Annotated in this window: 55 protein-coding genes (1 of these 55 cut by a window edge); 19 read left to right on the plus strand and 36 right to left on the minus strand. The window is 62.2% G+C overall.

From position 1 onward, the window contains the following. Nucleotides 1-214, plus strand: partial view of a hypothetical protein gene (locus tag P0D70_RS15900; RefSeq protein WP_408185209.1) — the 3' end only. It extends 275 nt beyond the left edge of the window; 214 of the gene's 489 nt are visible here — the last part of the coding sequence; its start codon lies off the left edge, out of view; the stop codon is at nt 212-214. A gap of 437 nt (nt 215-651) precedes the next feature. Here the strand turns inward: P0D70_RS15900 and P0D70_RS15905 are convergent, their stop codons facing one another. The 10 genes from P0D70_RS15905 to P0D70_RS15950 form a co-directional block, all read right to left on the minus strand. Further along, nucleotides 652-1,509, minus strand: coding sequence for a helicase RepA family protein (locus P0D70_RS15905; protein ID WP_408185210.1), 858 nt, complete (start codon nt 1,507-1,509; stop codon nt 652-654). Further along, nucleotides 1,506-2,438: a toprim domain-containing protein gene (locus tag P0D70_RS15910; RefSeq protein WP_408185211.1), complete on the minus strand. Its 933-nt coding sequence runs from the start codon at nt 2,436-2,438 to the stop codon at nt 1,506-1,508. The genes P0D70_RS15905 and P0D70_RS15910 overlap by 4 nt, the downstream gene beginning before the upstream one ends. Next, a complete protein-coding gene (locus P0D70_RS15915; RefSeq protein ID WP_408185212.1) occupies nt 2,432-2,737 on the minus strand; it encodes a helix-turn-helix domain-containing protein in 306 nt (101 codons plus the stop codon). Before P0D70_RS15915 ends, P0D70_RS15910 begins: the two co-directional genes overlap by 7 nt. Nucleotides 2,738-2,747: 10 nt before the next feature. Beyond that, nucleotides 2,748-2,990, minus strand: coding sequence for a helix-turn-helix transcriptional regulator (locus P0D70_RS15920; protein ID WP_408185213.1), 243 nt, complete (start codon nt 2,988-2,990; stop codon nt 2,748-2,750). A 117-nt stretch (nt 2,991-3,107) separates the two neighbouring features. Then, the gene (locus tag P0D70_RS15925; RefSeq protein WP_408185214.1) at nt 3,108-3,665 is read right to left on the minus strand and encodes a hypothetical protein; all 558 of its coding nucleotides are present in this window, start codon (nt 3,663-3,665) and stop codon (nt 3,108-3,110) included. Nucleotides 3,666-3,763: 98 nt separating this feature from the next. After that, a complete protein-coding gene (locus P0D70_RS15930) occupies nt 3,764-4,273 on the minus strand; it encodes a hypothetical protein (RefSeq protein WP_408185215.1) in 510 nt (169 codons plus the stop codon). A gap of 45 nt (nt 4,274-4,318) precedes the next feature. Further along, the gene (locus P0D70_RS15935; RefSeq protein ID WP_408185216.1) at nt 4,319-4,789 is read right to left on the minus strand and encodes a hypothetical protein; all 471 of its coding nucleotides are present in this window, start codon (nt 4,787-4,789) and stop codon (nt 4,319-4,321) included. A gap of 114 nt (nt 4,790-4,903) precedes the next feature. Continuing rightward, nucleotides 4,904-5,140: a hypothetical protein gene (locus tag P0D70_RS15940; RefSeq protein WP_408185217.1), complete on the minus strand. Its 237-nt coding sequence runs from the start codon at nt 5,138-5,140 to the stop codon at nt 4,904-4,906. Further along, complete coding sequence (locus P0D70_RS15945) at nt 5,137-6,012, minus strand: hypothetical protein (RefSeq protein ID WP_408185218.1); 876 nt, start codon at nt 6,010-6,012, stop codon at nt 5,137-5,139. Before P0D70_RS15945 ends, P0D70_RS15940 begins: the two co-directional genes overlap by 4 nt. A 258-nt stretch (nt 6,013-6,270) precedes the next feature. Beyond that, on the minus strand, nt 6,271-6,738 hold the full coding sequence (locus tag P0D70_RS15950; protein WP_408185219.1) for a hypothetical protein: 468 nt from the start codon (nt 6,736-6,738) through the stop codon (nt 6,271-6,273). Nucleotides 6,739-6,842: 104 nt separating this feature from the next. On the opposite strand from P0D70_RS15950, the gene P0D70_RS15955 reads away from it, so the two are divergent. Next, nucleotides 6,843-7,091, plus strand: a complete 249-nt coding sequence (locus P0D70_RS15955; RefSeq protein ID WP_408185220.1) for an Arc family DNA-binding protein — start codon at nt 6,843-6,845, stop codon at nt 7,089-7,091. 313 nt (nt 7,092-7,404) lie between these two features. Next, a complete protein-coding gene (locus P0D70_RS15960; RefSeq protein WP_408185221.1) occupies nt 7,405-7,749 on the plus strand; it encodes a hypothetical protein in 345 nt (114 codons plus the stop codon). 531 nt (nt 7,750-8,280) lie between these two features. On the opposite strand, the gene P0D70_RS15965 is transcribed toward P0D70_RS15960, so the two are convergent. The 3 genes from P0D70_RS15965 to P0D70_RS15975 form a co-directional block, all read right to left on the minus strand. Continuing rightward, on the minus strand, nt 8,281-8,745 hold the full coding sequence (locus P0D70_RS15965; RefSeq protein ID WP_408185222.1) for a hypothetical protein: 465 nt from the start codon (nt 8,743-8,745) through the stop codon (nt 8,281-8,283). 8 nt (nt 8,746-8,753) lie between these two features. Next, nucleotides 8,754-9,020, minus strand: coding sequence for a hypothetical protein (locus P0D70_RS15970; RefSeq protein ID WP_408185223.1), 267 nt, complete (start codon nt 9,018-9,020; stop codon nt 8,754-8,756). A 490-nt stretch (nt 9,021-9,510) separates the two neighbouring features. Then, entirely contained in the window at nt 9,511-10,896 is a 1,386-nt protein-coding gene (locus P0D70_RS15975) for an amino acid permease (protein WP_408185224.1), read from the minus strand. 213 nt (nt 10,897-11,109) lie between these two features. On the opposite strand from P0D70_RS15975, the gene P0D70_RS15980 reads away from it, so the two are divergent. After that, nucleotides 11,110-12,057, plus strand: a complete 948-nt coding sequence (locus P0D70_RS15980) for an alpha/beta fold hydrolase (protein ID WP_408185225.1) — start codon at nt 11,110-11,112, stop codon at nt 12,055-12,057. A gap of 90 nt (nt 12,058-12,147) precedes the next feature. On the opposite strand, the gene P0D70_RS15985 is transcribed toward P0D70_RS15980, so the two are convergent. The 9 genes from P0D70_RS15985 to P0D70_RS16025 form a co-directional block, all read right to left on the minus strand. Then, nucleotides 12,148-12,981, minus strand: a complete 834-nt coding sequence (locus P0D70_RS15985; RefSeq protein WP_408185226.1) for a M55 family metallopeptidase — start codon at nt 12,979-12,981, stop codon at nt 12,148-12,150. Further along, nucleotides 12,981-14,072, minus strand: coding sequence for a DmpA family aminopeptidase (locus P0D70_RS15990; protein ID WP_408185227.1), 1,092 nt, complete (start codon nt 14,070-14,072; stop codon nt 12,981-12,983). The genes P0D70_RS15985 and P0D70_RS15990 overlap by 1 nt, the downstream gene beginning before the upstream one ends. Beyond that, nucleotides 14,069-14,974: a glutathione ABC transporter permease GsiD gene (gene gsiD / locus P0D70_RS15995; RefSeq protein WP_408185228.1), complete on the minus strand. Its 906-nt coding sequence runs from the start codon at nt 14,972-14,974 to the stop codon at nt 14,069-14,071. The genes P0D70_RS15990 and gsiD overlap by 4 nt, the downstream gene beginning before the upstream one ends. 7 nt (nt 14,975-14,981) lie before the next feature. Next, on the minus strand, nt 14,982-15,902 hold the full coding sequence (gene gsiC / locus P0D70_RS16000; protein ID WP_091799763.1) for a glutathione ABC transporter permease GsiC: 921 nt from the start codon (nt 15,900-15,902) through the stop codon (nt 14,982-14,984). A gap of 113 nt (nt 15,903-16,015) precedes the next feature. Next, nucleotides 16,016-17,578, minus strand: a complete 1,563-nt coding sequence (gene gsiB, locus P0D70_RS16005; RefSeq protein ID WP_408185229.1) for a glutathione ABC transporter substrate-binding protein GsiB — start codon at nt 17,576-17,578, stop codon at nt 16,016-16,018. 122 nt (nt 17,579-17,700) lie between these two features. Continuing rightward, entirely contained in the window at nt 17,701-19,623 is a 1,923-nt protein-coding gene (locus P0D70_RS16010; RefSeq protein WP_408185230.1) for a dipeptide ABC transporter ATP-binding protein, read from the minus strand. 72 nt (nt 19,624-19,695) lie between these two features. Continuing rightward, nucleotides 19,696-20,688 carry an isoaspartyl peptidase/L-asparaginase family protein gene (locus P0D70_RS16015; RefSeq protein ID WP_408185231.1) on the minus strand — a complete coding sequence of 331 codons (993 nt, stop codon included), beginning with the start codon at nt 20,686-20,688 and terminating at the stop codon, nt 19,696-19,698. Continuing rightward, the gene (locus P0D70_RS16020; RefSeq protein ID WP_408185232.1) at nt 20,685-21,677 is read right to left on the minus strand and encodes a MurR/RpiR family transcriptional regulator; all 993 of its coding nucleotides are present in this window, start codon (nt 21,675-21,677) and stop codon (nt 20,685-20,687) included. The genes P0D70_RS16015 and P0D70_RS16020 overlap by 4 nt, the downstream gene beginning before the upstream one ends. Before the next feature lie 183 nt (nt 21,678-21,860). Further along, nucleotides 21,861-23,114, minus strand: coding sequence for an MFS transporter (locus P0D70_RS16025; protein ID WP_408185233.1), 1,254 nt, complete (start codon nt 23,112-23,114; stop codon nt 21,861-21,863). Between the two features lie 104 nt (nt 23,115-23,218). Between P0D70_RS16025 and P0D70_RS16030 the strand changes: the two genes are divergently transcribed. Continuing rightward, complete coding sequence (locus tag P0D70_RS16030; RefSeq protein ID WP_091801055.1) at nt 23,219-23,929, plus strand: pseudouridine synthase; 711 nt, start codon at nt 23,219-23,221, stop codon at nt 23,927-23,929. A 166-nt stretch (nt 23,930-24,095) separates the two neighbouring features. Next, a complete protein-coding gene (locus tag P0D70_RS16035) occupies nt 24,096-24,284 on the plus strand; it encodes a hypothetical protein (RefSeq protein WP_091799746.1) in 189 nt (62 codons plus the stop codon). A gap of 126 nt (nt 24,285-24,410) precedes the next feature. Here P0D70_RS16035 and P0D70_RS16040 read toward each other — a convergent pair whose 3' ends face one another. Then, entirely contained in the window at nt 24,411-25,436 is a 1,026-nt protein-coding gene (locus P0D70_RS16040; RefSeq protein WP_408185234.1) for an NAD-dependent epimerase/dehydratase family protein, read from the minus strand. A gap of 95 nt (nt 25,437-25,531) precedes the next feature. Between P0D70_RS16040 and P0D70_RS16045 the strand changes: the two genes are divergently transcribed. The 3 genes from P0D70_RS16045 (at nt 25,532) to P0D70_RS16055 (ending at nt 28,776) form a co-directional block, all read left to right on the plus strand. Then, a complete protein-coding gene (locus tag P0D70_RS16045) occupies nt 25,532-26,563 on the plus strand; it encodes a CDP-6-deoxy-delta-3,4-glucoseen reductase (protein ID WP_091799741.1) in 1,032 nt (343 codons plus the stop codon). Between the two features lie 536 nt (nt 26,564-27,099). Then, nucleotides 27,100-28,284 (plus strand): acetylornithine transaminase, encoded by a 1,185-nt coding sequence (locus P0D70_RS16050; RefSeq protein WP_091799738.1) that lies wholly within the window; start codon nt 27,100-27,102, stop codon nt 28,282-28,284. A gap of 18 nt (nt 28,285-28,302) precedes the next feature. Then, nucleotides 28,303-28,776, plus strand: a complete 474-nt coding sequence (locus tag P0D70_RS16055; RefSeq protein ID WP_408185235.1) for a GNAT family acetyltransferase — start codon at nt 28,303-28,305, stop codon at nt 28,774-28,776. Between the two features lie 81 nt (nt 28,777-28,857). On the opposite strand, the gene P0D70_RS16060 is transcribed toward P0D70_RS16055, so the two are convergent. From P0D70_RS16060 to P0D70_RS16090, 7 genes are all read right to left on the minus strand, one after another. Further along, nucleotides 28,858-29,574, minus strand: a complete 717-nt coding sequence (locus tag P0D70_RS16060) for an ABC transporter ATP-binding protein (protein ID WP_011489615.1) — start codon at nt 29,572-29,574, stop codon at nt 28,858-28,860. Then, nucleotides 29,574-30,347, minus strand: a complete 774-nt coding sequence (locus P0D70_RS16065) for an ABC transporter ATP-binding protein (RefSeq protein ID WP_091799729.1) — start codon at nt 30,345-30,347, stop codon at nt 29,574-29,576. Before P0D70_RS16065 ends, P0D70_RS16060 begins: the two co-directional genes overlap by 1 nt. An 18-nt stretch (nt 30,348-30,365) precedes the next feature. Continuing rightward, nucleotides 30,366-31,535 carry a branched-chain amino acid ABC transporter permease gene (locus P0D70_RS16070; protein ID WP_091799727.1) on the minus strand — a complete coding sequence of 390 codons (1,170 nt, stop codon included), beginning with the start codon at nt 31,533-31,535 and terminating at the stop codon, nt 30,366-30,368. Between the two features lie 18 nt (nt 31,536-31,553). Further along, nucleotides 31,554-32,504: a branched-chain amino acid ABC transporter permease gene (locus P0D70_RS16075; RefSeq protein WP_091799725.1), complete on the minus strand. Its 951-nt coding sequence runs from the start codon at nt 32,502-32,504 to the stop codon at nt 31,554-31,556. 230 nt (nt 32,505-32,734) lie between these two features. After that, a complete protein-coding gene (locus P0D70_RS16080; RefSeq protein ID WP_091799723.1) occupies nt 32,735-33,934 on the minus strand; it encodes a branched-chain amino acid ABC transporter substrate-binding protein in 1,200 nt (399 codons plus the stop codon). Nucleotides 33,935-34,475: 541 nt separating this feature from the next. Further along, the gene (gene ispH, locus P0D70_RS16085) at nt 34,476-35,435 is read right to left on the minus strand and encodes a 4-hydroxy-3-methylbut-2-enyl diphosphate reductase (protein ID WP_091799721.1); all 960 of its coding nucleotides are present in this window, start codon (nt 35,433-35,435) and stop codon (nt 34,476-34,478) included. 2 nt (nt 35,436-35,437) lie between these two features. Then, nucleotides 35,438-35,893, minus strand: coding sequence for an FKBP-type peptidyl-prolyl cis-trans isomerase (locus P0D70_RS16090; protein WP_091799719.1), 456 nt, complete (start codon nt 35,891-35,893; stop codon nt 35,438-35,440). A 200-nt stretch (nt 35,894-36,093) separates the two neighbouring features. Between P0D70_RS16090 and radC the strand changes: the two genes are divergently transcribed. The 4 genes from radC (at nt 36,094) to nadB (ending at nt 39,393) form a co-directional block, all read left to right on the plus strand. Then, nucleotides 36,094-36,873 carry a RadC family protein gene (radC, locus tag P0D70_RS16095; protein ID WP_408185243.1) on the plus strand — a complete coding sequence of 260 codons (780 nt, stop codon included), beginning with the start codon at nt 36,094-36,096 and terminating at the stop codon, nt 36,871-36,873. 240 nt (nt 36,874-37,113) lie between these two features. Beyond that, nucleotides 37,114-37,347 (plus strand): 50S ribosomal protein L28, encoded by a 234-nt coding sequence (rpmB, locus tag P0D70_RS16100; RefSeq protein WP_007180631.1) that lies wholly within the window; start codon nt 37,114-37,116, stop codon nt 37,345-37,347. 10 nt (nt 37,348-37,357) lie between these two features. Further along, nucleotides 37,358-37,525 carry a 50S ribosomal protein L33 gene (rpmG, locus tag P0D70_RS16105; RefSeq protein WP_007180630.1) on the plus strand — a complete coding sequence of 56 codons (168 nt, stop codon included), beginning with the start codon at nt 37,358-37,360 and terminating at the stop codon, nt 37,523-37,525. A gap of 269 nt (nt 37,526-37,794) precedes the next feature. After that, nucleotides 37,795-39,393, plus strand: coding sequence for an L-aspartate oxidase (nadB, locus tag P0D70_RS16110; RefSeq protein WP_408185236.1), 1,599 nt, complete (start codon nt 37,795-37,797; stop codon nt 39,391-39,393). Nucleotides 39,394-39,481: 88 nt separating this feature from the next. Here nadB and nadC read toward each other — a convergent pair whose 3' ends face one another. The 6 genes from nadC to purN all read right to left on the minus strand — a co-directional run bounded on the left by nadC (nt 39,482) and on the right by purN (nt 46,388). Further along, complete coding sequence (gene nadC, locus P0D70_RS16115) at nt 39,482-40,381, minus strand: carboxylating nicotinate-nucleotide diphosphorylase (RefSeq protein WP_408185237.1); 900 nt, start codon at nt 40,379-40,381, stop codon at nt 39,482-39,484. Continuing rightward, nucleotides 40,381-41,520: a quinolinate synthase NadA gene (nadA, locus tag P0D70_RS16120; RefSeq protein ID WP_091799708.1), complete on the minus strand. Its 1,140-nt coding sequence runs from the start codon at nt 41,518-41,520 to the stop codon at nt 40,381-40,383. Before nadA ends, nadC begins: the two co-directional genes overlap by 1 nt. Before the next feature lie 130 nt (nt 41,521-41,650). Next, nucleotides 41,651-42,847, minus strand: a complete 1,197-nt coding sequence (locus tag P0D70_RS16125) for a DesA family fatty acid desaturase (RefSeq protein ID WP_408185238.1) — start codon at nt 42,845-42,847, stop codon at nt 41,651-41,653. A 202-nt stretch (nt 42,848-43,049) separates the two neighbouring features. After that, nucleotides 43,050-44,405, minus strand: coding sequence for a mechanosensitive ion channel family protein (locus tag P0D70_RS16130; protein ID WP_408185239.1), 1,356 nt, complete (start codon nt 44,403-44,405; stop codon nt 43,050-43,052). A 73-nt stretch (nt 44,406-44,478) separates the two neighbouring features. Beyond that, entirely contained in the window at nt 44,479-45,738 is a 1,260-nt protein-coding gene (locus P0D70_RS16135; RefSeq protein ID WP_091799699.1) for an RsmB/NOP family class I SAM-dependent RNA methyltransferase, read from the minus strand. Continuing rightward, nucleotides 45,735-46,388 carry a phosphoribosylglycinamide formyltransferase gene (purN, locus tag P0D70_RS16140; RefSeq protein WP_091799696.1) on the minus strand — a complete coding sequence of 218 codons (654 nt, stop codon included), beginning with the start codon at nt 46,386-46,388 and terminating at the stop codon, nt 45,735-45,737. The genes P0D70_RS16135 and purN overlap by 4 nt, the downstream gene beginning before the upstream one ends. Nucleotides 46,389-46,505: 117 nt before the next feature. Here purN and P0D70_RS16145 point away from each other — a divergent pair, with 117 nt between their 5' ends. The 6 genes from P0D70_RS16145 (at nt 46,506) to dut (ending at nt 53,910) form a co-directional block, all read left to right on the plus strand. Next, a complete protein-coding gene (locus P0D70_RS16145; RefSeq protein WP_091799693.1) occupies nt 46,506-47,501 on the plus strand; it encodes a bifunctional riboflavin kinase/FAD synthetase in 996 nt (331 codons plus the stop codon). 168 nt (nt 47,502-47,669) lie between these two features. Next, on the plus strand, nt 47,670-50,507 hold the full coding sequence (ileS, locus tag P0D70_RS16150; RefSeq protein WP_408185240.1) for an isoleucine--tRNA ligase: 2,838 nt from the start codon (nt 47,670-47,672) through the stop codon (nt 50,505-50,507). Between the two features lie 11 nt (nt 50,508-50,518). Then, nucleotides 50,519-51,028: a signal peptidase II gene (gene lspA / locus P0D70_RS16155; protein WP_408185244.1), complete on the plus strand. Its 510-nt coding sequence runs from the start codon at nt 50,519-50,521 to the stop codon at nt 51,026-51,028. Between the two features lie 113 nt (nt 51,029-51,141). Continuing rightward, on the plus strand, nt 51,142-52,356 hold the full coding sequence (gene coaBC / locus P0D70_RS16160; protein WP_408185241.1) for a bifunctional phosphopantothenoylcysteine decarboxylase/phosphopantothenate--cysteine ligase CoaBC: 1,215 nt from the start codon (nt 51,142-51,144) through the stop codon (nt 52,354-52,356). A 74-nt stretch (nt 52,357-52,430) separates the two neighbouring features. Further along, entirely contained in the window at nt 52,431-53,450 is a 1,020-nt protein-coding gene (locus tag P0D70_RS16165; protein WP_408185242.1) for an LLM class flavin-dependent oxidoreductase, read from the plus strand. A gap of 13 nt (nt 53,451-53,463) precedes the next feature. Further along, entirely contained in the window at nt 53,464-53,910 is a 447-nt protein-coding gene (dut, locus tag P0D70_RS16170; RefSeq protein WP_091799679.1) for a dUTP diphosphatase, read from the plus strand. Nucleotides 53,911-54,070: the final 160 nt, after the last annotated feature.

Consider the following 54,070-nt stretch of genomic DNA (forward strand, 5'->3'; position numbering starts at 1 on the left):
CCTCGCAAGCTATCTGGGCTATGTCGACAGCGACGATGAGACCAATGCGGTTATCCGTAGCGCCGCGCGCCAAATATTTACAATCATCGAGCAGTCGCATCATGATGGTCTGATGGGCGGCAACCGGGTCGAAAAAGCGGCTCAGGAGGCGTACAAGCGCTACCAAGATAAACTGCCGGCATTCCGATTGCCAGATTGGATTGAGACCGAATGAGCACCTCAAACCCGTTCGTAGCGCCCGAAAGTAGTTCCGAATTCCCGTCGGCCGGCGCCGCAATCATCATCGCTGGCTCCAAGAAGTGAGCCGCCTGGTGCTCTCTTTTATGGACTCGGAAAACTCGTCGTCTCTCGCGCGCGCGTGCGCATTGGTCCCGAAAGCTATCTGCCTTTCTGGGATCAAGAAGCCATTTGAGTTATCGGAAATCCCATCGGTAAACGCGCAGATCCGTACGCTGCCTGTTCGGCGGAGTACGGATCTGCGCACCGGATCTGCCTACCTGACGCGGCGCGCGCGAATAAAACCGCTACACGTCATGGTGCTGGTAGTAAATGTACTCGTGCCAACCAGATACACCGTAGTGGTGGTGCTGACGGAGATACGGACAGTCGGGGTATTGACTGCTGCTTGCTGGCCCGTCGCAAAGGTCGCCACTATGAACTGGTACGCGCCCGTGTTTCGCCGTCATCATCGACACCTAGCTCAACCAGCGCCAGGCGGAAGGCCTGCGAATCGCCATCGACACCGTCACGGGATTTGGCGATCTTGAAGGACCGCTGATCTCCGTCTCGCGAGACCTCAAGACAGCCGTCCATCGCGCCGAAGAACGACGAGTGGCCGCGCGCGCCGGCAGACGTGTCCTTTCCGGTGTGGTGGACGACCAGCGCAAGGCCATCGATCGCACGCCGCAGAGAATCGACGTTTTGCAGGAATGCCCCCATCGAATCCGAGGTGTTCTCATCCCCACCCGGCATGCACCGCGCCAGTGTGTCGATGACAACGAGCCCGACCGTGCCAATCCGCTTTTCTGCCGCCCTGATCGCCGAGACGAGCGCGTCAAGATCTGCCATGCCGCGCAACAGGTCGACAGGGGATGGCACGACTTCCAGAGCAATATCCTGATGGTCGTCTCCCAGGGCTGCGCGCAGACGATCGGAAATCCCGGCTTCGCCCTCGGCGGCGACATACACAACGCCTGTCCTGTTCACGCGCCGCCCGAACCAAGGTTGTCCACGAGCAATGGCGAGCGAGACATCCAGCGTCAGGAAGGTCTTCCCCGACGCGGATGGCCCATAGATCGCCGCTACACCTTTGGTAGGCAATACACCCTTCACGAGGTACGTCTGGCGCTCCCCGGACAGGAGTACATCGATCGGCACCGCGTGGATCTTGGTTTCAGCCACATCGTGGCCTCTTGAGGACTCGGAAAACTCGGGCGCCGCATCTTCGCGGTACTGATTCATATCGAATACCGGAGCGCCGTCTACCCAATCGCGGAATTCGGCTTTCATGCCGCCCTCCGCAGATAGTCGTTCGCGTCATCTCCTGCTACAGGCGCCTTCGCAATCCGGACTTCCCTGTCCTCGCTCGCCCATGCGATAGCGCATGCCTTTGCGGCACGCGCTCCCGCCTCGTCGTGATCCTCTGCGATCAGCAGCGACTCAACGCCAGCGAGAACAGGGAATTTAGTCAGATTGCCGGCGTCGATTAACGCCCACGCAGGTTGAAACACTCGCGCAAGACTGAGCGCCGTCTCGATGCCCTCGGCAATTGCGAGCCCTTGCGTCAATGCTTCATCCGGCCACAGGCGGATTACGCCGCCGGCTTTGCGGTGGCCGCCGAGGAGCAGGCGTGGCGGTTCCACGTCGGCTTTGGTACCGTCGGCATTTATCCATGTGCGGTGAAGTGAGATTGGTTCGCGGCTTGCAACGTCGGTAACGAGCGCCACGAGGCACGGCCCGACGTAACCGGCAGGATGACGCGCCGCCGGATCAAATCTGAGGTCGCCGTCCGCCGGCGGGACAGCGCACTGGCGCGCTTGCAGATACGCCGAGCCGACATCCCTGACGGGCCCAATCGACTCCCAGTAGCGCATCCAACGCGGATCGAGCACTTCACGGATCTCGCGCTCCGGTTGCGGCTGCCGGGTTCTCGCTGGAGTCGGGTGATGCATCGGTGACGAATTGGACCAGCCTGCGTCGAGGGCGGTACGGAACAGCGTCGCGGCGCCGATTCCGCCAGACGAAGCGAAAGAGCGCCAGACAGCGCGCGCTTCCCGTTCGCCGCCATAGTTGGCACCGGCCGCGCACCAGTCGATCCAATCGACGACATCCAGATCAGCCGCTTTCGCCGCCATCCCGATGCGAATCCATTCCGCACGGTCGCAACCGGCGTCGAGATGGAAAAGCGCAGAGCGTGCACGTTCGATGTCGCTCAGCATGCGGCCGCCTCGGCGATCAGGTGATACCGCGCCACGCGATGCTCGCCGCCTTCCGGAGTGACTTCGTGCGACCACACGGTGGAGATCTGATGGCCGGCGCAACGCAGCTCCATGACGCGCGCCGCCGGATGCATCACATCGATTCGGTGGCGCGCATCGAGCGTCGAAAGAGAACCGTGCTGGCGCAGGAAGTCCAGAATGCGATGCCGTTGAGCAGCCGCATCATTTCCGTTAGACTGCGATTGGGATTTAACTTGAGCCGCGCCTGCGAGGGTTGCGGCTTTTTTGTTTTTTGCCATGGCAAGCCCCTCAAGCAGCCAACGCCTGCGCTTGATAGGCGGCCGGATTCTTCATCCACCGGTGGACTTCTTCGTTGCTGTAAACCGTGCACCGCTCAGACCAGCGTTGCGGCTGAGGCGCCCGGCCATCTTTCACCAGCTTTCGCCACGTCTCGCGACTGACCGGAATGAAATGCTGGAGTTGGTTCCAGCGGGAGAATCCCATTGCGGGAAGCGTTTCGGGGACTTTGCTAACTTCGGCATTTGCACGCATGCTTTGTCGCTCCTAGGCGTCGTTTGCATGTTGCAAATGATGGTCGTCAGAAATCTCCGTTCATGATTAATCTACTAGTTTAATTCGCACAGCCGCGAAGCCCGAACGTAACCGTGCTCACCATCCTAGGTTCAGGATAGCGGCGTCCCATTCAGCTAGCGTCCCCGATGCTTCGTGATACCGGTAAGCATCGCGGCAAACGGTCGTCCACCTGTCGTCCTTAGCTTCCTGATACTTCTGCCGTAGCGTTTCGCCTACGTTTGAGCCGCGCACCATGTCTTTCCACGGCTCCCGTTTAGCCAGGTGGCCAGCTGCAGATGTCACGTTAAGGCGCGGATTCTTTTCGATGAGCCGTTCTATCTCAACGGCAAGATATCCATTTGCCAGATCGTCCCACTTGGTTCTCGGTCCCACGCGACGCCGTTCGGTCTCTACCTGGAACCCTGGCACGAAGTCAATCGCCAGTGCCATCGCAAGTTCAGCGAAGCGACCGTGCGGGATGTCGTAGTGGTCAAACAGAAGTAACAACTTTTCCGCGCGGGCCGTGTTGGCCGCGTCTGAATACCTTCGATGCGCGTGCTCTTCGGAACTGAAAATCTCGATCAGACCGGGCGGCTGAACGAAGATAGGTTTGCCGAGCGCCTCTTTAAATCGCTTTGGACGGACGTGTCCCATTTGCGCCCCTGTCGCGCACCCTAATTCGGGAGCCGCGCCAGCGAAGTAGGGTGCTCCGTTTTTGCCCCGTCGGGCTAGGCGCGGCTTTGACCTTCATGTTACGCGATACCGCAACGATCGTTCGAGCTGTCCGACAGCGCCAAAACCTTTCTCTTAAATGATTGAAACGCATCGTCGCATCGGGCCGCCTTGATACGCGACCGGTCAGGGCGCACTGCGGTAAAGGCCAGGTCGATAGCCGCTTGCCTGGATTCGAGTTGAGATTGGCGCTCGCCAATTCTGCCAGCGAGATCGATCGATAGACGCCACCAATCAGCCGGGCAACTTTTCCACTCGCGCGACTTGATCCCTTTCGGTTGAGCGCGCCGAAGCCGAAATATGTTACGACCGCTCTGCCATTCGACATAGTTGTCAGTCGTATCAAGCCAAATCACATCAGGTGACACAATGCCCTCTGCCAGTATCTGGGCCTTGGTGCCGACGTAGCACGCGGCGTCGCCAATCAGGATGTCGATTTTCATTTCCGCCATATTCGTTAGCGGTGCCATAGGCGGTTGCGAAAAAGGGCCGCCGTGGTGATTCGTGTCTGCATGAGAAGTGGATGACATGCTTATCTCCGGATATATCAGGTTGTTTGCGGCACAGTTGACCGACTAAAACGAAACGCGGGCGAATACTGCAATGCAGTTATAGCCTTCCTTCTGAGCCGGCGGGATGTACACCGCCTCAACCGACACGCGTCTGTACGTCACGCCGATACTCGGAAGCGCCCCCGGCCCGTGATGCCCGGAGCCGTTCAAATAGCCCGCGCGCAGGCTCGCGAACGCCGACCAGTTGTCCGAGATCGGCACTATGTACTGATAACCGCCATAGACCGTATAGGCTTGCTGGCGGAACGTGTCGCGGTAGGTCAGACCGCCGACGAACCATCCAGTCCCGTTGAACCGGTATTCCAGGCCGCCACCCCAGTTGTACTGGTTGACGTTGTAGCCGATCTCGCCGGGCGGCACCTGATGGCCGAAGTGCCAAGACTTTCCGAGCAAGATGAGATCGGTTTCGGCATGCGCAGACGCGCAGGAAAGGGCAATCACCGCGGCGAATGCGGTATTCTTGAAAGCAGCCATGAGCTCGACTCCGTTACAGTCGGGTTTGTGGTCAGGGACGGCTGGCGCGCCAACGCCTTCCGTCCCGCCTCTTGCGACAATTGAATTCCCTTCTATTCCCTTGTGAATTGCGTTCTATAAACGTGCGACTTCGCTAATCTCGCGCGTAATCCGGATCGCCATCAACATGGCGCGTGCCAGATTGGTGACGGCCGCATCGATCCGCGCCAACCGTTCATCTGCTGTTTGCTCGACATTGCAAGGCGACTTTATGAGAGGCAATACAGTCGCAACCGGAACACCAGGTACCGGATGAATGCGACGACGGCCGCGCTTGCGGTAGACAGGAAGAGCACGTATGTTGTCGTTCATAGCCGGGCCTCGTCAGACGTGGAATGTTTCTTTACGACCCGCTCAATTTCATCAGAACGGGCTGTTCGATCGAACTTGATCGTTGTCCGCTGAATCGTCTGTCGTAAATCGAGCGCTTTCCGCAGAATGGCGGCCCGGCTTTCGGCGTCGAGGCTGAAACCTCCCTTACTGTCATAGGCCACCTGTTCAACCATGCCAACAGCCATTGCAGCAAGCTGAGAGAACCAGCGCTGGTAATCCGATTGCGACGCCGGCAGCGAATTGATCTCGCGCTCTACCGCCGACTTTGCCTCCTGAAGGGCTTCTCGCGGACTTGGAATTTCTCCGGTGGCAAGCTTAACGTGCACGCTGTATCGGTCGCGGCTTCGGCGAATTATGATCTTTCGCTCAGCGCCGAAGATGCAGGCCTCAAATTCTCCGATTCGGCCACCACGAGAATCGGTGTGCAGCCATTGAGGTCGCGCTATCCCAGTAAGAACAAGTGCGTCGCGGTGGCCGTCGAACACTGCATATCCGCCTGCCATTCCGACAGCTAACGTGGCCGTCACGTTGCCGGCCTCTGTGGCGATGCGTCCCTTGACTTCGGATCTACGTTCGACCCGCCACCTTACATTCGCCACCGTCGACGAGTTCGTAGCGGCGTCAACGTCCCTTGAAAATCGCGACACAAACAGGCAGCGACGCCATTCGTCCACTATGTCTTCTTCCCGCCGCAGCCACGGCGCGACGCGCACCAGTACTGCGTTATCGTCAATGCGTCCACGGAATGAAAGAACAGCGGCAGTGCCAACGGGATTGAGGATGTCGAAATGCCGCCCTTCGCGGCACGACACTCGCCTCAGATCGCGAAGCGCCACGACGTTGTTATGCATGAGACATCCCCTCAAATCGAGCGCAGGAAAGTGCGCATGTGGGTCGAAAAGATGGTGCGGTTGGGTAAGGCTGGCAGGGCACGAAGCCCTTCCTGGCCGACTTGGAAACCCGAAAGATTTCTCGGGCCCACGCGCGCGCTTCGCTTTCATGTCGGCGCAAGTTATCGCGATGCGCGTTTAGACAAACACACTCTACGACGTCGATATCCGCTCCACGGGGCGCGCATCCCGGTTCATGATCGTTCGGCATATTTCCTCCTAGTACTCAGAGTCGTTTGCTGCGACTCGTGATGAAAAGCGCCTGAGCTGCCAGTCACGGATCTGGACCAGCGCTTCGGCCCATTCACCTGGTGACAGGAGGCGCCATTGCCTCTCGGGTTTCGGCCAAACACGCCTGACCCGAAAGGCTTCGATATCGTGCCAGGCTGGGCTGGCGGGATTTGCGGTCGCCGCGGGGCTATAGAGTGCAACGAATGCCGGGATGTCAGCCATCCTCGCGAGTTGATGAATGACGCCCGTCGGCTTCTCCTGACCGATGTCGCGTGCAACTTCAACCAAAGCCAATGGAAGCTTGTTCGAATGTCCGTACTCGACAAACAGCACGCTATCCAAGTCCGCCATCGTCAGCGTTTGGGCCTCGCGTGTGCCGATAAATCTGCAAATGGATCGTGAACGGTGCCACACACCGTATGCTCGATCGCGGATCAGGAATTGTTCTTCTTGCATGGTCGTCTGCGGGCAAAAGCCGCCTCCGGCGAATCGTTATCATGCACGAAATGTAGCACCGTGCTTTATTGATTGCAAGCACCGTGCTACACTATAATCACGTTATGGCCCGAGACGACCCCCAAATTAACCTCCGCATCCCGCTCGAACTGAAAGAGCGGCTTGATGCCGCTTCGTCACAGAAAAAGCGCTCACTGACCGCCGAAGTGGTCGCGCGACTGGAAGCGAGCTTCTCGCTCGGTGGAGATGGCGCTGTCGTGCCGATCGACGACAGGACGCTTGATTTGTTTGCGGGGCATGTGGCAGAGAAAGTGGTTGAGGCGCTCGACAAACGAGGCAAGTCAAAGCGATAGCCTGCGCGCTAGCACGGCTTGGCACTGCCTCATGGTGTGGTTCATGGGAGGCACGACGTTGCAGAACGCTCCGCTATTCCACGTCTTGCTGGATCATCTAGAAGCGATCGACGCGCCGCCCATGGAGATCCAACACTTTGTCGACCGTTGGTCCAAGCTAGGGCCGCACGGGCATCTCCCCTGCCCGGTCTGTTTCCTTAACGGCGAAGAGCAGCCGCTTGTACCACTCGATGCACAAGGACGTGTTGAGCCGGTCGTTTGCAAGGCCTGTGGCACGCGCTACGAAGTCCCAATCGACGAGAGCTAGCACGACGTGACCTTCCCTGTCGACATCACTCGCGCCGAGCTGCTCTGCTATCTCGTCGTCGCGGAGTTCGTCGCGATGGCACGCACCGGCGAATGGCTGCGCACCGATCATCTGGTCGAATCAGGGCGCATCTGGTGCAACGCAAACGGCGCGCGCTTCGATTGGCAGGAGCGGATCTCACTCGGACAGATAGCGGCTGAACTGGCGCCGCGGGTTAGGGGGACGTTTGGGCTGACGAGGGAACGGTCTTTGGTGCCGCTCTTTGTCGATGGCTGGATGCTCGACCGAGAGTCGCCGGGGGTTTGCGGCATCTACGAGGTTTGCGCGGCCAGATTGCGTCGTTCTACATAGCGTTGCTCGCGCGCCTGCCCTGATCCAGATTGCAAAGCCAACCCATGGCGCCCCACCAGGAAAATCCCTAATTTTTTTCGCCCATTGAGCGCTGGCACCATAAAACGGTCGTCGGCACTCTCAGCTTGACGATGAACCAACCCTTCAAGGCCGCTTTTAGCGGCCTTTTTTCTGAAAGGCCACGTCGCCTTTACTGCTCGATATACATCCGCCACTCCGGGAACTGTTCGAAGAAGCTTTCGCCAACATAGACGAGGTACAGAATCGACGAGCCGGCGTTCGTCGTGGCGCTCGCTTCGTTCGCTATCGTCAGAACCGGATCGGCGTCGGAAACGGCAGCCGATGCCGTGAGGTCATCAGGATGATTAGCCGGCCTCTTCGCGCGGCACGCGGAGTTTGGTGGGCATCATGGCTTCGTCACGAAGAGTGCAGGAATCGCTTCAGGCCTAGCTTACAAAGACGCAATGCACTAGCGTCAGCGCGCCAGCCACTAGTCCAGACATGAAAAAGCCCCGCTCGGGGCGGGGCATGTCAGTTTTGCTTTGGGGGTTGCTTGGCTGGTTGTTCGACAGGTGGCAACTGGTTGGCCATTTTCTGGTTAAGCCATGCCGCCACCGGTTTCCATCCGACAAGGGCTACAACCACCATGCCAATTCCAGCACCGGTCCAGAAAACGCGATTGACCCGCTCTTTCAGCGACGACAGCTTGTCTTCGGTTGACTTCACACGCTCGGAGACGCGCGTTTCCGAGTCCCTGATTTGAGTCGACACTCTACCCTCAGAGGCTTTGACTTCGGTCGAAACGCGAATTTCAGAGTTATGGACCTGCTCATTCAGCATTTTTTGAGCGGTCACAACCGATGCCAGTTCCTTCTGTATCTGGCTTAACTGCGTGTAGACGCCGATGATGAAGTCCTGTGACGGACCGACCGGTATTGAAGGCGGCGTCGAGCTTTTATCTGGGGGTGGGACGTCCGGATCGTACCCCGTAGACATACCAGTTCTCATTTTGCGTTTTGCTTGAGGTTGACCCATTCCCATACCGACTTTGGTGCTCGCCCATGGTATGAAGTCACCAACAGGACGATCCCGTTCCCCGTAGCACCCTCGGCTATGCCCAATTTTTGGGACAAGTCCGTGGAAGTACCTGCAAAATTAACAAAAAATTTGTCCTGAGCGACTTCATGGAGGTCACTTTCAGGAAATTCGCTCTTGGCTACTTCCAAAATCTTGGCCGGGTTAGTCAGAGCGGCGACAAAATACAGTGGCATAAGGCTTCGGCTCAGTTTTGGAACGAAGTATTCCGGTTTTCCGGCAGATCATAGCATTCGTTGGTTTCAACAATCCCATTGTTGGTACAACTGCACGCAAGTCAAGTGCCAAGGCCACACTCTACTTCATCGGGAAGAACCGAAATTTCTTTAGAATTTTTTGTGTACCCCGGGTCTTTGGGGACAAAGCCTCGCCGACAGAGGACCCCTTCTGGGGGTTTTTTTGGGGGTTTTCTTCGACCACAAAACGAAAAAACCCAATACTGGCAAGCTTCTACGCTAACCATTTCATTCCGGCCCTGGCACCAAAGAATTCGAAACCGCAGCGAAAAACCGCAGTTTCAGCATCCCCTCGAACCCCGCCAGCACATGCTGCCCGCGGGGTTTGTCGTTTCTGGCCGGCATGAAAACCTTGGCTGGCCTCGACAAAGACCTCGAAGAATTTCAGTGGCGTGAGCGCGACCATCGCCTCTCACGCCATTTGCCCACTTTATCGCCCCACGATTCCCGCGCCGCCGTGTACCGCGGCGCGCCGGCGCTTGAACACATACCCGGCCCACATCACCACGAGCCACGCCGGCACTAGCCACACGGACACGGAAAGACCCGGCGTCATCGCGAGAATCACGAGGATCAACGCCATGAACGCGAGGCAGATCCAGTTGCTGACCGGGAACCAGAACGACTTGAACAAGAGCGTCTCGCCGGCCGAGACCATCGCCTTACGCGATTTGAGATGAGTGAGGCTGATCAGCGCCCAGTTGAGCACCAGCGCCGCCACCACCAGCGCCATCAGCAAACCGAGCGCTTCGGCGGGAATCAGATAGTTGACGATCACGCACGTGAACGTGGCGAGCGCCGACAAACCGATCGCCATATAAGGCACGCCGCGCCGGTCGACCTTCATCAGCGCGCGCGGCGCATTGCCCTGCTCCGCGAGACCATAGAGCATGCGGCTATTCGCATAGACGCCGCTGTTGTACACCGACAGCGCCGCAGTCAACACCACCACGTTGAGGACGTTCGCGGTCAGCGTCGAACCGATCTGCGAGAAGATCATCACGAACGGACTGCCACCGGCCGCCACCTCGTTCCACGGGTACAACGACAGCAGCACCGTCAGCGAGCAGATGTAGAAAATCAGAATCCGGTAGATCACCTGATTCACGGCCTTCGGAATGCTCTTCTGCGGCTCGTCGGCTTCCGCCGCCGTAATGCCGATCAGCTCCAACCCGCCAAATGAGAACATGATGACCGCGAGCATCATGAAGAGGCCATGAAACCCATGCGGGAAAAAACCACCGTGGCTCCAGAGGTTGGCGATCGACGCTTGCGGGCCGCCGTGTCCGCTGATCAGCAGATAGCCGCCGAACACGATCATGCCGATCACCGCCACGACCTTGATGATCGCGAACCAGAACTCGGTTTCCCCGTAGGCTTTGACGTTGGTGAGATTGATCGCGTTGATGCCGGCGAAGCAGACCAGCGCCGACACCCAAGTCGGCACGCCCGGCCACCAGTAGTGAACGTAGGTGCCGACGGCGGTCAGCTCGGCCATGCTCACGAGCACATACAGCACCCAGTAATTCCAGCCGGACAGAAAGCCCGGGAAGTCGCCCCAATACTTGTAGGCAAAGTGGCTGAACGAACCGGCCACGGGTTCCTGCGCCACCATTTCGCCCAACTGCCGCATGATCATGAAGGCGATGATGCCGCCGATCGCGTAGCCGAGAATCATCGACGGGCCGGCAGCCTGCAACACGCTGGCGGAGCCGAGAAACAAGCCGGTGCCGATCGCGCCGCCCAGCGCGATCAGCTGGATATGGCGATTCTTGAGCCCCCGTTTCAGGCCGTCTTGCTGCTGTGCACTATTCAAATTGCGCCCCAGTGTATGGATATCGATCACCCGATCGGACTTATGGTCCGGCCCGGCAGAACCTGAAATTTTAACGTGGCCGATATTACCTAAATACTGGGAGCAACCCGCGCTTGGTTCTGCGCCGCACGCAACGTCGAGGATAGTGATTGTCACTGGCGCAGGCCTTCTGTATGTTGCCCTAGTCGAGCTTTCAGCCTCCGGAGATTCAACATGTCGCCCAAACGCCTGCTTTGCGCCGCTGCTGTGTGTCTCTGCTTTCCGTGGGCTGTTGCTCTCGCCCAAACCAACGCACCGGTCACGGCACCCACTGCCGCGCCCACGGTGGAACCCGCTGCCGAGCCGCCGAGCCAGCCGGGCATGGAGACGGCCGCACCCGAAGCGCCGGCGCCTGCAACCATGGCGCCTGCCGCCCCGCCCGCCAAGGCCGCCGCCGCACCGCCTTCCGCCGCGCCCATGACCGGCCCGGTGCGCAACGTCGTACTGGTGCACGGCGCGTTCGTCGACGGATCGAGCTGGAATGGCGTGGTCGCCAAGCTGCAGCAGAAGGGCTATCACGTGAGTTCGGTGCAGAACCCGCTCACCTCCCTCGCCGACGATGTCGCCGCGACCCGCCGCGTCCTCGCGCGTCAGGAAGGTCCGACCATGCTGGTCGGGCACTCGTGGGGCGGCGTCGTGATCACCGAAGCGGGCGCGAACGCGCCGAACGTCGCCGGCCTCGTCTATATCGCGGCGATCGCGCCGGACCTTCACGAGTCGACCGTCGATCTGATGAAGCGCGCCGCGCCGATGCCCGCGGGCGCAAGCATCATCAAGGATCCGAGCGGCTTTCTCTGGCTCGACCGCACCAAATACCACGCCGACTTCGCGGCGGACGTTCCCGAGAACCTGACACGCGTGCTCGCCACCGCGCAGGTGCCGATCGCGGCGACGGCCTTCAGTGAAACGGTCAGTCAGGTCGCATGGAAGGAAAAGCCGTCGTGGTATGTGATCACGACGCGCGACCGGGCGGTCTCGCCGGAGGTCGAGAGATTCATGGCTGAGCGGATGGGCGCGAAAGTCGTGCCGATGGCGTCGAGCCACCTGGCTCCGGTGTCGCACGCAGGCGCGATTGCCGACGTGATCGATCGCGCGGCGCGTGAACTGAGCCGGCAGCAATAGGTCTGTTCAGGCGTATGCGCGAGTGTTGTCGCCCAGACGCCGGCTCGATGCGCTCCGGGGATTCGGTTCGGATTCCGTATATTCCCGCGCTCAGCGCAACATGAACGACATCGCCGACAGGCAATTCAGCATGCGCACCACGTGTTCCGCCGACGCCGCGCTAAAGCGCAATGTGACCGCGTCGACGCGCGTGAGCGTCGGCCATTGGCAGAACAGATCCGCGAGCCCGCTGGTTTGCACGCGCAACTCGCATTCCATCGGCTTGACTTCGGCGCGTGTGGATTCCCGCGCATGCCCGTCGGCCAGATGCTGCTGAACCACCTCACGCGCGGCACTTTCTATGGCCGTGCGAGCGCTTGCCGGCGATTGCGTGACGCCGCTTGCCTGCCCCGTCGCGTGCTTGGTGACGACAAAACGCGCGCCCGGAAAACGCAGCGCGGTTTCTTGCGCGAACACATCGTCACCGGATAACAGCGCGACGCGTGCGCCATATTCTTCCGCCAGCGCGCCATATAGGGCCGCCTCGCCCACCTCGACGCCGTTCAGCGAAACGCGCGCGAACGCAAAACTGTTGATCGTGTGCGCGAGGATGCCGTGCGTTTGCGACATGGCGTGATAGCCGACCATGAAGACCAGCGCCGCGCCGTATTCGAGCCCGGCCATCATGCCGAGCGTGCGCGGCTTGCCGAGCACCACCTGAGCGCGTGCATCGAGCAGGTCCGGAAGCAGATTGCGAAAGCCCCCGTGAGAGTCGTTGACCCACACCTGTGTCGCGCCGCCGGCGAACGCGCCTTCGATTGCGGCGTTGGCTTCGAGCGTCATCCAGCGGCGCGCGGCTTCGTATTCGCCGTTGCCCGCGCGCGTTTGCTCAGGATGAAACACGCCGGCAATGCCTTCGATGTCGGCGGAAATGAGGACTTTCATCAGGGAGTGCGCTTGAGTAGTTGAGCAAGATCGGGAACGCTGTCACGCAGCGACAGCCGCCGATGGCCATCGCGCCCGGTCACGGACGCGGCACGCCACAAGGCGTCGAGAATCGCCTGCTCGACGCTGTCCGCGCAAGCGCGAAAGAGCGGATCCAGACGCTCGTCCGCGAGCAACCGTGGCGGCGTCATGAAGTCGGCCCCGTGAGGCACGGTATGCGCCGTTGAAAACGCCAGCGCGATATCGCCGCTGCCGTGGCCGTACACCGAGCCGGTGCGCGCGAGACCCGCTGCCGCGCGCAACGAGAGGCGCTTGAGCTGGCGCGCGTCGAGCGGCGCGTCGGTGGCGACGATCATGATGATCGAGCCTTGCTCGGGTTTCGTCGCCGGCGTGGCTGACAATGCCGTGGCTTCCGCTTTGGCCGCGCGTTCCGCGAGCACGCGGCCGAGCGGCGTGCCGTCGATGGTCAGCATCGGCAGGCGGCCGAAGTTCGCCAGCACGAGTGCGCCGACGGTATAGCTGCGGCCTGCCGCGCTCGCCACGCGCGACGCGTTGCCGATACCGCCTTTCAGGTCGAAGCACGACATGCCCCGGCCCGCGCCGACCGAGCCGCTCGCGACATTCGCGCTGGCGGCCGCATGCGCGTCGTCGAAATGCTGTGCAGTGACGGCCAACGCCTGGATGTCGTTCAGGTAGCCGTCATTGCATTCGAACACCACCGGATTGACCGTCGACCACTCGCGTCCGATCCGCGGATTCGCGCGCACGGCCGCGCGAATCTGCGCCTGCGCGACGGCCGCGACGCCGAATGTATTGGTCAACGCGATCGGCGTTTCCAGCGTGCCGAGTTCCTCCACTTGCACGAGCCCGATGCTTTTCCCGAACCCGTTGATCACCGACGCCGCCGCCGGCACCTTGTCGAGAAACGGATCGCCGCGATGCGGGCGAATCACGGTCACGCCGGTTTGCACGGCGCCTTCATCGAGCGTGCAGTGTCCGACTGTCACGCCCGGCACATCGGCAATCGTGCCGAGCGGACCTGCCGGCAACGTGCCGATATGCGGCGCGTTTTCAAACTCGGGCGAATTCATGGCCGGTCGAGCTTCGGATCGAGCGCGTCGCGCAGACCGTCGCCGAGCAGGTTGAACGCCAGCACGGTCAGGAAAATCGCCAGACTCGGAAACAGCGCGATATGCGGCGCCGTCACCATGTCGGCGCGCGCCTCATTGAGCATCGCGCCCCACTCGGGTGTCGGCGGTTGTGCGCCGAGGCCGAGAAACGACAGGCTTGCCGCCGTGATGATCGAGGTGCCGATACGCATCGTGAAGTACACCACCACCGAAGAAATCGTCCCCGGCAAAATGTGCCGCACGATGATCGTCCAATCCGACGCGCCGATGCTGCGCGCCGCTTCGATATACGTGAGTTGCTTGAGCATCAGCGTATTGCCGCGCACGAGCCGCGCGAACGCCGGAATGCTGAAGATCGCGACCGCGCAGATCACGTTGATCATGCCGTTGCCGAGAATCGCCACCACGCCGATGGCGAGCAGAATGCCGGGAAACGCGAACAGCACGTCGGCGACGCGCATCGTGATGCGATCCCACCAGCCTTCATAGTAGCCGGCCAGCAGGCCGAAGAACGTGCCGATCACCGCACCGATCGCAACGGACAGAAAACCCGCTTCGAGCGAAATGCGCGAACCCGCCAGAATGCGGCTGAAAATATCGCGGCCCAACGAGTCCACGCCGAACCAGTGCGCCGCGGACGGCCCCGCGTTCAACGCGTCGTAATCGAAGAAATTCTCCGGATCGTACGGCACGATATGCGGCGCCATGATTGCAACCGCAATCAACAGCAGCACGAAGATGCCGGCGGCAAGCGCTACATGCTGCTTACGGAATTTGCGCCAGAACTCGCTCCACGGCGTGCGGATCGCGCGTTCGGCTTTGACGGTGCTGGCCGCATTCGGCTCGGTGGCGGTCGTGCTCATGCGGGCCTCACTTGAAACGGATAGTCGGGTTGATCACGGCGTACAGCACGTCCACGACCAGATTGATAATGATGAATTCCAGCGAGAACAACAGCACTTCGGCCTGAATCACCGGATAGTCGCGCATCGACACGGCATCCACCAGCAGGCGTCCGAGGCCCGGCCAGTTGAACACCACTTCGACCACGATCGAGCCGCCCAGCAGAAAGCCGAATTGCAGGCCCATCATCGTAATGACGGGAATCATCGCGTTACGCAGGCAATGTTTGACGATCACGAGGCGTTCGGGCACGCCCTTGGCGCGCGCGGTGCGCACGAAATCTTCATTCATCACTTCGACGAACGACGCGCGGGTGAAGCGCGCCATCACCGCCGCAACCGCCGCGCCGAGCGTGAGCGACGGCAGCACGTAGCTCTGCCACGAACCGTCGCCGACAATCGGCAGCCAGCCGAGCTTCACCGAAAAGATTTCCATCAGCAGCATGCCGAGCGCGAAGGCGGGAAACGAAATACCCGACACCGCGAGCGTCATGCCGAGCCGGTCCGGCCAACGGTTACGCCACACCGCGGAGACGATGCCGATGCCCATGCCCAGCACGACCGCCCACACCATGCTGGCAAGCGTGAGCAGCAGCGTCGGCATGAAGCGCTCGCCGATTTCCTGGCTGACCGGGCGCTTGCTGCGCGTCGAGATGCCGAAATCGCCGTGCGCGATCTTCACGAAGAAGTTGGCGAACTGCTGCGGCATCGGCTTGTTCAGGCCGAGGTCGGCACGCACCAGCGCGACCGTCGCCTCGTCCGCATCGGGACCGGCGGCGAGCCGCGCCGGATCGCCCGGCAACAGATGCACGAACAGGAACACCAGCACGGCGACGATGAAGAGCGTCGGCAGCAGGCCAAAGAGACGTTTGACGAGAAAGTTCAGCATGAAACCCAATCCGGCAATGATGCGGGCAACGAAAGATTCTGTGCGGCGGTCAAGCGACCGCGCGTGGCGGCGTGCCAGTGAAACACGGCACGCCGCAATGCACGGTCAGCTCATCACTTGATCGCGATTTCGTCGAAGTTGAACGAACCGTCCGGCGCCACGTAAGCACCCGACAGACGCTTGCTGCGCGCGTACACCACCTTCTCCTTGACGAGGAAGATCCACGGCGCGTCGGTCCAGATGCGTTTTTGCGCGTCGGTGTAAAGCTCGGCTTTCTTCGCGCGGTCGGTGGTTTCGAGCGCCTGCTTCAGATCGCTGTCGACAGTGTCGTTCTTGTAGTAAGCGGTATTGACCATCTTCGGCGGGAACGAGACGGACGCGAGCAGCGGCGTGATCGCCCAGTCGGCTTCACCCGTCGACGACGACCAGCCCGCGTAGTACATGCGCACCGGCGCGGTCGCCGCGTCCTGCGCGCTTTCCACCTTGGCGACGCGCTGACCTGCTTCGAGCGCTTCGACCTGCGCCTTGATGCCGACCTGCGCGAGTTGCTGCTGCACGAACTGGATCACCTTCTGCGCGGTCGAGTAGTTATACGCGGACCACAGCGTGGTTTCGAAACCGTTCGGATAGCCCGCTTCCTTCAGCAGCTCACGCGCCTTGGCCGGATCGTACGGCCACGGGCCCTGCTTCACCGCATAGTCGACGCCTTGCGGCACCACGCCGTCGGCCGGCGTCGCGTAACCGGCGAACACGACCTTGGTGAGCGCGTCCTTGTTGACCGCATAGTTCAGTGCTTCACGCACCTTCGGATTGTCGAACGGCTTCTGGTTCACGTTCAGGCTGATATAGCGCTGAATGATCGAAGGCGACGCGATCAGATCGACCTTCGGGCTCGTCTGCAATTGCGCGGCCTGTTCGAACGGCACCTGGAATGCGAAATCCGCTTCGCTGGTACGCATCAGCGCAGCGCGCGTGTTGTTGTCGACCACCGGCTTCCAGTCGATCGCATCGACCTTCGGATAGCCCTTCTTCCAGTAGCCGGCGAACTTCTTCACCGTCAGGTCGCCCGCCGGGTCCCACTTCACCAGTTCGAACGGACCCGTGCCGACCGGATGGAACGCGATGTCCTTGCCGTACTTCTTCAGCGCGTCCGGCGAAATCATCACCGCCGACGGATGCGCGAGCACGTTCACGAACGCCGAGAACGGCGCCTTCAGCGTGATCTTCACCGTGTACGGATCGACCACTTCGGTCTTCTCGATGCGGTTGAACATGTTGTAGCGCTTGAGCTTGTTCGCCGGATCGGTCACGCGGTCGAAGTTCGCTTTCACGGCGGCGGCGTTGAAGTCGGTGCCGTCCTGGAACTTCACGCCGTGGCGCAGTTTGAACGTGTAGACCTTCGCATCCGGGCTCGCTTCGTAGCTATCGGCCAGCACGTTGACCAGCTTCATGTCCTTGTCGAAGCCGAAGAGTCCCTGATAGAACGACTTCGCGACGGCTTGTGAGAGCGTGTCGTTGGCATCGTACGGATCGAGCGTCGTGAAGGTCGAGGCGACGGCCATCACGGCCGTGGTGTCGGCGTGCGCCGCATTGCCCGCGAGCATCGCGAACACCACCGCGCCGCCGCTGATCAGCGCGCGCAAACGAAACGGAGAAGACGGGACCAGCAGGTTCATGAGGTTGGCTCCAGGCTGCGAAATGAAAACAGGTTGTGATGCTGCGAGAAGAAGTGTGTGGCTTGGGTTTTCTGTACCGCTCTTTGGTAAGGCTCTTTGGTAAGTCTCTTTAGTACCGCTCTTTAATACGCACCACCCACGCGATGCCGGGCAACGAAATGATCCGGCCCGACCGCGACGAGCGGCGCCACGACCGGTTCATCGCTCAGCGCGCGGATCGGGCTCGGAATCTCGTCGGCGGCGAGCATGCGTTTGGCGTGACGGCGCGCCGGATCGGCGACCGGCACCGCGCCCATCAGCTTGCGCGTGTAGGGATGCTGCGGCGCTTCGAACACCGCGCGGCGCGGACCGATCTCGACGATCTGGCCGAGATACATGACCGCGACGCGATGACTGACGCGTTCGACCACGGCCATGTCATGCGAAATGAACAGATACGCGACGCCCAGTTCACGCTGCAGATCGAGCATCAGGTTGACGATCTGCGCCTGCACCGAAACGTCGAGTGCGGAGACGGATTCATCGGCGATCACGACTTTCGGGTTCAACGCGAGCGCGCGCGCGATCGCAATGCGTTGCCGTTGGCCGCCGGAGAATTCGTGCGGATAACGCCGCGCGGCTTCGGGCGGCAGGCCGACTTTTTCGAGCAGCCAGGCCACGCGCGCCTGCGCTTCGGCGCCCTGCGCGACGTTGTGCACGAGCAGCGGCTCCATGATCGAGAAGCCCACCGTCAAACGCGGATTCAGCGAGGCGAACGGGTCCTGAAAAATAAACTGGATGTCGCGACGCAGCGCCTGTAACGCGGGGCCCGACAGCGAACTGATTTCCTTGCCGTTGAATTCGATCGACCCGCTTTGGCTTTCCACGAGGCGCAGCAGCGAGCGGCCCGTGGTCGATTTGCCGCAACCCGATTCGCCGACCAGCGCCAGCGTTTCGCCGGGCCGCAAATCGAAGCTGACTTTTTCCACCGCGTGCACGCGGCCCGTTACGCGGCCGAACAACCCGCTCTTGACTGGAAAGCGCGTAACCAGATCGCGCACGCGCAGAATCGGCGGCGTGGTTTCCCGCACCAGAGGTTGAGCTTCTTCGGCGACGGCGGCAGCGGGACGCACGGCTTGATCGGCGCCGCTCAAACTGGCCTGCTCGACAGTCAGGATCGGAAATTTGGCCGGCTGATCCGTGCCTTGCATCGCGCCAAGACGCGGCACGGCAGCGAGCAACGCCTTCGTATAAGGATGCGACGGCGCGGCGAACAGCGCGTCGGACGCGCCCTCTTCCACCTTCTCGCCGCGATACATCACCAGCACGCGGTCCGCCACTTCGGCGACCACGCCCATGTCGTGCGTGATGAAGATCACGCCCATGTTCATCTCGTCCTGCAAGCCGCGAATCAGTTGCAGAATCTGCGCCTGGATCGTCACATCGAGTGCGGTGGTCGGCTCGTCGGCGATCAGCAACGCGGGCTTGCACGACAGCGCCATCGCGATCATCACGCGCTGGCGCATGCCGCCCGACAGTTGATGCGGGAAACGCGCCGCCACGCGCCGCGCTTCCGGAATACGCACGAGTTCGAGCAGGCGCAGCGTTTCGGCGTGCGCGGCGGAACGGCTCTTGCCCTGATGCAAGGCGATCGCCTCGCTGATCTGATCGCCCACCGTGAAGACCGGATTGAGCGAGGTCATCGGCTCCTGAAAGATCATCGCGATGTCGGCGCCGCGAATCGAGCGCATCGTGCCCGACGACGCTTTCGCGAGGTCGAGCACGCTGCCGTCGCGGCGCCGGAAAGCGATGCTGCCGCCGGCAAGGCGCCCACCGCCGTGCTCGATCAGCCGCATCAACGCGAGTGAAGTAACCGATTTGCCCGACCCCGATTCGCCGACGATCGCGAGCGTCTCGCCGCGCTCGACCGTCAGCGACAGATTGCGCACCGCGTTGAACGTGGTCTCGCCGCTGCGAAAGGCGACTGACAGATCGTCGACCGCGAGCACGCGCTGCGGCGGCAAGGTGTCGATAAGCGGACGGGCGGTGTGCGATGGAGTCGGCACGGTGGTTCCTTTGAATTCGAACGCGGCTGACGAAATGTCAGGCGAAGGGTCAGGCGCCAGGCGGACGCACGACTAGCGGTAAATCGCCGTCACCGGCGTTTCACCGAGCCGCGCAAAACCGCGATACATGCCTTCGGTATTGAACGGCAGCGTGACGTTGCCGCGTGCATCCACGGCGATCAGTCCGCCGCGGCCGTCGATTTTCGGCAGGCGGTTCATCACCACGTCGTCGGCCGCTTCCTGCAGCGACACATTGCGGTAGGCCATTTGCGCGGCGACGTCGTACGCCGCGACCATGCGCATGAACATTTCGCCCGAGCCGGTGGTCGAGACGGCGCAGGTCGCGTCGTCCGCATAGCAGCCCGCGCCGATCAGCGGCGTATCGCCGACCCGGCCGACCTGCTTGTTGGTCACGCCGCCCGTCGATGTCGCCGCCGCCACGTGACCGTGCTGATCGAGCGCGACCGCGCCGACGGTGCCGAACTTGCGGTTCGGATCGATCGGTTCGTGCGGTGTCGGGTCGTCGTTATTCGCCGACGGTGCGGCGGCCAGCGTCGCGCCGTCGTGATCCAGCATGGCGCGCTGCTGATCGCGCGCGAGCAGCCATTGACGATGGCGCGCTTCGGTATGGAAATACTCGGGCTCGACGAATTCGAGCCCTTGCGCGGCGGCAAATGCTTCCGCGCCTTCGCCTGTAAACAGCACATGCTCGCTGCCTTCGAGCACGCGCCGCGCCGCCAGAATCGGATTGCGCACGCGCTTCACGCAGCAGATCGCGCCGGCGTCGAGGGTGCGGCCGTCCATGATCGCGGCGTCGAGTTCGTGCGTGCCCGCCGCCGTATAAACGGCGCCGCGGCCCGCGTTGAAGAGCGGACAGTCTTCGAGCAGGCGCACGGCTTCGCTGACGGCGTCGAGCGCGCTGCCGCCGTCAGCGAGCACGCGCTGGCCGGCGCTCAGCACGGCATGCAAGGCGGCGTGGTATTCGGCTTCGGCGTTAGCCGACATCGACGCGCGCAGGATCGTCCCTGCCCCGCCATGAATGGCAATGACTGCGTTGGAGTTCATCGTTTGGTTTTGCTTGTGCGAGTAGTACGGGCGGTTCGAGTGGTTCGAGTGGTCCGCGTCGCGTTGCGCGCGGGCCGTGCGTTCGTGCCGGCGGATTCGGCTTGCGGGTCGACGAGCCACGGCAGCAGGAATTCGCTGACCTCGGCGGCCGCTTTCACCGAGCGTTTGGCCCGATACGCCACCGCGTCGCACAGCGCTTCGATGACGGCGAGCACGGCCGAATCGGCATTCGCCGCCAGCCGCCGATCCGCGCGGATGTAGAGCGAAAGGTCGGCGAATTGTGCGAGCGGCGAGCGCGGACTGTCGGTCAGCGCGAGCACACGAGCGCCACGGCCTGCCGCTCGGTGCGCGAGCTCGATCGTGTCTTCGACGTAGCGCGGAAACGCGATGCCGATCACCAGATCACCCTCGTTGCAGGCAAACAGACGCCGCGCGGCATGCGAAGGTCCGCCCATCAGCGCGAGCGACTGCACGTTGTCGTGATACGGCATCAACCCATGTTCCATCAGGCCCGCGAGGAACGCACTCGCGCCGTAGCCGAGCACGAATACGCGGCGCGCGGCGATGATCGCTTCGACGGCGGCTTCGGCCGCGACGCTGTCGATTGCCGTGCGGGTGGCGTGCAGGTTATTGGCGGCCTGTTCGAGCGACGCGTCGACCACGTCGTCACCGGCTGCGAGCGACTCCTGCGCACTGCGCAAACGCTCGACCGGCGCGAGCGTTGCCTCGAAGCCGCGAACCAGCGCCTCGCGAAACTGCGGATAGCCGTCGAAACCGAGCGCGCGGGCGAAGCGATTCGCCGTCGCCACCGACGCGCCGACCACGCTGGCCAGTTCGTCGATCCGCATGGTCGCCGCGCGAAACAGATTGGCCAGCACGTATTCGCCCATGCGCCGATGAATCGGCGTCAAGGTCGGCATGGCGGCGGCGATACGCGCGGCGATGGCCTGCTCGGCGGGATTGGTGGCCACGGACGGTTGATGAATCATGCGAGCGGTGCGGTGTCGCCGGCAGGACTTCCCGCCGGGCGTAATGAAAATGAATGAAAGTATATTTACATAGAAATCCCATCAGAAAAAATTCATTTTCATTTTTGAGGGTTTTCACGGATGAACCGCGTCCGAAAGACGCATCCCATCCACGCAGGCGCGCGGCCGCCTGAAAATCGGTTTTCAGCAAACCGCGGCGCTTTGCTCTGGAATGCGCGCGAGCCGCGCCGCCGGCGACATGAAGATGATCAATGCCTGCGCGAGGAAGGCTGCCGCCGCCGCGACCAGACACGCGTCCATGCCCCAGCGCGAACTGATCGCCGCGCCGAGCAATGCGCCGAGCGGCCGCGCGCCGTACGTCGCGGTACTGTTGAGCGCGGACACGCGGCCCATCATCCGTTCAGGCGTGATCGCCTGGCGCAGGGTGGTCGAGCCGACCACCCACAGAATCGGTCCCGCGCCGAGCAGAAAAAAGCTCGACATGGCCAGCCAGAACGACGGCGCAACGAGCGTCGCCACCATCACGAGCGAGGCGAGCAATCCGCACGACGGCCCGATGATCAGCACACGGCCGAACGCAAGGCGTCGCGCAATGGCGGGTGCGGCCAGCGCGCCGCACACCATGCCGACACCGTAGGCGCCGAGCGTCACGCCAACCGCGGAAGCGGTCAGACCCAGCCGATGCACCGCGTAGGGCACGTACACCGCTTGCAGTACGAAGAAGCCGAGGTTGAAGAACACCGCCGTCGCGAGCATGGGACGCAGCAGCGCATCGCGCAGCACGAAACGCGTACCGTCGCGCAGTTCCAGCATGAAATGTCGCTGCGGCGCCGCCACGCGCGGCGGTTCACGCAAGCCCGCCAGCAACGCGACGGCCAGTGCGGACAGCGCGGCCGCGCAGCCATACGCCCAACCCGCGCCGATCCAGCCGACCAGCAGGCCGCCGAGCGCCGGGCCGGCCGAATACGCCACGCTGCGCGCGAGTTCGAGCCGGCCGTTCGCGCCGGCGTACGCTTCGCGCGGCACGAGCGCGGGCACCAGTGAAGGCGCGGCGACGTTGTAGGCCACCGTGCCGGTCGCGGCGATGAAACCGAGCGCGGCGAGAAGCGGCAGGCTCAGCGCGTGAGTCATGACGAGCAGCAGCACGCACAGCATGGCGAACACGCGCACGCTTTCGGCGAGCGTCATCAGCGTGCGGCGCGAGCGGCGGTCGGCCCAGACGCCGAGCGGTATCGACAGCAACAGGAACGGCAACGTCTGCGCGGTTTGCAACAGGCCCGTGTCGCGCGCGTCGGCGCCGAGTGCGAAGACCGCCACGAGTGGCGCGGCGGCGAGGCTGATCTGCTCGGCGGATTGCGCGACGAGGTTCGACCACGCGAGCCGCCTGAATGCGGCCGGCAAACGCTGCGCGGATGAGGTGGAAGAGGTAGCGAGCATCGATGAACTCCGGCGACGTGAGTGAAGTGAAGCAAAGGCGTTCATCGTGGTCCGACTCGCGCAGCGGGGCGCTCCGCTTCTTGCGGTGTTATTCTTCGCTCGCCATGAATCTCGAAAGCATTCTCTTCACTCAAGGGTTCGGCTCGCGCCGTCAATGCCGCGCGCTGATCGCCGACGCGCGCGTGAGCATCGGCGGCGCAGTCTGCACCGATGCCGACGCCGATTTCCCGATCGGCGACAGCACGTTCTCCTTCAGCGTGGACGGTGTGGTTTGGCCGTATCGCGAGCACGCCTATCTGCTTCTGAACAAGCCGGCGGGATACGAATGTTCGCGCGATCCGCAGCATCATCTGAGCGTGTTCAGCCTGCTGCCGCCGCAGTTCGCCGAGCGCGGCGTGCAATGCGTGGGACGGCTGGATCAGGACACGACCGGCCTGCTGCTGCTCTCCGACGACGGCAAGTTCGTGCACCTGTTCACCTCGCCCAAACGCAAGGTGCCCAAGGTGTATGTCGCGACCACGCGCCATCCAGTCGACGACGCGCAATTGAGCGCGCTGCGCGACGGCGTGCTGCTGCACGGCGAGGCCAAACCGATTGCCGCTGTGGACGCCCAGGCGCGCGGCGCTCACACGCTCGCGCTCACCGTGATGGAAGGCAAGTATCACCAGGTCAAGCGGATGATCGCGGCAGCGGGCAACCGGTGCGAGGCGCTGCATCGCGAGCGGATCGGCGGACTCGCGTTGCCCGAAGCGCTTGCTCCAGGCGCATGGCAATGGCTCGACGAAACCGACCTCGGATCTTTACGGAGCGGGTAAACCGGTAGTGGCCCTTTAAGGCCTTGATGCAACAGGAAAACGCATGCGCGTCTGTGCACTCAGCGTGCATGCCGCGGACCCAGGCGCTGCGCCGCAGCATGATCTTGCTTACATGTCGCCCTATACTCGTTTAAACAAAGACTACAAAGAGTTCAGGGAGGGCGCCATGGTTATCCACGACAGCTTTCAGATTTCGTCCGTGATGGTTGCTTTTCTGTGCTTCGGGCTGGTCCTGATCGGCGGATTGCTGGTCATGATGCGGCTGCGGCACAACTATCAGCCGAACCTGATCGGCGCACTGATCGGCGCGATGCTCTGTTTCGTGCTGCTGGAAGCATTGCCTGCGCTGACGTAGGCATCGCGAAGCCGCGCGGCGCCGAGGCAGCGGGCACGGCGCGGGCGGAATTGTCCGGGCGATGCCTGGGAGGATGGCTTTTTGCCGTGCTTTTCTTCCTTCTCTTGCGTGCAGGCTGTCACGCCTTCACGCCTTCACGCCTTCACGCAAAAAATCTTCGACGCTCGGATAGCGTAAGCGCACCCTCAATTCCTGTTTGAGACGCCGGTTCAGGAGCCGCCTCGACTCACGCATGAAAGACAGCAAGGTCGGCTCGATCTGCCGCTCCGCTTCGGCCCGCGTAATGCGCGGCGCACGCGGCAGTCCGAACGCATCGGCCACTTCGTCGAAGTACTCGCCCATTTTTAGCGATGAGTCGTCGGACGCGTGGACCACCCGCCCCGGCCGTCCGTGCGTGGCGAGTCGCACGAGGATCGCGGCCAGATCGTCGGCGTGAATGTGATTGGTGTAGACGTCGTCGGCATCGATCAGGGCGGGCGTGCCTCTTTCGAGCCGCGCGAGCGGCAGACGATTGCCCGCATAAATACCCGGAATTCGCGCGATGCTCGCCGCAACAGCGCCGCGCGCCGTCGCGCGCCGCAATTGCCGCTCGGCCGAGACACGGCGCTTGGCGCGCGCGTTGGCCGGCTGCGTCACACGCGTCTCGTCGATCCACGCGCCGCCGCAGTCGCCATAGACGCCCGTCGTGCTCGCGTACACCAGGCGCACGGGTGCGTGCGAACCGGCGGTCCGGCGCACCCCGTCGGGTACAATATCGGCTGTTTCAGATCCCGCCCACGAGGCACGAACGCGGCGCAACCGTCCAACTGGCGCCACCATGCCACGCGCGGCCCGTAGCGCTGAAGCGCGGCGCGCGCCTAGCGTAGCGAGCAAGGCGCGGGTACGGCGGTCGTCGTCGCCGGATTTCTGCGGCGGCGCGAGATGCAGCACCGTCGGCGCGAGGCCCGCGAGCCGTTTCAGGCTGCGGCGCACATCGAGATCGCCGACCAGCGGCGTGACGCCCGCCGCGCGAAGTTCGGCGCTGCGCCCGGCATGACTGGTCAGTGCAAAGACGTGCGCGCGCGGTTGTAGCAAGGGCACGCAGCGCATGCCCACATCGCCGCAACCTACGATCAACACACGTGGCCGGCGGAAGTTTCGTGTCGCTTTCATGGTGGACGCATTGTAGCCGTCAAGCGCGACAGGTATCGCGCGGTGGATACGGCGAGTCCGATAACGATTACCGACTTTTCGATTTCGAACACTCTATGGCATTTAACGTCACGCTCCGGCAAACCGGCCGGCAGTTTCAGGTGGAACAGGACGAACCGGTGCTGAGCGCCGCCTTGCGCCAGGGCATCGGCCTGCCCTACGGTTGCAAGAACGGCGCCTGCGGCTCATGCAAGGGCACTGTGGTCAGCGGCGAAATCGAGCAGCGCGCGCATTCGTCGTCGGCTTTGTCGAACGACGAAAAGACGCGCGGCATGGCGCTTTTCTGCTGCGCGACCGCCTGCACCGATCTCGAAGTGGACATTCGCGAAGTGGCCGGCGTCGGCGACGTGCAGGTCAAGAAGCTGCCGTGCCGCGTGAACGCAATCGAGCGCAAGGCCGACGACGTCATCGTGCTGAAGCTGCAATTGCCCGCCAATGAGCGTCTGCAATATCTCGCCGGTCAATACCTGGAATTCATTCTGAAAGACGGCAAGCGTCGCAGCTATTCCATGGCGAATGCACCGCACGCGGAAGGCCCGATCGAATTGCACATCCGTCACATGCCCGGCGGCGCTTTCACCGATCACGTATTCAACACCATGAAAGAGCGCGACATTCTGCGCTTCGAAGCGCCGCTCGGCACGTTCTTCCTGCGCGAAGATTCGGACAAGCCGATCGTGCTGCTCGCGTCGGGTACGGGCTTCGCGCCGCTGAAGGCGATCATCGAGCACGCGGTGTTCAAGAACCTGAACCGGCCGATGACGCTTTACTGGGGCGCACGCCGCAAGAAAGATCTGTATCTGCTCGAACTCGCCGAACAATGGGCGCGCGAGATTCCGAACTTCAAGTTCGTGCCGGTGCTGTCGGAGCCGGACGCGAGCGACGCATGGACGGGCCGCGTCGGCTTCGTGCATCGCGCGGTGATCGAAGACTTGCCGGACCTGTCGGCGTATCAGGTGTATGCGTGCGGCGCGCCGGTGATGGTCGAGTCGGCGCAGCGCGATTTCACGCAGCATCATGGACTGCCGGAAGACGAGTTCTACGCGGATTCGTTCACGAGCGCAGCGGATCTGGCCAATCCGGTTTGATGGGAGGGGCATTGGCGCGTGAGCGTCGATGCTCGCCGTGTGCGTTTCGGGAAGCGCGGCTATGCAAACAGCCGCGCTTCGCGCATTGATGTTTCGCGGCGACGCATGTCTCGATTCCGAGCTAAACCATGCCCGCCTGACAAGCAGATCAACCCGCCGCCGTCACATCCGCCGTCACATCCGCCGTCACATCCGCCGTCACATCTTAGTCAGCCGCACATCCTATAATCGGCAAGCAACATCGCTTCTTTCGGCGGAAGAAATATCCGCCCGACGCAAATTCATGGTTTACACCAGCGCTTTCCTTGTCGTATTCTTTCGCGCATGAACCGCATCCAGTCCGAACTTCGACGTCGCCGCTCGCCGCTTCCCTAGGGACGCCGCTGGCTTCGTCACGGATTCGCGCCACACAAAGGCGCAAGCTGTTCGAATCATGAAAGCCACGGCATGCCGTGGCTTTTCTGTTTTTCCGGCTCTTATTTTGTAGTTGGCCAACTTCATCCACCCTTCACCCCCGCTGTCTGGAGCCTGCCGTCATGAATTTCAATGAGTATCCGATCGAGTCGCTGATGTACATCACGAACCGGCCCGAAATCGTTTTCACGCACGGCAAAGGCTCGTGGCTCTACGACAACAACGGCAAGCGATATCTGGACTTCATCCAGGGCTGGGCGGTGAACAGTCTCGGTCACTGCAACGACGGCATGATCGAAGCGCTGAACAAACAGGCGCAATTGCTCATCAACCCGTCTCCGGCCTTCTACAACGAGCCGATGGCAAAACTTGCCGGCCTGCTCACCCAGCACAGCTGCTTCGACAAGGTGTTCTTCGCGAACAGCGGCGCCGAAGCCAACGAAGGCGCAATCAAGCTCGCGCGCAAGTGGGGCAAGAAGTTCAAGGACGGCGCGTTCGAGATCATCACGTTCGACCACAGCTTCCACGGCCGCACGCTCGCCACCATGTCGGCCAGCGGCAAGCCGGGCTGGGACACGATCTACGCACCGCAAGTGCCGGGCTTTCCGAAGGCGGACCTGAACGACATCGCGTCGGTCGAGAAGCTCATCAACGCGAAAACCGTTGCCGTCATGCTCGAACCGATCCAGGGCGAAGGCGGCGTGATTCCCGCGACGCGCGAGTTCATGCAGCAACTGCGCGAGCTGACGAAAAAGCACAACCTGCTGCTGATCGTCGACGAAGTGCAAAGCGGCTGCGGCCGCGCGGGCACGCTGTTCGCGTACGAGTTGTCGGGCATCGAGCCGGACATCATGACGCTCGGCAAGGGCATCGGCGGCGGCGTGCCGCTCGCGGCGCTGCTCTCGAAGGCGGAGGTCGCCATTTTCGAAGCGGGCGACCAGGGCGGCACCTACAACGGCAATCCGTTGATGACGGCAGTCGGCTACTCGGTGATCTCGCAGCTCACCGCGCCGGGCTTCCTCGAAGGCGTGCGGGCGCGCGGCGAGTATCTGCGTTCGAAACTGCTGGAGTTGTCGGAAGAACGCGGCTTCAAGGGCGAACGTGGTGAAGGCCTGCTGCGCGCGCTGCTGCTCGGCAAGGATATCGGCAACCAGATCGTCGAAAAGGCGCGCGACATGCAGCCTGACGGCCTGCTGCTGAACGCGGCGCGTCCGAACCTGCTGCGCTTCATGCCGGCGCTGAATGTGACCACCGAAGAAATCGACCAGATGATGGCGATGCTGCGTTCGATTCTCGACACGCTGTAATCGACCAGGACAGCGTATATGACGTCGAGCGCAACATTATCGATCCGGTGCTTCGACGCGAGCGACACTGATGCCGTGGTCACGCTGTGGCAACAAGCCTTCCCTGAGTATCGGGACGCCACGAAGCCGCAGCGCAATCCGCATCTGTCGATCGCCAACAAGCTGGCGACGCAGCCGGAGCTGTTCTTTGTCGCGGCGCTCGGCGAACGCATCGTCGGCACGGTGATGGGCGGCTACGACGGCCATCGCGGCTGGCTGTATTCGCTCGCGGTGGATGAGTCGCTGCGCCGTCATGGAATCGGCACGCGCCTCGTCGCGCATGTCGAAAACGCGCTGACGCAGCGTGGCTGTCCGAAGCTGAATCTGCAGGTTCTATCCGCGAAGGCCGACGTGCGCGCGTTTTACGAGGCGCTCGGTTATCGCGCCGACGCGGTGATCAGTCTCGGCAAACGCCTGGGTGAACTGGCGGATCCTGCGGCCGCCAGCGCCTAGATTAGCGTTGCGCCCAATGAAAAAGGTCGCATGCGAAAACGCATGCGACCTTTTTTCATATGCACGGCAAACTAACCAGGCTTATTCACCCAGATAAGCCGCCCGCACCTTCGGATCATCGAGCATCTGCTTCGCGTCACCCGACATCGTGACCAGACCCGAGTCCATCACGTAGCCGCGATTCGCCGCCTGCAACGCCAGACGCGCGTTCTGCTCGACCAGCAGCACGGTCATGCCTTCAGCCGAAATCGCCCGCACCACTTCGAAGATCTTCTCGACCATGATCGGCGACAGACCCATCGACGGTTCGTCCAGCAGCAACAGCTTGGGACGCGAGATGATCGCGCGCGCCATGGCCAGCATCTGCTGTTCGCCGCCCGAGAGCGTGCCCGCGTATTGCGTCGCGCGTTCTTTCAGACGCGGGAAGAAGCCGAACATGCGATCCACGTCTGCCTTGATGCCGTCCGTGTCGGTACGCAGATAAGCGCCCATCTGCATGTTCTCGACGATCGACATGCGCGCGAAGATGCCGCGCCCTTCCGGCACCATCGCGAGACCGCGCTTGAGCAACAGATGCGGCGGAATGCCCTTGATCGACTCGCCCATGTACTCGATGTCGCCGATCGTGTACGGCTTCAGACCCGTGATCGCCTTCATCGTCGTGGTCTTGCCCGCGCCGTTCGCACCGATCAGCGTGACCAGTTCGCCCTGCGCGACTTCGAGATCGATACCCTTGACTGCCTGAATGCCGCCGTAATTGACCTGCAGGCCCTTGATTTTCAACATTGCCGTTGCCATTAGTGGACCCCCGCACCCAGATAAGCTTCGATCACCTTCGGATCCTTCTGCACGTCCTGCGGCAGACCTTGGGCAATCACCTTGCCGTAGTCGAGCACCGTCATCTGGTTGCACAGACCCATCACGAGTTTCACGTCGTGTTCGATCAGCAGGATCGTCTTGCCGTCGGCGCGGATCTTGTCGAGCAGCTTGGTCAGCTCGACCTTTTCCGTCGCGTTCATGCCGGCAGCCGGTTCGTCCAGCGCGAGCAGCTTCGGATCCGTTGCCAATGCGCGGGCGATTTCCAGACGGCGCTGGTGACCGTACGACAGATTGCGCGACGTGTAGTCCGCGTACTGCGCAATGCCGACGTACTCCAGCAGTTCGATCGCGCGTTCCTTGATTTCACGCTCTTCCTTGCGCTCCGCGGGCGTCTGGAACACCGCGCCCAGCAGACCGTGCTTCGTGCGCACGTGGCGCCCGACCATCACGTTTTCCAGCGCGGTCATGCCGCCAAAGAGACGGATGTTCTGGAACGTACGCGCAATGCCCGCCTTCGCCACCTGATACACAGCGGTCGGCGTGTACGGCGTGCCGTCGAGCTTGAACTCGCCCGAATCCGGCGTGTACAGGCCCGTGATCACGTTGAAGAAGGTGGTCTTGCCGGCGCCGTTCGGGCCGATCAGACCGTAAATCTGGCCCGACTTGATCTCGAGACCAACATCGGACAGCGCCTGCAAACCGCCGAAGCGTTTGTTCACGCCTTTGACGGACAGTCGAATGTTATCGCTCATATTTATTCTCCCAGTCCGTTAGGCCCGCACCGGCTTCTTGCCGTTACGCTTCGACAGTTTCGCGATCTTGTCTTCATGCTTGGGCGACGGCCACAAGCCTTCGGAGCGGTACAGCATGATCAGCACCATGGCGAGTGCGTAGACCAGCTGACGGATCACTTCCGTATCGACGATTTCGTGGCCGAAGATCATGTTCTGCAGCGGACCCATCGTCGAGCGCAGGAATTCCGGCAGCACCGCGAGCAGCACCGCGCCGAGAATCACGCCCGGGATGTGGCCCATACCGCCCAGCACCACGCACGCCAGCACCACGATCGATTCCGGCAGCGTGAACGATTCCGGCGACACGAAGCCCTGGAACGAACCGAACATCGCGCCCGACAGGCCGCCGAACGACGCGCCCATCGCGAAAGCCAGCAGCTTCACGTTACGGGTGTTGATGCCCATTGCCTTGGCGGCGATTTCGTCTTCGCGGATCGCGGCCCATGCACGGCCGATACGCGAGTGCTGCAAACGCGTACACACCCAGATCACCAGCAGCGCGGCGAGCACGAACAGGTAGTAGTACGAGTAGACCGACGGGAACTGGAAGCCGAACAGCGAGTGCGTCTGCGCGAGGCTGAAGTCGCCCACGTGCACCGGGTCGATCGCCGTGATCCCCTTCGGGCCGTTGGTGATGTTCACCGGACGGTCGAGGTTGTTCAGGAAGATCCGCACGATTTCCCCGAAGCCCAACGTCACAATGGCGAGGTAGTCGCCCCGCAGACGCAGCGTCGGTGCGCCGAGAATCACGCCGAAGAACGCGGCAACCGCCATCGCACAAGGCACGATGATGAGGAACGGCACATGCAGGCCATTCGGCGCGAGATGCGCGATCCACTCGAACTGCGACGCCAGGTGCGGTGAGCTCAGCAACGCGGACGTATAGGCGCCGACCGCGTAGAACGCGATGTAGCCCAGGTCGAGCAGGCCGGCGAAGCCGACCACCACATTGAGGCCGAGCGCGAGCATCACGTACAGCATCGCGAAGTCGAGCACGCGGACCCAGTAGTTGCCGCCTGCCGTGCCGATGATCATCGGCGCCGCGATCACGAAGATCGCGGTGATGATGCCCACCGTCAGCGTCTTGGTGAGGTTCTTCTCAGGGATGAGCGTCGTGGACGGCTCGATCGGTTGAATTGAGGTCATGTTTGCTTTCTCCCAGGATCAGGCGCGATCCGCAACGCGTTCGCCGAGCAGGCCCGACGGACGGAACACCAGCACGATGATCAGCACGATAAAGGCGAACACGTCCTGATAGTTACTACCGAACACACCGCCGGTGAGGTTGCCGATATAGCCGGCGCCAAGCTGTTCGATCAGGCCTAGAATCACGCCGCCGACCATCGCGCCGCCGAGATTGCCGATACCGCCGAGCACCGCCGCGGTAAAGGCCTTCAGGCCGGGGATGAAGCCCATATAGAAGTGTGCGTTGCCGTATTCCGACGCGATCATCACGCCGGCCAGAGCGGCAAGCGCCGAGCCGATCATGAAGGTGGCCGAGATCACGAAGTTCGGGTTCACGCCCATCAGCGACGCGTTACCCGGGTTCTCGGCGATCGCCCGCATCGCACGGCCGAGCTTGGTCTTGTGAACCAGCAGCAGCAGGCCGCCCATCACGAGGAACGCCACCACGATGATCACGATTTCGGTCATCGAGATCACGGCGCCAGGCGTCGTGTCCGTGGCCTTGATCACGTTCAGCGGGTCGGTGGGCAACAGCTGCGGGAACGGCAGCGGATTGCGCGACCAGATCATCATGGCCAGCGTCTGCAGCAGGATCGACACGCCGATCGCCGTGATCAGCGGGGCGAGACGCGGTGCTTTACGCAACGGCCGGTAGGCCACGCGCTCGATCGTGTAACCGACCGCCGCGCACACAATGGCCGCGATGATCAGTGCGATGACGAGCGTCGGCACATTGCCGAGGCCGGGGAAGTGGTTCTGCAGCACGCCTATGGCTGAGAGCGCAACCATCGCGCCCACCATCAACACATCGCCGTGAGCGAAGTTGATGATGCCCAGAATGCCGTAAACCATCGTATAGCCCAGTGCGATGATGGCGTAAACGCTGCCAAGCACCAGCCCGTTGAGAACCTGCTGGATGAAGATATCCATTTAATGCTCCTTAGCCCGTGCGACTGGATTCGCGTTCTTCATCAGCCGGTGGGCGGTGATGCGGTACGCCAATCTCAACGGCACTGCGGGTACTGATGTAAAAGACCGGTAAGGGTTATCCGCTGCCGGTTCGCCTTGGCGACTGGATGACAGTCGCGGGCTCGCCTTGGGCGGATGCAAAAACGGCACCGTTGGGTGGTTTCGGTGCCGTCAGGCTGAACGTCCCGTCATCACATCTTCACGACGTCGAGGACCGTTTTTTTACCGTCCTTGAAGTCGTAAAGCGTAATGGCGCCCTCTTTCAAATCACCCTTGTCGTCGAACGCGATGTGACCGATTAACCCGTTGTAATCAGTCGACGGCATCGCAGCCAGCACCTTGGGCGCCTCGATCGAATTAGCGCGCTTCATTGCATCGACAATCACGTACACAGCGTCATACGTGAACGGTGCGTAAATCTGCACCGGTGTGTGGAAGCGGTCCTCGTACTTCTTTTCGAAGTCCGCTCCCTTGTCCATCTTCGAAAGCGCGAGGCCCGCTTCCGAACAGACCAGGTTTTGCACAGCGGTTCCCGCCAGCTCACCCACCTTGTCGGTACACACACCGTCGCCGCCAAGGATTTTTGCCCTGATACCGAGCGCTGCCGCCTGCTTCGTGAACGGCCCGCCCGTCGCGTCCATGCCGCCGAACATGATCACGTCCGGCTGAACACTCTTGATCTTTGTGAGGATGGCCCGGAAATCCGTGGCCCGGTCGTTCGTCGCTTCCCGCGCGACGATCTTCGCTCCGCTCGCCTGTACGGTCTTCGCGAATTCGTCCGCGAGCCCCTTACCGTAGGCGGTTGCATCGTCCACTACCGCGATGCGTTTGGCGCCCAACGCCTTCGTGGCGTAATCGGCGAGCGCCGGACCTTGCTGCGCGTCGGTGGCGACGACCCGGTAGGTCGTCTTGAAACCCTGCTGCGTGTACGCCGGATTCGTCGACGACGGCGAGATCTGCACGATGCTGGCATCGCTATAGATCTTCGAAGCCGGAATCGACACGCCCGAATTCAGGTGACCGACCACCGCCACCACATGATCGTCGACCAGCTTTTGCGCGACCGCCGTGCCCGTTTTAGGGTCCGCGGCGTCGTCTTGCGCATCCAGCACCAACTGGATCTTGTGGCCGTCAATGGTCAAACCCTGAGTATTGATTTCCTCGACCGCCAGACGCGCGCCGTTTTCGTTGTCCTTACCGAGATGCGCAATCCCGCCCGTCAAAGGGGCCGCATGACCGATCTTCACGATAGTCGCTTCAATAGCGGGTGCCGATACCGCCTTCGCCGCCGATGCACCCGCTCCCGCCTCGCCATCCTGTTTCTTGCCGCACGCAGTCAACAACACGACCGCGGCCGCGATGGACACGGCGTAAGCAAACTTGACTCGCATTAAGTAGGTCTCCTGCGCCTTGCAAAATCTATTGTTCGGGGACCCTAAGGCCTTGAGAACGCGCGCATTGTAACTCCAATTTTGCGACGGGCAATATTGTTGAACCGGTGGGGTTTTCCTGCATTGCAACCTTATTTTGAGAACGAAACCCACTAAAAGGCGCAACCCGGTTGCGACTGTTTTTCGTGCATCAGTTGCACCATCGTCGCACCCAATGGCATCAAGTGTTGCGGCGAATTTCCTGCACGCCCGATTTCACCGAGCCTCGCGTTAGGTATTACGTTTCTACCGATATCGAGATACACGCACTATCTTAGTGCGTCAAAAAAACACGTAGTCCGTTTGCCCCCTATAAAACGGGGCCGCATCACAGTTAAAGGTATAAAAATTCGGATCACATTTCAAAGAAATTTGTGTGAGAGGACACCAAAACAGGCTGAAACCGATGATCTGACACCTTTATTCTTGCCTGCTGTCTGAGGTTCGGACATAAAAAAAGCGCGCCCTTGGGCGCGCTTTTCTTTCAGCAGTCAGCGGATTGTCAGGCTGGCAGACCCAAACCACGCGGCAGCGGAAATGCGATGTTCTCCTCGATGCCTTCCAGCGCGCGCACGTTGCGCACGCCGAGCTCACGCAGACGGGCGATCACCGCCTGCGCCAGCACCTCCGGCGCCGAGGCGCCAGCCGTGACACCAATGCGGCGTTTGCCTTCGACCCACACCGGATCGATCTGATCGGGCGAGTCCACCATATAAGCAGGCACACCGAGCTTTTCGGCCAACTCGCGCAGCCGGTTGGAATTCGAGCTATTCGGGCTGCCCACCACGATCACGACGTCGCACTGCGGCGCCATGAACTTCACCGCATCCTGGCGGTTTTGCGTGGCGTAGCAGATATCCTGCTTTTTCGGTTCGCGGATGGACGGGTATTTGGCCTTCAAGGCGTTGATGATCTGCGCGGCGTCGTCAACCGACAGGGTGGTTTGCGTAACGAAGGCGATCCGCTCGGGATCGGCCAACTGCAACGCCTGCACGTCTTCGATGTCTTCCACCAGATGCATGCCCTCGCCCGCCTGGCCCATCGTGCCTTCCACTTCAGGATGACCCTTGTGGCCGATCATGACGATGTCGAAACCGTCCTGGCGCATCTTCGCGACTTCGATATGCACCTTGGTAACGAGCGGACACGTAGCGTCGTACACACGCAGCCCGCGAGTCTCGGCCTCGGAACGCACAGCCTTCGACACGCCATGCGCGCTGAAAATGACCGTATTGCCGGCCGGCACTTCTTCCAGCCGCTCAATGAAGATCGCACCCTTCTTGCGCAGATCCTCGACTACATAGGCGTTATGGACGATTTCATGACGCACGTAGATCGGCGAGCCATGCAGCTTGATAGCCCGCTCGACGATCTCGATCGCCCGGTCGACGCCGGCGCAGAACCCGCGCGGCTGCGCCAGCAGGATCTCGGTTTCAGCAAGAGTCGTGTCCGTGATGCTCATGTTTACAGAATCCCGATGATTTTCACTTCGAACGCCAGCGTCTGGCCGGCAAGCGGGTGGTTGAAATCGAACAGGGCCGACGTTTCGCCGACTTCTTTCAGGACGCCCGCGTAACGACCGCCACCCGGCGCGTTGAATTCGACCAGATCACCCGGCGAAAAATCCTCGCCGATCATGCTGTTTTCTCGCAGCGTGGCGAGCGAAACGCGCTGGATCAATTCCGGATTGCGGGGACCGAACGCCTGGTCCGGCGCTAGCTGAAAGGTCGAATGGTGGCCCACCTTCAAACCCAGCAGAATGTCTTCCAGCGGCGGCGCCAGCTGGCCGGCGCCGAGCAGCAGCGTGGCCGGCTTGTCGCTGAAGGTACTGATGACTTCGGCGCCATCGGCAAGGGAAAGCCGGTAGTGAAGCGTCACATGTGAACCGGGTTTCACTTCGGAAATGTCGATGATGCTCATGCAATGCTCGCTCAGTCGAAGCGCGCTGCACGCGTGCGCCGCTGGCGCAGTCGACGCGTGTGGCAAACCGTCGGGGTGCCTTGCGCAAAGCGCCTATTGTAAGCCACATAGCGGGCGGCGGCTTGCGCGCGTCGCGCGCATTGCCGCGCGGCCGCAGCGCAGGGCCATGCCCCAAACCCCAAGCGGAGGACACTATATATATGGCAGATCACGCCACCCTGATTGACGATGCACCCGTTGTCACGACCGCACACAACCCCGAACTGCCCGCCCCGGAGGCTTGCGGCGCGCCTGCGGCGAGGCCGCTAGTGCGAGGTAAATGGCTTAAAAACGACATGCCGCGCGAGCGGCTGATCGAACAGGGGCCCGGCGTGCTGTCGGATACCGAAATGATCGTGCTGATACTGGGCTCGGGACTGCCGGGCCACGACGTTTTCAATGTCGCGCGTGCGTTGCTGGACCGCTTCGGCTCGCTGCGCGCGATGCTCGATGCGACCTACACGGACTTCGACGGCCTGCGCGGCATTGGCCCGGCGAAAAAAGCACAGCTGCTCGCCATCATGGAAATGGCGCGACGCTCGCTAGTCGGTAAAATGCGCACGCGCTCGCTGATGAATTCGCCCGAAGCCGTGGAAAGCTACCTGCGCCTGCTGATCGGTGGCCGTGCGCAGGAGGTTTTCGTGTCGCTTTTTCTCGACGCCCGGCATCGGCTGATTCGCTGCGAAGAAAGCGCCCAGGGCACGCTCACGCGCATGGCGGTGTATCCGCGAGAAATCGTGAGGCGCGCACTGTGCCTGAATGCGGCCAGCCTGATCGTCGCGCATAATCACCCCTCGGGCGCCGTCCAGCCAAGCGCAAGCGACTGCCGGTTGACGCACACACTGCGCGACGCCCTCACGCTGATCGATGTGCAACTGGTCGATCATCTGGTGATCGGCGCCGACAGTGTCTACTCCTTCGCCCGTGCTGGCTGGCCGTGACACGGCGCGAACCGGGTCGCGCAGAGGTCGCGCCATATGCGGCATCGCAAATAAGGTTTGATTTTGCGGCTTTTTTTCTGCTAGAATTCCGGTTTGCCTATTTCCAACCCCCTGTTCCGAAGCCACCAAGGCGTTCCGGAAAGGAAACGTGTCTAAAGTTGTATCAACAACTCGGCGCGGCTCTTTTCGGGAAACTTTCACGGCGTTCGAACTCAGAATTAGCGTATTAGGAGTGCTCTCATGGCACGCGTATGCCAAGTAACTGGGAAAGCGCCGATGAGCGGCAACAACGTTTCCCACGCGAACAACAAAACCAAGCGCCGGTTCCTGCCGAACCTGCAAAACCGCCGTATTTGGGTGGAAAGCGAAAACCGTTGGGTGCGTCTGCGCGTTTCGAACGCCGGCCTGCGCCTGATCGACAAGAACGGTATCGACGCTGTGCTCGCAGATCTGCGCGCACGCGGTGAAGCCTAAGGAGTAAATCATGGCGAAAGGCGCACGCGACAAGATCAAGTTGGAATCGACCGCAGGCACGGGTCACTTCTACACGACGACGAAGAACAAACGCAACATGCCGGAAAAGATGCTGATCAAGAAGTTTGATCCGGTCGTCCGTAAGCACGTTGAGTACAAGGAAACCAAGATCAAGTAAGTCTTGGCTCCTGCCTGACGAAGGCAAAAGACATGCAGAAAAGCCTCGCACTCGTGCGAGGCTTTTTTGTTTTTGGCTGCCGTCTTTGTTCTGGTCTTTGCGTTGCCGCATCTCCATTTGCGTCGCCGTCTCTCCATATTCTCCCACGCGAACAGTCTTATGCCGTTCGGCCAGCTTTCCCTCGTCCGTCGCGGCGCGTATCCTTTCTCGTTTTAGCGGCGAGCGAATCGCACGCCGTCAACGCAAAACGAAAGACGGAGATGTAGGCAATGGAATTCGATGTGGCGATTGTCGGTAGCGGTCTGGCTGGGTTGAGCGTGGCGCTCAATCTTGCGCAGAACCGGCGCGTTGCAGTGGTCGCCAAGCGATCGATGACCGAAGGCGCGAGCGACTGGGCGCAGGGCGGCATCGCGGCGGTTCTGGACTCGGCGGACAGCATTGAGAATCACGTCAGCGATACGCTGATCGCCGGTGGCGGCCTGTGCGACGAGGCGGCAACGCGCTTTATCGTCGAACATGGGCGTGCCGCGATCGAATGGCTAATCGCGCAAGGCGTACCGTTCACCAAAGACGACGCCGCCGAGCTCGGTTTCCACCTCACGCGCGAAGGCGGCCATAGCCATCGCCGGATCATTCATGCAGCAGACGCCACGGGCCATGCGGTAGTGGCCACGCTCAGCGAGCGGGTGCGCCGTCATCCGAACATCACGCTGCTCGAAGATCACTACGCAATCGACCTCATCACGTCCGACCGCCTCGGTTTGCCAGGACGGCGCTGTCACGGCCTTTACGCGCTCGATCTGCAAAGCGGCCGCACCGTCACGATCGAGGCGCCGCATACCGTGCTCGCCACTGGCGGCGCCGGCAAGGTGTATCTCTACACCACGAATCCCGACACCGCAACCGGCGACGGCATTGCGATGGCGTGGCGGGCCGGTTGCCGCGTGTCGAATATGGAGTTCATCCAGTTCCATCCGACCTGCCTGTTTCATCCATATGCGAAGTCGTTTCTGATTTCGGAAGCAGTACGCGGCGAAGGCGGCATTCTCAAACTGCCGGACGGCACGCGCTTCATGCCGAACCACGACGAACGCGCCGAACTCGCGCCGCGCGATATCGTCGCGCGGGCGATCGACTTCGAAATCAAGAAGCGTGGCATTGATTGCGTGTATCTGGACATCAGCCATCAACCGCCGGAATTCCTGCGTGAACACTTCCCGACAATTCTGGCGCGCTGCCTGGAATTCGGCATCGACATCACCAAGGAAGCGATTCCGGTCGTGCCGGCCGCGCACTACACGTGCGGCGGCGTCGTAACCGATCTGGCAGGACGCACTGACCTGGCCGGGCTCTACGCGGTCGGCGAAACGTCGTGCACGGGCCTGCATGGCGCGAACCGGCTTGCCAGTAATTCGCTGCTGGAGTGCCTCGTGATCGGACGCTCCGCAGCACAGGCTATCGAAGAAGAAGGTTTTAGCGCCGCCGTCCATGCGCCGCTGCCGGATTGGGACGAGAGCCGCGTGTCCGATCCCGACGAAGAAGTCGTGGTCGCGCACAACTGGGACGAACTGCGCCGGCTGATGTGGAATTACGTCGGCATCGTACGGACCGACAAGCGCCTCGCACGAGCCAAGCACCGGCTCGCCCTGCTGCGTGACGAGATCCACGAGTATTACGCGAACTTCAAGGTGAGCCGCGACCTGCTCGAATTGCGCAATCTGGTCGATGTAGCGTCGCTGATCGTCGAGGGCGCGCGTTCGCGGCGTGAGAGCCGCGGCTTGCACTTCAGCCGTGACTGGCCGGCGACATTGCCCAAGGCGCTGCCGACGGTGCTCTCGCCGGAGCATGTCCGCAACCGCAACGTGTGACTGGGGTGAGCTGAAACGAAAAGGCCATCGCCGGGGTGATGCGGCGATGGCCTTTTTGCGATTCTCTACAACCGGCTGCGTTCGAACGTCAGACGATCCGCATCGAGTAATCCGTTGCGCGCACGTCTTTGGTCAGCGCGCCGATCGACACACGATCAACACCGGTTTCCGCAATCGTGCGCACCGTATCGAAGTTCACACCGCCCGACACCTCCAGCACCGCTCGCCCTGCCGTAATGCGCACTGCTTCGCGCATCGCATCGAACGAAAAATTGTCCAGCAGAATGGATTGCGCGAGATGCGACAGCGCAATTTCCAGTTGCGCGAGCGTCTCGACTTCGATCTGGATCGACACGCCGGCATTCAGAGCCAGCGCCGCGTCCATGGCCGCGCCCACGCCGCCAGCCGCGGCAATGTGGTTTTCCTTGATGAGAATGCCGTCGTACAGCGCGAGACGTTGATTCGCCCCGCCGCCCACGCGAACCGCGTATTTCTGCGCGAGCCGCAAGCCCGGCAACGTCTTGCGCGTATCGAGTACGCGCGTTCGCGTGTGAGCGATGGCGTCGACATAACGGCGTGTCGCGCTTGCCACGCCCGAGAGCAATTGCAGAAAGTTCAGCGCGTTGCGTTCCGCCGTCAACAACGCGCGCACGGGTCCGCGCATTTCACAGACCGTTGTATCGGCCTTCATGGCGTCGCCTTCACGATAGCGCCACTGGACTTCGATACGCGGATCGACCTGGCGCATCACCGCGTTGAACCACGGCACGCCGCATAGCACCGCATCCTCACGCACGATGATGCGCGCGTCGCGCACTTCTTCCGCGGGAACGAGCCGGCCCGTCTGGTCGCCCGCGCCGACGTCTTCGGCCAGTGCATCGGCGACGTTGCGCGCCAATGCGGCCTCGAATGCCGCACCGTACTGCGCCTGAATTTCAGCGAACAGCGGCGACACCGCGTCGACTTGATTGCGCTCAACCGCCCCCATTACGCTGCTCCCACATTCGAATACAGTTGGGTGTCGCGTGCAAGATCGCCGCTCGCCTGCACGCGCTTCTTGTGACGCGCCGCGAAGTCCAGCATCCGGTCGATCGGCAAACGCGCCCGCTCGCCGATCGCACGATCGACGAAAATCTCGTTGTGCCCGCGCTCGAGCACATCGGCCAGATTGGCGAGACCATTCATCGCCATCCACGGGCAGTGCGCGCAACTCTTGCAGGTCGCGCTATTGCCGGCGGTCGGCGCGGCAATCAAGGTCTTGCCGGGCGCGGCGAGCTGCATTTTGTGCAGGATGCCGAGATCGGTCGCTACGATGAAATGCGTCGCGTCGAGTTTCTGCGCGGCGTCGATCAACTGCGTGGTCGAGCCGACCACATCCGCCTGCGCAACGACGTTGGCTGGCGACTCCGGGTGGACCAACACTTTCGCGCCCGGATATTCGGCGCGCAGCAAATCGAGTTCGATGCCCTTGAATTCGTCGTGCACCAGACACGAACCTTGCCATAGCAGCATGTCCGCGCCAGTCTTGTTCTGGATATAACTGCCGAGGTGGCGGTCTGGCGCCCAGATGATCTTTTCGCCGCGCGCGTGCAGATCGGCAACGATCTCCAGCCCGATCGACGACGTCACCATCCAGTCAGCGCGCGCCTTCACGGCAGCGCTCGTGTTCGCATAGACGACCACGGTGCGATCCGGGTGCGCGTCGCAAAAAGCCGAGAATTCATCGACCGGACAGCCCAGATCGAGCGAGCAGGTCGCATCCAGGTCCGGCATCAGAATGCGCTTATCCGGACTCAGAATTTTCGCCGTCTCGCCCATGAATCGCACACCCGCGACGACGAGCGTTTGCGCCTCATGATCACGCCCGAAGCGCGCCATCTCCAGCGAGTCGGCCACGCAGCCGCCGGTCTCGTCGGCAAGCTCCTGTAATTCCGCGTCGACATAATAGTGCGCGACAAGCACCGCTTTCTCGCGCTCGAGCAATGCGCGGATGCGTGCCTTCAGCGCCACCTTCTGTTCCGCCGACGGCATGTCGGGCACCTTCGCCCACGCCTGCCCGATTCCGCAGGTTGTGCCCTGCGCCTGCGGCCGGTCGTATTCGACGGTCCTGATCGCCTGCTGATCCATGATCTCCTCTGCCTTCGCTCTGCCGCCGCGGACTATCAATCGCGTGTCGTTGCAGTTTCCGCGGCCCAAAAAGCAAAACCCCGCCAACGCGGGGTTTTGTGACGTACTGAGATTTTAATGGATTTCGCTATCAGGCATAACGACGCAATCTCATCGCGAACTCTTGCAGCGCTTTAATGCCGCTTTGCTCAGCGCGATGACACCAGTCCTGCAACTGGATCAGCAACTGATCGCGCGATGCATTGGAGCGTTCCCACATGGCGGCCAACTCATTGCGCATGTCGATATACGTCTTGAGTTTCTGGCTGCTCGCGAAAATTTGCGGCAGTTGGCGCTTCTGCGGTTCGTCGAGACCGGCTTCTTCCTTGTGGAACCAGCTACGCGCACCGCGCATGAGCTGATATTTTTCACGCGCACCGACTTCCTTCAAATGCGCCAGCTCCTGACGATAGGCGCGCTTGAGCGCCTTGCCGTAACGCGCCATGACTTCGTAGCGGTTGGCCAGCACGGCTTGCAGCGTGTCCTGATCGAGCACCAGCTTACCCGTGGTCAGGCGCGGCGTAGGCGCAACCTTCTTCACCTTGGCCAGACGGAACGCCGACAGGATACGGATGTACATCCAGCCGATATCGAACTCATACCATTTGTTCGACAGCTTGGCCGACGTCGCATACGTGTGATGATTGTTATGCAGCTCTTCACCGCCAATGATGATGCCCCACGGGAAAATGTTGGTGCTGGCATCCGACGAATTGAAGTTGCGGTAACCCCAGAAGTGCGCCAGGCCATTGACCACGCCGGCAGCCCAGAACGGGATCCAAACCATTTGCACGGCCCAGATCGTCAGACCGACGACGCCGAACAACGCGACGTTCAGCACCATCATCAGGCTTACGCCGAGGATCGGGTACTTGGTGTAGACGTTACGCTCCATCCAGTCGTTCGGCGTGCCGTGACTGAACTTGCGCATCGTTTCTTCGTTTTTCGCTTCGGTGCGATACAGTTCCGCGCCTTCGAGCAGCACCTTCCAGATGCCGCGCGTTTGCGGGCTGTGCGGATCTTCTTCCGTCTCGCATTTGGCGTGATGCTTACGGTGAATCGCAGCCCATTGGCCGGTCAACATGCCCGTGGTCATCCACAGCCAGAAACGGAAAAAATGACTGACGACCGGATGCAGCTCCAGCGCGCGGTGCGCCTGGCAGCGATGCAGATAGACCGTCACGCCGATGATCGTGATGTGCGTCGCGACCAGCGTGTACAGCACGAGTTGCCACCACGAGAAGTGCAACACACCGTGGGCAAGAAAATCGAGCAAAGAATTCAACAAGGCAATTTACCTGTGGAACGAGAGGTACGAGATACACGCAAATTGCGCGTGTCAAGAAAGTGAAAGCATACAGCGGGATTGGACGTTATTCTACTGGAACCGTTCCAAGTGTTTGTAACAAATAGGGATTTTTTGTGCAGCATCAACAGAAGCCGCGCCCCCAAGGTCTCTCCGGGACCCGGCGGCGCGCTCGAAGTGCCCGTCAGTAGGTGCTGCCCGCCTGATCGACCGATGGGGCGGTCATTGTTACCGGATGCGGCATGCCGTCGCGCACGCTGCCGACGATTCGCACTTCGCGCTGAGCGAACGGAATCGAGATGTCGTGCTCGGAGAACAGGCGCCAAATATTGCGATTGATGGCCGAGCGCACGCCCGAGGTCCCGGTGGCAGCGTCCTCGATCCAGAAACCCAGTTCGAGGTTGATGCCGTCCGCGCCGAAACTCGCCAGATACGGGGTCGGCGCCGGCTCCTGCAGCACCCGCGGCACGTCGGCGGCGGCCTGCGCGAGCAGCGCCATGGCCTGCTCGACATTGCACGTGTACGCGACCTGCACGGCCACCTTCGCGTAGCCGCGCGTCAGATATGACGACTGGTTCTGCACCACGTCGGTAATCAGTTTCTCGTTCGGGATCAAGGTTTCGATGCCGTCGAGCCCACGCACCACGGTGTAGCGTGTGCGGATCTGCGTGACCATGCCCTGCAGACCGCTCACGTTGATCGTGTCGCCAATGCGCAGGGACCGGTCGATCAGGATGATGAATCCCGACACGTAGTTGCTGGCGATCTTCTGCAGACCGAAGCCCAGCCCAACACCCAGCGCGCCGCCGAACACGCCCAGCACGGTAATATCGATGCCGACCAGCGACAGACTGATCAGCACAGCCGCCAGCACGAACGCCGCCCGGCCCACGCGCGCCACCACCACTTTCAGATTGGCGTCGAGCGTTTTCGAGCGCATCAGGCGGTCTTCGAACGCGGATCCGAGCCACATCGCCACGATCATCGTCACGCATACCCACAGCAGGCCCGTGATGAGCGAGAGCAGCGTCATGTGCGCGTTGGCGACGCGGAACTGAACGCTCCCCATCCACGCAATCACGTCGTCCTGGATGCCGATGACGGTCAGCACCATGCCGAGCCACACGATCAGCGAGACGATCTTCTCGACGAGGAACAGCCAAGGGTGAGTCTCGCCGTCATGGCTGAAAACCCGCCGCGCGAAGAAAAACACAATGTAAATCAAGCCGATGCCGAACAGCGGCACCAGGGCCAGATCGAGCAGCGCAGTGTGCATGAACTGCCCGGTGATCGATCGCGCGAGCCAGACGAGGCTCGCACCAATCAACGGAAAAAAGGCGCGGTTCAGGCTTTCCGCGCCGAAGCGCAAGGTCTGGTAACGCGTCTGACGACGCAGATCCAGCGCGCGGCGTAGCAGGCGGGCGAGCAGCCACGCGATTGCCAGCGTCCCGAGCAGGACGCCGACTTGCCACAGCATGACCGGCTGACCGAAGTCGCGCGCGAGGTCGCTGAACATATGAGGAAAAAGACGGTTTTGCATGATGTCGCTGAACTCGCCGACGCCCTGCCGGGTTAAGGAAACGAACCCGCGAGCGCCGGCAAAAGCCTCTTGCTTAGCTCTGGCGTTCCAGCACGGCGGCAAAGAAACCGTCCGTTGCGTGGCGGTGCGGCCACATGGAAAGGTAATCGCCCATTTCCAGATCGATGCGCTGCTCGGCCAGCACGTCGCGCGCGGGCACCAGAGCGAAATCCGGATGATCGGCGAGGAACTGCTGCACCACCGCTTCGTTTTCGGCTTCCAGAATCGAGCAGGTCGCGTAGACCAGGCGGCCGCCCTTCTTCACCAGCCGGGCGGCGCTCGCCAGGATCGACGCCTGCTTTGGCGCCAGCTCGGCCACCGATTCCGGCGACTGGCGCCACTTCAGGTCGGGGTTGCGGCGCAGCGTGCCGAGGCCGCTGCACGGCGCGTCGACCAGCACGCGGTCGATCTTGCCCGCAAGACGCTTGATCTTGGCGTCGTGTTCGCTGTCGATCAGCACGGGGTTCACATTCGACAAGCCGCTGCGCGCGAGGCGCGGCTTGAGCTTGGCGAGACGCCGCTCGGAAATATCGAACGCATAGAGCCGCCCTGTGGAGCGCATCGCCGCGCCCAGCGCGAGCGTCTTGCCGCCCGCGCCCGCGCAGAAGTCGACGATCATCTCGCCGCGTTTGGGCGCGACCAGCGAGCACAGCAGCTGGCTGCCTTCGTCCTGCACTTCGACCCAGCCATGCTGGAACGCGTCGAGCTTGGTGAGCGGCGGCTTGCCGACCACGCGCACGCCGAATGGTGCGAACGGCGTCGGGCCGGCCTCGATACCGGCCTTCGACAACGCGTTCAGCACGTCGTCGCGGCTCGCCTTGATCGGGTTCGAGCGCAGATCCAGCGGCGCCGGATAGTTCAGCGCCGCGGCCAGTTGCGCCAGCTCATCGGGTTCGAAACGCTTGCTGAGCGCCTGATAGATCCAGTCGGGCAGATTCAGGCGAATCCGCAGCGGCAGGCTTTCAGGGTCGATCTTCGCGACGTGTTCGAGCCATTTCGACTCGGACTCGGACACGAAAGGCTTGAGCGCTGTGCGCCCCGCCGTCTGCATCAGGCCGAGCAAAGCCATACGGCGCGCCGGGCTGCCGGCGCCGCTTTCGGCCAGATGCGCGAATTCCATCCGGCGGCGCAGCACCGCGAAAACCGCCTCGGCGATCACGCCGCGTTCGCCGTGCCCGAGCTTCGGGTGAGCACGGAAGAAGCGGCTCGTGGTGGCGTCGGCCGGGCCGGTGAATTTCAGGACTTCAGCCAACAAAGTCTCAGTTTGTCCAATCAGAAAACCATGCAATCTCATGCGCCCTCTCCGGCGGTGTGACCGGCAAAGAGCCATTGCGGCTCCGGCGGCGTAAGCGTGACACGCAGGCCGTTCAGAGCAAGGCGCCCTTCGACGAACCAACGCACCGCGCGTGGATAAATGATGTGTTCGGTTGCCAGCACGCGTTCGGCGAGCGTGGCGGGGGTATCGCCCGTCTCGACGGGAACCGCCGACTGCACGACGATCGGCCCGTGATCCAGTTGCGACGTGACAAAATGCACGGACGCGCCGTGCAGCCGCACGCCAGCGTCGAGCGCCTGCTGATGGGTTTTCAGACCCGGAAAGCTCGGCAGCAGCGACGGATGCACATTCAGCATGCGCCCGGCGTAGCGGTCGACGAAACCGGCTGTCAGCACGCGCATGAAACCGGCGAGCACCACCAGATCGGGCGCGAAGCTGTCGATTTGCTGGGCCAGCTCGGCGTCGAAGCTGTCGCGATCGGGAAACTGGCGGTGGTCGACCACCGCCGTGGCAATGCCGTGCGACGCCGCGAACGCAAGGCCCGCGGCATCAGGACGGTTGGCAATCACGGCGGCGACTTGTGCGGGCCAAGCCTCGTCCGAGCAGGCTCGAACGATGGCTTCCATGTTGCTTCCCCGTCCGGAAATCAGGATGACGAGTTTTTTCATCCGCGGATTTTATCATTCGGGGACACCGAAACCGTGACGCGCCGCCGTCCACTGCGCTGAACGTTTATAATCGTTTGTTTTGCGGCACCCCGGCCGCGTCACCTCAAACCCGCTATCGTGAGAGTCTTCCGCGGTCTTCCCAATGCTGAAAGCCGTGCGCCCTGCGCACTGACCATCGGCAACTTCGACGGTGTCCACCGCGGCCATCAGGCTTTGCTCGCCCATGTGCGGGCGGCTGCCGATGCGCGCGGCCTGCCCGTCTGCGTGATGACCTTCGAACCGCACCCGCGCGAATTCTTCAACCCGGCGGGCGCGCCGCCGCGTATCGCCATGCTGCGCGACAAGCTCGAGGCACTGCGCACCAACGGCGTCGACCGGGTGGTGGTCGAGCACTTCAATCACACGTTCGCGAGCCAGTCGCCGGACGCGTTCGTCGAGCGGATCATCGTCAACGGGCTGCATGCGCGCTGGGTGATGATCGGCGACGACTTCCGCTACGGCGCAAAACGCGCTGGCGACTTCGCGTCGCTCAAGGCCGCGGGGCAGCAACACGGTTTCGAAGTCGAACAGATGGCCACGGTGGCCGATCCGTCGGGCGCGCGCATTTCCAGCTCGGGCGTACGCGCGTCGCTGGTAGCGGGCGACCTCGACTCGGCGCGCGCCGCGCTGGGCCGTGACTATGTGATCAGCGGCCACGTCGTGCACGGCATGAAGCTCGGCCGCGATCTCGGCTTCCCCACGCTGAACCTGGCGATCGCCCACAAGCGCCCGGCGCTCATGGGCATTTTCGTGGTGCGCGTGCATGGCGTGGCGGACGAACCGCTGCCGGGCGTCGCGAGTCTCGGCCTGCGTCCCACGGTCGACGATTCCGGCCGCGTGCTGCTCGAAGTCCATCTGCTCGACTGGCATGGCGACGCTTATGGCAAACTCGTGCGCGTCGAATTTCTGAAGAAGCTGCGCGACGAGGAAAAGTACGTCGACCTCGAAACGCTGACCGCTGCCATCAAGCGCGACGTCGTCAACGCCCGCGCGTGGTTCGCGGCCGTCGGCGCGGGCACGCCGGGCAGCCGTTCTACCGGCTTCGCCACCTCGGCCACTGACCGAATTAGATAGCCGCCGCGGTACCCGCGGGCGCACCGAGTGCCCAGGGTACCCTCGCCGCGCGCATCGAAGGGCGTCCGTGAATCACGCGACATGCCTGCCGGGCGCGCCCAACGCCCTCGCGCATCGTGCGCATTCCGCGCCTTGGCGCGCATAGAAAGAATTCACCGCGACCTCATCATGAGCAACAAGAAAGCCGATTCGAAACCGCAGTCACGCTACCCGGTCAACCTGCTCGACACGCCGTTCCCGATGCGCGGCGACCTCCCCAAGCGCGAGCCGCAATGGGTCAAGGAATGGCAGGAGCGCAAGGTCTACGAGAAGATCCGTGCCGCCAGCAAGGGCCGCAAGAAGTTCATCCTGCACGACGGCCCACCGTATGCGAACGGCGACATCCACCTCGGCCACGCGGTGAACAAGATCCTGAAGGACATGATCGTCAAGGCGCGCAATCTGGCGGGCTTCGACGCGGTCTACGTGCCGGGCTGGGACTGCCACGGCATGCCGATCGAAATCCAGATCGAAAAGCAGTTCGGCAAGTCGCTGCCGGCCGCTGAAGTCATGCAGAAGGCGCGTGCCTACGCGACCGAGCAGATCGAGAAGCAGAAGGTCGGCTTCCGGCGTCTGGGCGTGCTCGGCGACTGGGACAATCCGTACAAGACCATGAACTTCACGAACGAAGCCGGCGAAATCCGCGCGCTCGCGAAGATCATGGAAAAAGGCTACGTGTTCCGCGGCCTGAAGCCGGTGAACTGGTGTTTCGACTGCGGCTCGGCGCTCGCCGAAGCGGAAGTCGAGTACAAAGACAAGACCGATCCGACCATCGACGTGCTATTCAGCTTCGCCGAGCCGGAAAAGACCGCGCAAGCGTTCGGCCTGAACGCGCTGCCGCGCAACGAAGGCGGCATCGTGATCTGGACCACCACGCCGTGGACCATCCCCGCGAACCAGGCGCTGAACCTGCATCCGGAAATCGTCTACGCGCTGGTCGACACGCCGCGCGGCCTGCTGATCCTCGCCGAGGAGCGCGTTGAAGCCTGCCTGAAACTGTATGGGCTGGAAGGCACGATCGTCGCCACCACGCCGGGCGCGAAGCTCGTCAATCTGCGCTTCAATCACCCGCTCGCCTCCGCGCACCCGGGTTACAAGCGCACCGCGCCGGTCTATCTCGGCGACTACGTGACGACCGAAACCGGCACGGGTGTCGTCCACTCGTCGCCGGCATACGGCGTGGAAGACTTCGTGTCGTGCAAGGCGCACGGCATGGCGGACTCGGACATCATCAATCCGGTGATGGGCGACGGCCGTTATATCGAATCGCTCGCGCTGTTCGGCGGCCTGTCGATCTGGGCGGCCAATCCGCAGATCGTCGAAGCGCTGCAAGGCGCGGGCTCGCTGATGCGCACCGAGAAGTACACGCACAGCTACATGCACTGCTGGCGTCACAAGACGCCGATCATCTACCGCGCCACGTCGCAATGGTTCGCGGGTATGGATGTGAAGCCGAACGATACCGACAAGACGCTGCGCGAAACCGCGCTCGAAGGCATCGAGAACACCGCGTTCTATCCGGCGTGGGGCAAGCAGCGCCTGTTCAGCATGATCGCGAATCGCCCGGACTGGACGCTGTCGCGCCAACGCCAATGGGGCGTGCCGATGGCGTTCTTCGTGCACAAGGAAACCGGCGAACTGCATCCGCGTACGCTGGAATTGCTCGAAGAAGTCGCGCAACGCGTCGAGAAGGCCGGCATCGAAGCGTGGCAATCGCTCGACCCGCGCGAGCTGCTCGGCGACGACGCCAACATGTACGAGAAGAACCGCGACACGCTGGACGTATGGTTCGATTCGGGCACCACGCACTGGCACGTGCTGCGCGGCTCGCATAAAGACGAACTGCAATTCCCGGCCGACCTGTATCTGGAAGGCTCGGACCAGCACCGCGGCTGGTTCCACTCGTCGCTGTTGACCGCCTCGATGCTCGACGGCCGTCCGCCGTACAACGCGCTGCTCACGCACGGCTTCACCGTGGACGGCGAAGGCCGCAAGATGAGCAAGTCGCTCGGCAACGGGATCGATCCGCATGAAGTGGCGAACCGCCTCGGCGCGGAAATCATCCGCCTGTGGATCGCCTCGACCGACTATTCGGGCGAACTTGCGATCTCGGAAGAAATCCTGAAGCGCGTGACCGAAGGCTATCGCCGCATCCGCAACACGCTGCGCTTCCTGCTCGCGAACCTGTCGGACTTCGACTTCGAGAAGAACGCGCGTCCGGTCGAAGACTGGCTGGAAATCGATCGCTATGCGGTGGCGCTGTCGGCGAATCTGCAAAACGACATCCTCTCGCACTACGAGAAGTACGAGTTCCACCCGGTGGTCGCCAAGCTGCAGACGTTCTGCTCGGAAGACCTCGGCGGCTTCTATCTGGACGTGCTGAAAGACCGTCTGTACACGACCGCTGCGGACTCCGTGGCGCGCCGTTCGGCACAGACCGCGCTGTATCACATCGCGCACGGCCTGCTGCGTCTGATGGCGCCTTTCCTGTCGTTCACCGCGGAAGAAGCGTGGAAGATCTTCAAGCCGAACAGCGAGACGATCTTCACCGAAACGTATCACGCGTTCCCGGCCGTGCCGGACGCCGGCGCGCTGCTCGACAAGTGGACGCTCCTGCGCGCCGCCCGTAGCGACGTGACCAAGGCGCTGGAGGAAGCGCGCGTGGCGAACCTGATCGGTTCGTCGTTGCAGGCGGAAGTGGAAATTCGCGCGAGCGGTGCGCGTTACGACGCGCTCACGAGCCTCGGCGACGATCTGAAGTTCGTGCTGATCACCTCGGCGGCGAACGTCGCGATGGTCGGCAGCGAAGCGGAAGAGGGCGTCGAGGTCATCGCCTCGAAGTATCTGAAGTGCGAACGCTGCTGGCATTACCGCGCGGACGTCGGCGCAAACGCCGAACACCCCACGCTGTGCGGCCGCTGCTTCAGCAATCTGTTCGGCAACGGTGAAACCAGGAGCGCGGCATAATGGCGAGAACCATGTCGAAAACCGCGTCCAAAACATCTGTTGCAAACGGTTCGCTGGCGCCCTGGCTCGGGGTCGCGCTGATCGTCATCCTGTTCGATCAGTTGACGAAAATCGCGGTCCAGAAGGTGTTCGCCTACGGTGTCGCGCATGAGGTCACGTCGTTTTTCAACCTGATCCTCGTGTACAACCGCGGCGCGGCATTCAGCTTCCTCGCCATGGCGGGCGGCTGGCAACGCTGGGCGTTCACCGCGCTCGGCGTGGTGGCCGCGCTGGTGATCTGCTACCTGCTCAAGCGTCACGGCGGCCAGAAGATGTTCTGCACGGCGCTTGCGCTGATTCTCGGCGGTGCGCTCGGCAACGTGATCGATCGGCTCGCGTACGGCCACGTGATCGACTTCCTCGATTTCCACGTACGCACGTGGCACTGGCCGGCGTTCAATCTCGCCGACAGCGCGATCACGGTCGGCGCGGTGCTGCTCGTGCTCGACGAACTGCGGCGCGTACGCGGCAGCGCACGCTAAGACAGCAGGCGCTCGCGCTCAGGCTTGCGCACCAGTACGGCTTGAAAGGCGCGGCGGCGGGGATGCAACGCCCCGCCCCGCTGACCGCCACCACGCTTTGTCGGAGGCTTTCGTTGGCAACCGCAGAACTCGCAGGAAAACATCTCGTCCTCGGCATGACGGGCGGTATTGCCTGCTACAAGATCGCCGAACTCACGCGTCTGTTGACCAAGGCCGGCGCGACCGTGCAGGTCGTCATGACCGAAGCGGCCACGCAGTTCATCACGCCCGTCACCATGCAGGCGTTGTCCGGCCGCCCGGTCTACACGAGCCAGTGGGACGCGCGCGTACCGAACAACATGGCGCACATCGATCTCTCGCGTGAAGCCGATGCGATCGTGATCGCACCCGCCTCGACCGACTTCCTCGCCAAACTCGCGCACGGCATGGCCGACGACCTGCTGGCGACGCTGTGCGTGGCCCGCGATTGTCCGCTGCTGGTCGTGCCGGCCATGAACCGGCAGATGTGGCAGAACCCGGCGACGCAGCGCAACGTCGCGCAATTGCGCGCGGACGGCGTCGAAGTGCTCGGCCCCGATTCCGGCCCGCAAGCGTGCGGCGAAACCGGCGACGGGCGCATGCTCGAAGCCGCCGCCACTTACGAAGCCATCGCCTCGTTCTTCGCACCGAAAATCCTGGCTGGCCGGCGCGTGCTGCTGACCGCCGGGCCGACGTTCGAACCGCTCGATCCGGTGCGCGGCATCACCAACCGCTCCAGCGGCAAGATGGGCTTTGCGCTGGCGCGTGCCGCGCAGCAGGCCGGCGCCGAGGTGCATCTGGTGGCCGGCCCGGTCGCACTGGAAACGCCTTGGGGCGTGTTCCGTCAGGACGTGCAAACCGCCCAGCAGATGCACGACGCGGTCATGCACTCGGTCGCGGATGCCGATATCTTCATCGGCGTGGCCGCGGTGGCCGACTGGCGCGTCGATCACGCCAGCGAGCACAAGATCAAGAAAACGGCGGATCGTGCGCTGCCGAGCTTCGCTTTCGTCGAAAATCCGGACATTCTGGCCTCGGTGGCCAAACTGCCTCATCCGCCGTTCGCGGTCGGCTTTGCCGCGGAAAGCGGCGACCTCGAAGTCCATGGCGAAGAAAAGCGCGTGCGCAAGAACGTGCCGCTGCTGATCGGCAATCTCGGTCCGCTGACTTTCGGCCTCGACGACAACGAGGTGATCCTGTTCGAAGCAAGTGGCGTGACCAAGCTGCCGCGCGCCGACAAGCAGACGCTCGCGCGCGCCCTGATCGCGGAAATCGCGAAGCGTCTGCCCGACACAAGTCTGATTCGCTGAGCCATTCCAGCGGCACGTCAGTGCGGTCGCCGGGAGTCGCGGTAGCGAATTGAATCATCTGGAGCGGTACTGACATGACGCGACTATCCGTACTCGATCAAACGCCGGTGATCGCCGGGCACTCGGTGGCGGACGCGATTGCCGCCACGGTCGAACTCGCGCAACTCGCCGACGACCTCGGCTACACGCGTTACTGGTGCGCCGAACATCACGGCCTGCGTGGCGTGTCGAACCCCTGCCCCGAAGTCATGCTGGCGCGCCTCGGCAGTATCACGACGCGCATCCGGCTGGGCTCCGGCGGCGTGATGCTGCCGTACTACAGTCCGTTCAAGGTCGCCGAGCAATTCATGATGCTCGAGGCGTTGTTCCCCAATCGTATCGATCTGGGCGTGGGGCGCGCGCCGGGCGGCGACATGCGCACCGCGCAAGCGGTCGCTGCCGGCGACTACAATCGCGGCGATATTTTTCCGCAGCAAGTGGCCGATCTGATCGGCCTGATGAACGGCACGTTGCCCGACGATCACATTGCGAACGGCGTACTGCTGCAGCCGCAAATCGATACGCGCCCGCAAGTGTGGATGCTCGGGTCGAGCGAATTCGGCGGACTGCTGGCGGCGCAACTCGGCATTCCGTTTGCGTTTGCGCACTTCATCAACGCGCACTTCGGCCATCAGGTCGCGCATGCCTATCGCGAGCGCTTCAAGGCCGGCCAGGGCATACAGCAACCGTATCTGGCGGCTGCCGTGTTCGTGATCTGCGCGGACACCGAGCAGGAAGCCGCGGACCTGGAAAAAGCCGTTGATCTGCGCCGCGTGCAAATGGCCTACGGTCTGAACGAGCCGATTCCGTCGATCGAACAGGGCATCACGCAGGAGTATGGCGAGCGCGAGCAGCTGGTCATCTCGCGCGAAAAACCGCGCAGTATCATCGGCACGCCGGGAACCGTCACCGAACGGCTCCATGCGCTCCAGGAACAGTTCGAAGCCGACGAGTTGATCGTGCTCACCGTTGCGGGCAGCTATCGCGCCCGACTGCGTTCCTATGAACTTCTTGCCGAAGCGTTCCAGCTCGAACGCGCGGCCTCCACTCCGTAACCTTCGAACCTGCATGAAACTCGACCTGAAAATCCTCGACGCGCGCATGCGCGACCAGCTCCCGGCTTACGCCACCACCGGCAGCGCGGGCCTCGACCTGCGCGCGTGCCTCGACGAACCGTTGACGCTCAAACCCGGTGAAACCGCGCTAGTGCCGACGGGTCTGGCCATTCACGTCGGCGATCCCGGCTATGCCGCATTGATTCTGCCGCGCTCGGGATTGGGTCATAAGCACGGGATCGTGCTAGGCAATCTCGTCGGGTTGATCGATTCGGATTACCAAGGTCAACTGATGATCTCGACGTGGAACCGTGGCGAGAGCACGTTCGTGCTGAATCCGATGGAGCGCCTCGCGCAACTGGTGATCGTGCCAGTCGTTCAAGCGGAGTTCAATATCGTCGACGACTTCGAAACCAGCGAGCGTGGCGCTGGCGGTTTCGGCAGCACGGGCAAGCATTAAGCTAGATTTCCCTAAAGCCGTGCTGGCTTAGCCCGGTCCAGCACGACTCTCTCTCCCCCGCCTCAAGCCTTCCTCGCGCCTTTCTGCGGCGCGAATCAAATTCGGAGTTATCCGATTTGGACCTTCACGCCCCCCACCTATAAATCAACCACCAGCAGCA

The sequence above is a fragment of the Paraburkholderia sp. RL17-381-BIF-C genome, from assembly GCF_046026435.1.
In the GTDB taxonomy this organism is placed as follows: domain Bacteria; phylum Pseudomonadota; class Gammaproteobacteria; order Burkholderiales; family Burkholderiaceae; genus Paraburkholderia.

What these genes read in the sequence shown, in the direction of transcription:
- P0D70_RS16050 (WP_091799738.1), top strand. Translation starts at nt 27,100, where the DNA reads ATGAATTTCAATGAGTATCCGATCGAGTCGCTGATGTACATCACGAAC.
- P0D70_RS15955 (WP_408185220.1), top strand. Translation starts at nt 6,843, where the DNA reads ATGGCCCGAGACGACCCCCAAATTAACCTCCGCATCCCGCTCGAACTG.
- P0D70_RS16065 (WP_091799729.1), bottom strand. Translation starts at nt 30,347, where the DNA reads ATGAGCGATAACATTCGACTGTCCGTCAAAGGCGTGAACAAACGCTTC.
- P0D70_RS15910 (WP_408185211.1), bottom strand. Translation starts at nt 2,438, where the DNA reads ATGCTGAGCGACATCGAACGTGCACGCTCTGCGCTTTTCCATCTCGAC.
- P0D70_RS15935 (WP_408185216.1), bottom strand. Translation starts at nt 4,789, where the DNA reads ATGGCTGCTTTCAAGAATACCGCATTCGCCGCGGTGATTGCCCTTTCC.
- P0D70_RS15970 (WP_408185223.1), bottom strand. Translation starts at nt 9,020, where the DNA reads ATGCCACTGTATTTTGTCGCCGCTCTGACTAACCCGGCCAAGATTTTG.
- P0D70_RS16035 (WP_091799746.1), top strand. Translation starts at nt 24,096, where the DNA reads ATGGTTATCCACGACAGCTTTCAGATTTCGTCCGTGATGGTTGCTTTT.
- P0D70_RS15905 (WP_408185210.1), bottom strand. Translation starts at nt 1,509, where the DNA reads ATGAAAGCCGAATTCCGCGATTGGGTAGACGGCGCTCCGGTATTCGAT.
- purN (WP_091799696.1), bottom strand. Translation starts at nt 46,388, where the DNA reads ATGAAAAAACTCGTCATCCTGATTTCCGGACGGGGAAGCAACATGGAA.
- P0D70_RS16070 (WP_091799727.1), bottom strand. Translation starts at nt 31,535, where the DNA reads ATGACCTCAATTCAACCGATCGAGCCGTCCACGACGCTCATCCCTGAG.
- P0D70_RS15920 (WP_408185213.1), bottom strand. Translation starts at nt 2,990, where the DNA reads ATGCGTGCAAATGCCGAAGTTAGCAAAGTCCCCGAAACGCTTCCCGCA.
- P0D70_RS16090 (WP_091799719.1), bottom strand. Translation starts at nt 35,893, where the DNA reads ATGAGCATCATCGACATTTCCGAAGTGAAACCCGGTTCACATGTGACG.
- P0D70_RS15990 (WP_408185227.1), bottom strand. Translation starts at nt 14,072, where the DNA reads ATGAATTCGCCCGAGTTTGAAAACGCGCCGCATATCGGCACGTTGCCG.
- P0D70_RS16020 (WP_408185232.1), bottom strand. Translation starts at nt 21,677, where the DNA reads ATGATTCATCAACCGTCCGTGGCCACCAATCCCGCCGAGCAGGCCATC.
- radC (WP_408185243.1), top strand. Translation starts at nt 36,094, where the DNA reads ATGGCAGATCACGCCACCCTGATTGACGATGCACCCGTTGTCACGACC.
- rpmG (WP_007180630.1), top strand. Translation starts at nt 37,358, where the DNA reads ATGGCGAAAGGCGCACGCGACAAGATCAAGTTGGAATCGACCGCAGGC.
- nadC (WP_408185237.1), bottom strand. Translation starts at nt 40,381, where the DNA reads ATGGGGGCGGTTGAGCGCAATCAAGTCGACGCGGTGTCGCCGCTGTTC.
- P0D70_RS15930 (WP_408185215.1), bottom strand. Translation starts at nt 4,273, where the DNA reads ATGTCATCCACTTCTCATGCAGACACGAATCACCACGGCGGCCCTTTT.
- P0D70_RS16130 (WP_408185239.1), bottom strand. Translation starts at nt 44,405, where the DNA reads ATGCAAAACCGTCTTTTTCCTCATATGTTCAGCGACCTCGCGCGCGAC.
- P0D70_RS15925 (WP_408185214.1), bottom strand. Translation starts at nt 3,665, where the DNA reads ATGGGACACGTCCGTCCAAAGCGATTTAAAGAGGCGCTCGGCAAACCT.
- P0D70_RS16045 (WP_091799741.1), top strand. Translation starts at nt 25,532, where the DNA reads ATGGCATTTAACGTCACGCTCCGGCAAACCGGCCGGCAGTTTCAGGTG.
- P0D70_RS16025 (WP_408185233.1), bottom strand. Translation starts at nt 23,114, where the DNA reads ATGCTCGCTACCTCTTCCACCTCATCCGCGCAGCGTTTGCCGGCCGCA.
- P0D70_RS16165 (WP_408185242.1), top strand. Translation starts at nt 52,431, where the DNA reads ATGACGCGACTATCCGTACTCGATCAAACGCCGGTGATCGCCGGGCAC.
- nadB (WP_408185236.1), top strand. Translation starts at nt 37,795, where the DNA reads ATGGAATTCGATGTGGCGATTGTCGGTAGCGGTCTGGCTGGGTTGAGC.
- dut (WP_091799679.1), top strand. Translation starts at nt 53,464, where the DNA reads ATGAAACTCGACCTGAAAATCCTCGACGCGCGCATGCGCGACCAGCTC.
- P0D70_RS16135 (WP_091799699.1), bottom strand. Translation starts at nt 45,738, where the DNA reads ATGAGATTGCATGGTTTTCTGATTGGACAAACTGAGACTTTGTTGGCT.
- P0D70_RS15940 (WP_408185217.1), bottom strand. Translation starts at nt 5,140, where the DNA reads ATGAACGACAACATACGTGCTCTTCCTGTCTACCGCAAGCGCGGCCGT.
- P0D70_RS16080 (WP_091799723.1), bottom strand. Translation starts at nt 33,934, where the DNA reads ATGCGAGTCAAGTTTGCTTACGCCGTGTCCATCGCGGCCGCGGTCGTG.
- P0D70_RS16040 (WP_408185234.1), bottom strand. Translation starts at nt 25,436, where the DNA reads ATGAAAGCGACACGAAACTTCCGCCGGCCACGTGTGTTGATCGTAGGT.
- gsiB (WP_408185229.1), bottom strand. Translation starts at nt 17,578, where the DNA reads ATGAACCTGCTGGTCCCGTCTTCTCCGTTTCGTTTGCGCGCGCTGATC.
- P0D70_RS15950 (WP_408185219.1), bottom strand. Translation starts at nt 6,738, where the DNA reads ATGCAAGAAGAACAATTCCTGATCCGCGATCGAGCATACGGTGTGTGG.
- P0D70_RS15965 (WP_408185222.1), bottom strand. Translation starts at nt 8,745, where the DNA reads ATGTCTACGGGGTACGATCCGGACGTCCCACCCCCAGATAAAAGCTCG.
- ispH (WP_091799721.1), bottom strand. Translation starts at nt 35,435, where the DNA reads ATGAGCATCACGGACACGACTCTTGCTGAAACCGAGATCCTGCTGGCG.
- P0D70_RS16015 (WP_408185231.1), bottom strand. Translation starts at nt 20,688, where the DNA reads ATGAACTCCAACGCAGTCATTGCCATTCATGGCGGGGCAGGGACGATC.
- P0D70_RS15915 (WP_408185212.1), bottom strand. Translation starts at nt 2,737, where the DNA reads ATGGCAAAAAACAAAAAAGCCGCAACCCTCGCAGGCGCGGCTCAAGTT.
- lspA (WP_408185244.1), top strand. Translation starts at nt 50,519, where the DNA reads ATGTCGAAAACCGCGTCCAAAACATCTGTTGCAAACGGTTCGCTGGCG.
- P0D70_RS16075 (WP_091799725.1), bottom strand. Translation starts at nt 32,504, where the DNA reads ATGGATATCTTCATCCAGCAGGTTCTCAACGGGCTGGTGCTTGGCAGC.
- rpmB (WP_007180631.1), top strand. Translation starts at nt 37,114, where the DNA reads ATGGCACGCGTATGCCAAGTAACTGGGAAAGCGCCGATGAGCGGCAAC.
- P0D70_RS16055 (WP_408185235.1), top strand. Translation starts at nt 28,303, where the DNA reads ATGACGTCGAGCGCAACATTATCGATCCGGTGCTTCGACGCGAGCGAC.
- gsiD (WP_408185228.1), bottom strand. Translation starts at nt 14,974, where the DNA reads ATGAGCACGACCGCCACCGAGCCGAATGCGGCCAGCACCGTCAAAGCC.
- P0D70_RS16060 (WP_011489615.1), bottom strand. Translation starts at nt 29,574, where the DNA reads ATGGCAACGGCAATGTTGAAAATCAAGGGCCTGCAGGTCAATTACGGC.
- P0D70_RS15945 (WP_408185218.1), bottom strand. Translation starts at nt 6,012, where the DNA reads ATGCATAACAACGTCGTGGCGCTTCGCGATCTGAGGCGAGTGTCGTGC.
- ileS (WP_408185240.1), top strand. Translation starts at nt 47,670, where the DNA reads ATGAGCAACAAGAAAGCCGATTCGAAACCGCAGTCACGCTACCCGGTC.
- gsiC (WP_091799763.1), bottom strand. Translation starts at nt 15,902, where the DNA reads ATGCTGAACTTTCTCGTCAAACGTCTCTTTGGCCTGCTGCCGACGCTC.
- P0D70_RS15985 (WP_408185226.1), bottom strand. Translation starts at nt 12,981, where the DNA reads ATGAAAGTCCTCATTTCCGCCGACATCGAAGGCATTGCCGGCGTGTTT.
- P0D70_RS15980 (WP_408185225.1), top strand. Translation starts at nt 11,110, where the DNA reads ATGTCGCCCAAACGCCTGCTTTGCGCCGCTGCTGTGTGTCTCTGCTTT.
- P0D70_RS16030 (WP_091801055.1), top strand. Translation starts at nt 23,219, where the DNA reads ATGAATCTCGAAAGCATTCTCTTCACTCAAGGGTTCGGCTCGCGCCGT.
- nadA (WP_091799708.1), bottom strand. Translation starts at nt 41,520, where the DNA reads ATGGATCAGCAGGCGATCAGGACCGTCGAATACGACCGGCCGCAGGCG.